This window comes from Streptomyces sp. NPDC029159 (assembly GCF_055564055.1).
The window spans coordinates 224,327-281,377 of sequence record NZ_JBVHWT010000003.1 but is presented as its reverse complement, the minus strand read 5'-3'; the positions used below and the strand labels follow the sequence as shown (position 1 = coordinate 281,377).

Here is a 57,051-nt window from a genome sequence, read left to right as displayed (position 1 = left end):
CCGCCGGGTGGGAGAACGCGATGGACTGGGAGCGGCTGGACGCCACCGTCCGCACCGCCGTCACCTTCCTCGACCGCGTGGTGGACATCAACTTCTACCCGACCGAGCAGGCGGCGGCCTCCAACTCCCGCTGGCGCCCGGTGGGCCTGGGCCTGATGGGCCTCCAGGACGTCTTCTTCCGGCTGCGGCTGCCGTTCGACTCGCCCGAGGCACGCGCGCTGTCCACCCGGATCTCCGAGCGGATCATGCTCGCCGCGTACGAGGCGTCCGCGGACCTCGCCGAACGGCACGGCCCCCACCAGGCGTGGTCGGCGACCCGCACCGCCCGCGGCGTGCTCCACCCCGACCACTACCCGGACGCCGAGCCGCAGTGGGCGGACCGCTGGGCCGCGCTGCGCGCCCGCGTCGCCGCGACCGGTATGCGCAACTCCCTGCTGCTGGCGATCGCCCCGACCGCGACGATCGCCTCCATCGCCGGCGTCTACGAGTGCATCGAGCCGCAGGTCTCCAACCTCTTCAAGCGCGAGACCCTCTCGGGCGAGTTCCTCCAGGTCAACGCGTACCTGATCGAGGAGCTGAAGGAGCTGGGGCTGTGGGACGCCCGCACCCGGGACGCGCTGCGCGACGCCAACGGCTCGGTCCAGGACGTCCCGTGGATCCCCGAGGAGATCCGTGCGCTGTACCGCACCGCCTGGGAGATCCCGCAGCGTTCGCTGATCGACATGGCCGCGGCCCGTACGCCGTACCTCGACCAGAGCCAGTCGCTGAACCTCTTCATGGCGTCGCCGACCATCGGCAAGCTCAGCTCGATGTACGCCTACGCCTGGAAGCGCGGCATCAAGACCACGTACTACCTGCGCTCGCGTCCGGCGACCCGGATCGCGCAGTCCGCCCGCGCGGCCGTCCCCGCGCAGCTGCCGCAGGCCGACTCCGAAGCGGTCGCCTGCTCCCTGGAAAACCCCGAGTCCTGCGAGGCATGCCAGTAATGACCACCGTCCCTGAGAAGACCGCCGCGTCGGCCCACACCGCCACCACCGGCACGAAGAACCTCCTCGACCCGGGCTTCGAGCTGACCCTGCGGCCCATGCGGTACCCGGACTTCTACGACCGCTACCGCGACGCGATCAAGAACACCTGGACCGTCGAGGAGGTCGACCTCCACTCGGACGTCGCCGACCTCGCCAAGCTCTCCCCGGGTGAGCAGCACCTCATCGGCCGTCTGGTGGCGTTCTTCGCCACCGGTGACTCGATCGTCGCCAACAACCTGGTGCTGACGCTCTACAAGCACATCAACTCCCCCGAGGCGCGGCTCTACCTGAGCCGGCAGCTCTTCGAGGAGGCCGTGCACGTCCAGTTCTATCTGACGCTGCTCGACACCTATCTGCCCGACCCGGACGACCGCGCCGCCGCGTTCGCCGCCGTCGAGAACATCCCGTCCATCCGGGAGAAGGCGGAGTTCTGCTTCCGGTGGATGGACTCCGTCGAGTCCATCGACCGCCTGGAGACCAAGGCCGACCGCCGCCGGTTCCTCCTCAACCTCATCTGCTTCGCCGCCTGCATCGAGGGCCTGTTCTTCTACGGCGCGTTCGCCTACGTGTACTGGTTCCGCTCCCGCGGCCTGCTGCACGGCCTGGCGACCGGCACCAACTGGGTGTTCCGCGACGAGACGATGCACATGGACTTCGCGTTCTCGGTCGTCGACACCGTACGCAACGAGGAGCCCGACCTCTTCGACGCGGAGCTGGAGCAGCAGGTCACCGCGATGCTGAAGGAGGCCGTCGAGGCGGAGCTGCAGTTCGCGCACGACCTGTGCGGTGACGGCCTGCCGGGCATGAACACCGCGTCGATGCGCGAGTACCTCCAGTGCGTCGCCGACCAGCGCCTCCAGCGGCTGGGCTTCGCGCCGGTCTTCGGCTCGGAGAACCCGTTCTCCTTCATGGAGCTGCAGAACGTCCAGGAGCTGACGAACTTCTTCGAGCGCCGGGCGTCGGCCTACCAGGTCGCCGTCGAGGGTTCGGTCTCGTTCGACGACGACTTCTGAGCCGGTAGCGGACCTACGCGAGCGGCCCGTGGACGGAAATCCCCGTCCACGGGCCGCTCGTCGTACGGGGCCGGTGCGCCCGTCAGTCGTTGGCGACGACGGGGTAGCGCGGCTCCTGCTCGGCCATCTGCTTCAGCGCGCCCTTCCGCTCCCGCTTGGAGAGGCGGTCGATGTAGAGGTAGCCGTAGAGGTGGTCGGTCTCGTGCTGGAGGCAGCGCGCGAAGTAGCCGGTGCCCTCGACGGAGATCGCCTTGCCCTGCGCGTCCTGGCCGCGGACGACGGCGTAGTCGGGGCGGGCCAGCTCGGCGTAGGCGCCGGGCACCGACAGGCAGCCCTCGTTGGAGTCGTCCAGCACCCGGCGGGCGGCCGGGAGTTCGTCGAGGACGGGGTTGCAGACCGCGCCGACGTGGCGGACGCCGTTGTCGTCCGGGCAGTCGTAGACGAAGACCTTGAGGTCCACACCGATCTGGTTGGCGGCCAGGCCCACGCCCTCGGCGGTGCGCTGGCTGGCGAACATGTCGTCGATCAGCTGCGCCAGCTCGTCGCCGAACTCCGTGACGTCCTGGCACTCCTTGTGGAGCACGGGGTTGCCGACAACCGTGATCGGCCGGGACGTGCCCCGCTCACGGTGGGCGCGCTCCCGCTCCGCCGCGTCCGTCGTGTCGTCGACGAACTCGTCCACGCGCTGCTCACCGTCTTGATCAAACACAGGCTGCTGGGCCATCTCCGCCGTACGCCTTCCTTGGAACCCTGATTAGTCGCCCTCCAGACTACGGGGGCGCCGCGGCGGTCAGCAGACCTCTTCCAGATCACGCCACTCGCGGGTGTCCGGACTGTCCGCGACCCAGCCGTCCAGCAGCCCGCGCACCAGGGCGGCGGGCGCCGCTATGCCGCACTCCCGCTCGGGCACCCAGAGCGACCCGGAGCCCGCGGTGCGGTGGCCGAGCGGCCCGGGGTGGCCGGGCTCGCTGTGGTCGTGCGGATCGAGGTGCTCACCGTCTCCCTCGTCGCTGGGCATGCTCGACTCCGAGCACGTACGGCACAGCAGCCGCACCGACGACGACCAGTCCTCGGCGGCGAACCCGGCGTCCGCCGCCAGCCGCTCCAGCGCGTCCCGGTCCGCCTCGGTGGCGGCCTCCAGCAGCACGACCCAGGTGGGCACCGGCGAGGGCGCCCACAGCTCGATCTCGTCGAAGACCGGGTACGAGGGGCCGGCGGCGGTGGTGCGCTCGCCGTGCGGGACGCCGTCGTGGAGCACCACCTCGCCCCAGCGGCGCCCGGAGGACGGCAGCGGGATGGAGAGCACCTCGATCCGGGCCGGGTCGAGCCGGCGGCCCCAGACGACCTCCGCCTCGCCCTCGGGCGACAGCCGCACGGCGGCGCTGCCCAGCGCCATCCCGGACGGCTCGCTCTGGGTGGCGCTGCTGCCGGGGACCTTCAGGCCGTACGCCTGCCAGGCGCGGCGGGCCAGCGGCCAGTCCTGGAGGGCGGTGGCGGCGATGCCGACGTTCCACCAGTCGGGCGCGCCCGGGGAGCGGTCGAGCAGGGCCACCGCGCGCAGCCCCGCGGCCCTGGCCTGCTCCCAGTCGTGCCGGAATTTGTGGAGCAGGGCGAGGTTGAACCAGGACTCCGAGAGCCAGGGCTCCATGTCGGCGGCGCGCGTCAGGAGCGCGCCCGCGTCGTCGTAACGGCCGTCGCCGATCAGCGTGAAAGCCCGGTCGGTCGCCTGCCGCCACGAGGCGGAGGGCCGGTGCCGTACCTTGCCGAAGATCTTCACGATTCCCGCCTGCTGGTTGCTCGATGACGCTGGAGGTGGTGTCCCGAGCGGCGCCCGGTGCCACCCGGGGGCCCACTGGCAGCCTGCCGCGGAACGCCGTCCGCCTCAGCGGATTTCGCCGGGGCCCCTGCGGCTCCCTTGCCCTGCGTGCTCCCCCTGAATCCCCTCGACGGGGCTTCCTTCGCATCCAACCATGCCCATCTCGGCAGGCGCTCATTACCCATGGGTTCCCCCCTGCGTTCACCAGGGGCGGAACTCTGGGGAAGGCTGTGGGGCCGCGGCCTCACCCGGTGCGGGCGCCGCGGGCCAGGACCCGCGCGAGCGCCTCCACGACGCCCGGATCGAAGTCCCGCCCGCCGGCCGGCCGCAGCCGCTCCAGCGCCCACGGCGCACCGCCGGGGACGTCCGCCTGCCCCGCCCAGTCGTCGTAGGCGTTGACGGTCCGCACGATGCGGGCGGTGACCGGCTGTTCACGGTACGGGTCGGCCTGCCGCTCGACGATCACGGCGACCTCGGCGGGGACGCCGGTCTGCCGGACGACGGCGCCGCCGAGCAGGGCGATCCGGCGCTGCTCGGCGGGCGGCAGCGGCGCGGTCGCACCCGCCGGAACGGGGTCGACGAGCGAGAGCTGCCCGATGTCGTGCATCAGCGCGGCGTGCTCCAGGAGGTCGAGATCCGGCTCGCGCAGCCCCAGCTCCCCGCCGACCGCCCGGCTGAGCGCGGCGACCCGGCGGGCGTGGCCGGGCGGGGTGTACCCGGCGATCTCGGTGGCACGGGCCAGGGAGGCGATGGTCTGACACCGGGTGGCCCGGACCGCGGCGAAGCGGCGCAGCGCGCACTGGGTCAGCAGCAGCGGCAGCGCGAACACCGGCAGCGCCCACAGCCCGGCCACCGCCGTGGCCGGCGCGATGACCACACCGGTGGCGCCGATCGCCGCGCCGATCCCGCCGGACGCCCGCACCTCGCGGCGCAGCAGCGTCCGGTAGGGGCGGCCGGTGCGGGTCCGGGCGAACGCGGCGGTGAGGGCCGCGTCGCCCAGCGCGGTGAGCGCCGACAGCCCGAGCAGCACCAGGAGCGGCACATGGGCCCGGCCCGTCCAGGAGGCGAGCGGCCCGGCGGCGTGCAGGGGCTGGACGCAGAGCGCGGCGGAACCGCAGCTCAGCAGGTGCCGCGCCAGACGGTCGGCGGCCGGTCCGCGGTGCGGCCCCGGCGCCGTCCCCATCAGGCCCGCGACGCCGACGACCACGACGGTCTGCGCCGGGCCGTGCGTGGCGGGCGCTCCGGCCACCTCGCCGAGCAGGGCGTACGCGAGCGCGCCCGCCGCCGCGAGGGGCGCGCGGTCGTGCTCCCCGGGCACCGGCTGCCCTCCGGCGGGCCGCCGCCGGGCCAGCTCTCCCACGGCGATCAGTGACCCGAAGGCCAGCGCGACCCCGGGCTGCGCGATCCCGGACCGCAGGGTGTGGACGAGCGCCCACAGGGCCAGCGCCGCCGCGGTGGCGCGGATCGCCACGGCGAGGGCGGCGCCCGGGACGGCCCGGGCGGGCCGCCCCGGGGCGTCCTCGGGGTGGGCCGCCCCCGGGGGCGGCAGGGTGTCCGGACCGGCGGCCGGGCCGCTCATGCGTCACCGGGCCGGGCGGAGTGGTGCCGGGCCCGGCCGCCGCGCGGGGCGGCGTGGCGGCCGCGCGGTGCGCCCGTACCGCAGCTGCCCGAGCCGGGCGCGGGCAGCTGCGGCCCCGGGGGCGGGCCGCCCGAGGGGCACGGCGGATCGGGGGCGGCCTCGGGCGGCAGGGTCGGTTCCGGGTGCCAGCCGTGCCGTTCCAGGGCGGCGGCCAGCGCCCGCACCATCTGCGGGTCGAACTGCTTCCCGGCGCATCTGCGCAGCTCGGCGAGGGCGGCCGGGACGGGGCGGGCGCGGCGGTAGGAGCGGGTGGAGGTCATCGCGTCGAAGGCGTCGGCGACGGCCACCACCCGGGCGCACTCGGGGATCTGCGCGCCCTTGAGGCCGTAGGGGTAGCCGCGGCCGTCGAGCCGCTCGTGGTGGTGGAGGATCGCCTCCCGCGCCTCCCCGAGGAAGCCGATGCCGCGGACGATCTCGTGGCCGTACTCGGGGTGAAGTTCGATCAGGGAGCGTTCCTGATCGGTGAGCGGGCCGTCCTTGCGCAGCAGCCGGGTGGGGACGCCGAGCTTGCCGACGTCGTGCAGGATCCCGGCGATCCGCAGCGCCTCCGTACGGTGCTCGGGCAGCCCCAGTTCCCGGGCGATCATCATCGAGGCGCGGCCGACGCGTTCGCCGTGGCCGCGGGTGTAGCGGTCCTTGATGTCGACGGCCCTCACCAGCGCGCGGACGGTGGCCCGGTGGGCGGCGCGCTCCTGGTGGTACTGGGCGACGGCCCAGTACGAGAGGTACATCGGCGGCAGCACCAGCAGCGCCGCCGACGGACCGTACGCGCTGCGCCAGAGCACCGCCGTCATCAGTCCGGCCGGGCCGTGCACCAGCTGCGGGCCGAGGGAGCCGCGCAGCAGACCGCGCCAGGCGGTGCGTGGCTCGGCGCCCTCGGCGGTGACCCGGACCGCGCCGTCGAGGGCGGCGAGGACGGCACAGAGGACGGCCGCCGCGGCGAGGGCGGGCAGCAGCGCCCGGGAGAAGTGCGGGGCGGTGAGCGGCCGGGGCCCGGCGGCGGCGTCGAAGAGGAGGGCGGCGGTCCAGCAGGCGAGGGCGAGAGCGGCGGCGTGCCAGAGGCGGCGGGCGGTGCGCGGGGGCTCGTCGGCCGGGGCGAGCAGGGCGCCCGGGACGGCGGTCAGCGCGGCCAGCGGCGGCGGCAGCAGGAACGCCCCGGCCAGCAGGACGGGCAGGGCGGTGAGGAACGGTGCGGTGCCGGACGGGATCCGGAGGCCCGGCGGCGTGCGGTGGCGCGCGGTCTCACACCCCGCGTGGAGGGCGGCGAGGGCGGCGGCGTCCGTCCAGGGGGCGCCGGGCCCGAGCCGGACGGCCGGGGCGGCGCAGACCGCCGCGGCCAGGACGGCCCCTGTGATGCAGCCGCGCGCGGCCGGCGGCAGTGCCCGCATCGCGCTCTCCTCCCCGAATCCACGGCCCGGTTCCGCGCAGCGTCGTACGCGGTGTGGGGGGTGCGGCGAGGATAGAGGCGGTCGGGCGGACACGTCGGCGCATCGGGGACCAAGGGCGGAGAAAAGCCCCGCCACTCATTCCTTCGGGTGATACGCGGCGTTATTCGGCGCCCGCGGCCTCGGTGGATGCATCGGCGGAGTCCGCCGCTTCGGCCGGGGGCGCGGTGGCGGCATCGGTGCCGTCCGCGCCCCGGGTGCCGGTGGAGTCGTCGTTCCGGGCCGCGTCGTGACGGGCCTGGTCGAGCACGCTGACCTCGGGGACGGCCTCCCCGGCCCGGATCAGATCGATGCGGCCCATGACCTTGGAGCGCAGGTCGCTGGGGACGTCGTCGTGGCCGCAGCAGCGCTTGACGAGCTTCTTGACGGCCTGCTCCAGGCCGTACTTCTCCAGGCACGGCGAGCACTCGTCGAAGTGCACCTGGAACTTCTCGCACTCCCCCTCGGGCATCTCTCGGTCGAGATACTCGTAGAGGTGGTCGAGCACCTCGGAGCATTCCTTGTCGTGCGGCTCTCCGCAGCTCATGATCCCGAGCCTTTCCGGTCGTGCGGCTGCGGTGCCTGCGTGGCAGCCCCTGCCCCGGCCGGGACCAGCCCGCGCTCCCGGGCGTAGTCCTCCAGCATGCCGCGCAGTTGGCGCCGGCCGCGGTGCAGACGGGACATCACCGTGCCGATGGGTGTCCCCATGATGTCCGCGATCTCCTTGTACGCAAAGCCCTCCACGTCCGCGAGATAGACCGCGATGCGGAATTCCTCCGGGATGGCCTGGAGTGCGGCCTTCACATCGGAGTCGGGGAGGTGGTCGAGCGCCTGCGACTCGGCGGAGCGCAGTCCGGTGGACATGTGCGACTCGGCGCGCGCCAGCTGCCAGTCCTCGATCTCCTCCGCCGCACTGCGCTGCGGCTCACGCTGCTTCTTGCGGTAGGAGTTGATGAAGGTGTTGGTCAGGATGCGGTAGAGCCACGCCTTGAGGTTGGTGCCTTCCCGGAACTGATGGAAGGACGCGTACGCCTTGGCATACGTCTCCTGCACCAGGTCCTCCGCGTCGGCCGGATTGCGCGTCATGCGCAGCGCGGCGGAGTACATCTGGTCCAGGAAGGTGAGGGCGTCGCGCTCGAAGCGTGCGTTGCGCTCGGCGTCGCTCTCCTTCCGGTCCGCGGGGTGCTCCTGTGCCGCGCCGTCGGTCCCTGCGTCGGTACCGGTGACCGGACCCACCTCCTCCAACACCGTGACGGACCCGGATGCGGATCCACTCGATTCGGAGAATAGACGACGATCCCGGACCGCCGCCGCTCCAGCCGGAGCGGCCTGCGGTACCTGCGTCTGGGGCCATCGCAGGTCGGCGGCGGGACGAGCGGGGCAGGCGATTCCCATGCGGCGGGCTCCCATTCCTCGTGCTGCGCAAGCGGTGTACGGACGTCCTACGGCATGGTCAACAGCGGTGCCCCGCGGCGCATTCCCGGCCCCCGGCACCTTTTCCCGGCGGCCCGCACCACGCCACGGTTGACAAAGCGCGTTGCCGCTTCGGCAATAGGGGCATGACGGATGACGCGTACGAACAGGTGCTCGGCGAGGTCGGGCCGCGGCTGCGGCGGCTGCGGCAGGAGCGCTCGGTGACCCTGGCCGCCCTGTCGGAGGTGACCGGTATCTCGGTCAGCACCCTCTCCCGCCTGGAGTCCGGGCGCCGCCGCGCCACCCTGGAGCTGCTGCTCCCGCTGGCCCGCGCCCACCAGGTGCCACTGGACGAACTGGTCGGCGCCCCCGAGGTGGGCGACCCCCGGGTGCGGGCGGTGCCGCAGCGCCGGGCGCACATGACGTTCGTCCCGCTGACCCGGCAGCCGGGCGCCCTCCAGGCGTTCAAGCTCGTCGTCGACCCGGTCCCGGGCCCGCCCGAGCAGCGCACGCACGAGGGGTACGAGTGGCTGTACGTCCTGTCGGGGCGGTTGCGGCTGCTGCTGGCCGACCGGGACGTGGAGCTGAAGGCGGGCGAGGCGGCGGAGTTCGACACCCGCTTGCCGCACTGGTTCGGGCCCGCGGACGACAAGCCGGTGGAGCTGCTCAGCCTCTTCGGCCGCCAGGGCGAGCGGATGCATGTCCGCGCCCGGCCCCGGGGGCGCGCGGAGTGAGACGGCGCGCCGGGGGCCGGCTCAGCCGAAGAGCCCGTCGAGCCACTCCGCCACCGCGTCCGTCAGCACCGTCATCGCCCCGTCCTCGGTGACCGCGGCCCGCTTGGGCACCGCGAAACCGTGGTCGCCGTGGGGCACCTCCCGCAGCTCCGTACCGGGCGGGAACTCCTCGGGGCGCCCGAAGGGGTCCCGGTCGCCCTGGACGACGAGGGTCGGCACCCCGGCGCCGGTCAGCTCCTCGGCGCGGGACTTCTCCGGGCGGCCCGGCGGATGCAGCGGGAAGCTGAGGGCGAGGACGGCGTGCGCGCCCAGTTCGCGCGCGGTGCGGCAGGCGACCCGCGCCCCCGCGCTGCGGCCGCCCGCGACGACCGGCAGCCCGGGCTTCTCCAGGGCCGGCCAGAGCGCCGTCCACCCGGCGTCGAGGGTCTTGGGGGCGGGCGCCACCTTCTTCCCGGCGACCCGCCACGGCTGCTCCACGAGCGCGACGGTGTAGCCGCGGCCGGGCAGCGCGGCGGCCAGCGCCCGCAGGTCACGCGCCTCGATCCCGCCCCCGGCGCCGTGGCCGACCGCCAGCACCGCCCGGGCGGGCACGGGTGCCCGGAACCAGGTGATCCGCGCCTCGCCCGCGGGCGTGGCGACCGTCTCGCTCTCGTGCACACCGGAAGTCATACGCCCATCCTGCCGCCCCGCGGGCGCCCCGGCCGCACGGGCCCGCCACCGGGAGCGGCGCACCGGCCGCCCGGGGGCGCGCCCCTTCAGAACAGGGTGCCGACCTCGGGCCCGTCGAGCTCGGTGAGCAGCTCGGGACCGTTGTTGCGGACGTTGCTGACGGCCGTCGGCACCGGGTAGGCGCGCATCAGCCCGGCCGGCGGCGGGGCCAGCAGGGCGAGCAGCCCGTCGGGGTCGGTGTGGGACGGGTCGAGCCAGGCGTCCCAGCGGTCGGGCGTCATCACCAGTGGCATCCGGGGGTGGATGTCGGCCAGCGACTGCGGCCCCTCGCCGCCGTCCGCCCCGGCCAGCGGGGTGGTCTCGGCCTCCGTGGTGAGGACCGCGCACGTCACCCACCAGGCCCGCGGGTGGTCGGCGGGGAGCGTGGCGTCGCGCCAGAACTCGTACAGCCCCGCCATCGCCATCACCGACCCGTCGGCGGGCGTCACGAAGTACGGCTGCTTACGGGGGCGCTTCTTCACCCCGCGCTCCTCCAGCTCCCGCTCCTCGGGGGCGGTCACCCACTCGTAATAGCCGTCGCCGGGGAGCAGACAGCGGCGGGCGGTGAACGCCTGGCGGAACGAGGGCTTCTCGTGGACCGTCTCGGCCCGCGCGTTGATCATCCGCGCGGCGCCGTCCGGCGAGTTCGACCACGACGGCACCAGCCCCCAGGTCAGCGTCCGCAGCTGGCGCACCGGCGCCCCCGGGGGGAACGCCTGCGCCGCGGCGCCCTTGAGGGGGCGCTCCAGGACCGCTTGTACGGGGACGGTCGGGGCGATGTTGTAGTCCGGGGCGAGCGTCTCCTCGGGCACCAGGTGCCCGATCCCGAAGGTCTCCGTCAGCTCCTCGGGTCCACGACTCGCTGCATACCTGCCACACACGGCAATCCACCCCTTTGACCTGCTGACCCACCAGGGTAGGCCGCCGCGCCCGACGCCGGGTGCCCCGGTGGGCGGGGCCCGGCGCACGCCCCGCCGGACGCGCCCCCGCTCCCCCTCCGCACCCCGGGGCGCACGGCCCGCCGCGTACCGTCGGGCAGCCGTGCCACACTGCCAGGCCATACGAAGGGACGACAGGGACACCATGGACACCGATCGCCTCACCGACATAGGCAGCCGCGTCTTCGGGACCCAGCCCGACCCGCCGGTCTGGCTGGTGGTCGCGGCGGGGGTGCTGGCGCTGGCGGCCGTCCTGCCACGCCCGGCCTGGCGGCTGTCCCGGAACGCGGTGACCATCGCCCACGAGGGCGGCCACGGCCTGCTGGCGCTGCTCACCGGCCGCCGTCTGGAGGGCATACGGCTGCACTCCGACACCTCGGGTCTGACCGTCTCGCGCGGCAAACCGACCGGTCTCGGCATGATCCTGACCGCGGCCGCCGGATACATCGCCCCGTCCCTGCTGGGCCTCGCGGGCGCGGCGCTGCTGGCGGCCGGCCACATCACGGCGCTGCTGTGGGGCGCGACGCTGCTGCTCCTCGTCATGCTGGTGATGATCCGCAACGCCTACGGGGTGCTCACCGTCGTCCTGACCGGCGCCGCCTTCCTCCTCATCTCCTGGCTGACGCCCGCCGACGTCCAGGCGGGCTTCGCGTACGCGGCGGTGTGGTTCCTGCTGCTCGGCGGCGTCCGGCCGGTCTTCGAGCTGCAGCGCAAGCGCCGTCGCGGCCCGGCGCTGCGCCCGGGCTCGTCGAGCGGGGCACCGGACTCCGACCCCGACCAGCTGGCCCGGCTCACCCACGCCCCGGCGTTCGTCTGGATCGGGCTGTTCCACGTGGTGACGCTCTGCTCGCTGTTCGGCGGCGGCCGCTGGCTCCTCGGCCTCTGACCCGCACCCCTCGGCGGTCCGCGGACGCCGCCGCTGCGGCCCGGACCGCCGCGGAAACCGGCCCTCCCCGGGTGCGTATCCCCCGATCGTGCGCATCGCGGACGGCGCGGGCGGCGGCGCGCCGGGACGGTTGCCTGATCAGCGCGGTGTGCGACGCAGCTACGTCGCTCTCGCACCGTTTTTGATCAGGATGGGCACCCTTGCCCAGCGATTAAAGTGAGGGCATGACCGAGAGCACCGCACTCCCCGCACTCTGGCCCGCCCCCGTCGCCTCGGGGGCGGTCGATGCGACCGTCACCGTGCCCGGCTCGAAATCGGTCACCAACCGCGGTCTGGTGCTCGCCGCCCTCGCCGCCGAGCCGGGCTGGCTGCGCCGCCCGCTCCGCTCCCGCGACACCCTCCTGATGGCCGAGGCGCTGCGCACCCTGGGCGTCGGCATCGAGGAGACCGCCTCCTCCAGCTCCGCCGAGCCCGGCGGCGGCGAGGCGTGGCGGATCATCCCGGCCGGTCTGCGCGGCCCGGCCACCGTCGACGTCGGCAACGCCGGTACGGTCATGCGCTTCCTGCCGCCGGTCGCCACGCTCGCCGACGGCCCGGTCCGCTTCGACGGCGACCCGCGCGCGTACGAGCGTCCGCTGGGCGGCGTCATCGAGGCGCTGCGCGCCCTCGGCGCCCGGATCGACGACGACGGCCGCGGCGCGCTCCCCATGACGGTGCACGGCACCGGCACCCTCGACGGCGGCCCGGTCGCCGTCGACGCCTCCTCCTCGTCCCAGTTCGTCAGCGCCCTGCTGCTCTCCGCGCCCCGCTTCAACCAGGGCGTGGAGGTGCGGCACACCGGCGCCGCGCTGCCGTCCATGCCGCACATCCGGATGACGGTCGACATGCTGCGCGCCGCCGGTGCCCAGGTCGACACCCCGGAGGCGGGCGGCGAGCCGAACGTCTGGCGGGTCACCCCGGGCGCCCTGCTGGGCCGGGATCTCGTCGTCGAGCCGGATCTCTCCAACGCCCAGCCGTTCCTGGCCGCGGCGCTGGTCACCGGCGGCCGCGTCACCATCCCGGACTGGCCGGCCCACACCACGCAGCCCGGTGACGCGCTGCGCGAGATCTTCACCGCGATGGGCGGCTCCTGCGAGCTGACCGAGGCGGGCCTGACGTTCACCGGCGGCGGCGCGATCCACGGCATCGACGTCGATCTCGGCGAGGTCGGCGAGCTGACCCCCGGCATCGCCGCCGTCGCGGCCCTCGCCGACTCCCCGTCCACCCTCCGCGGCGTCGCCCACCTGCGGCTCCACGAGACGGACCGGCTGGCCGCGCTCACCAAGGAGCTGAACAACCTCGGCGGCGACGTCACCGAGACCGCCGACGGCCTGCACATCCGCCCGCGCCCGCTGCACGGCGGCGTCTTCCACACCTACGAGGACCACCGCCTGGCGACCGCCGCGGCCCTCATCGGCCTCGTCGTCGAGGGGGTGGAGGTGGAGAACGTCGCGACGACCGCGAAGACCCTCCCGGACTTCCCCGCCCTGTGGAACGCCATGCTCGACCCGGCCACACCGGCCGCCCGGAGAGGCTGAGGGTTCCGCCGCCATGCGCCGCTACGGCAAGAACCCCGATGAGGACGACGTCCGGGTCCGCCCCAACCGCAAGGGCAACCGCCCGCGTACCAACATCCGCCCCAAGCACGAGGACGCCAGCGAGGGCCTGGTCCTGACCGTCGACCGGGGGCGGCTGACCGTCCTCATCGACGACCGCACGGTCACCGCGATGAAGGCCCGTGAGCTGGGCCGCAAGAGCGCCGTCGTCGGCGACCGGGTCGCGGTGGTCGGCGACCTCAGCGGCGCCAAGGACACCCTGGCCCGCATCGTGCGCGTCGAGCCGCGCACCTCCACGCTCCGCCGGACGGCCGACGACGACGACCCGTACGAGCGCGTCGTCGTCGCCAACGCCGATCAGCTCGCCATCGTCACCGCCCTCGCCGACCCGGAGCCGCGCCCCCGGCTGATCGACCGCTGTCTGGTGGCGGCGTACGACGCGGGGCTCGATCCGCTGCTGGTGCTCACCAAGTCCGACCTCGCCCCGGCCGACACCCTCCTCGCGTCGTACGGCGCGCTCGGCGTCCCCTATCTCGTCACCAACCGCGACGAACTGGCCGACGGTTCCGCCGCCGACCGGGTCCGCGAACGGCTGGCCGGCCGGATGACCGCCTTCGTCGGCCACTCCGGCGTCGGCAAGACGACGCTGGTCAACGCCCTGGTGCCGGAGCGCCGCCGGGCCACCGGCCATGTCAACGCGCACACCGGCCGCGGCCGCCACACCACCACCTCGGCGCTGGCGCTGCCGCTGCCCGGCGACACCGGCTGGGTGATCGACACACCGGGCGTGCGCTCGTTCGGGCTGCACCACGTCGATCCCGCGCGGGTGGTGCTGGCCTTCCCCGATCTGGTGCCGGGCACCGAGGGCTGCCCGCGCGCGTGCAGCCACGACGAGCCGGACTGCGCGCTGGACGACTGGGTCGCCGAGGGCCACGCCGATCCCGCGCGGCTGTACTCGCTGCGCCGGCTGCTGGCGACCCGCGAGCGACGCGAGGGCGACTGAGCGAGGCAATCCCCTGCCCACCGTCCGGGGTAACTGCATAATCACACCGAGGCGGACGTAGCGGTCACCGACAGACGGAGGCATGGGACATGGCATGGCTGCTCGTCGTGGTGGCGGGACTCCTGGAGACCGGCTTCGCGGTCTGCCTCAAGCTGTCGCACGGCTTCACCCGCCTCTGGCCGACGATCGCGTTCGCCGCGTTCGCACTCGGCAGTTTCGGTCTGCTGACGCTGTCGCTGCGGAAGCTGGACGTCGGCCCGGCCTACGCGGTGTGGACGGGCATCGGCGCCGCCGGTACCGCCATCTACGGCATGGTCTTCCTCGGCGACCTGACCTCCACGCTGAAGATCGTCTCCATCTGTCTGGTCATCGCCGGCGTCATCGGCCTCCAGCTGTCGGGCTCGGCACACTGACCACGGCGCGCCCCCTCCCCGGCTGCGCCCCGGCCGTCCACGCAGGTCAGCCGCCCGTCTCCGGGCCCCCTTGGCACCCGGTCCGCCCCGGCACCCGGGCGAACGCCCCGCGCACCAGCCGCGCCACCGCCTCGCTCTCCGCGTCCCGGCCCGCCGCGGCCGTACGGGCACCGGCCCCGGGCGGCTCCGGCCGGGCGGGCGCGACCACACAGGAGAGGGTGAGCCGGGCCGCCGCCTCGCACGCGGTGTCCAGCGCGGACAGCTCCTGCTCCGGCCAGTGCGGCGCCAGCGCGGCCACCGCACGCTCCCGGAACCGGCCGACGAGATCGGTGGGCCCGGGCGGCCCCTCCCCCGCACCCTGCCGCTGCGCCGGGACGGCCCGCCGGGCGCCACGGGGCCGCGCCGGCGGCGGTCCGGCCACCCACCGGGGCGGCAGCCGCTCGCCCCAGCAACCCGTCAACGCGGCCCTGACCAGCGGATTGCTCCGGGCCGCGCGCAGTGTCCAGGCGGCGGCCGCGGCGACCCGGGCCGCCGCGTCACCGGCCGGTGCGGGCGGGGCGCCGGACCGGTCGGACGGCGCTCCGAGCCGTACGGGCGGCCCACCCGGATTCCCCTGACACCCGGTCAGCGCCCGCTCGACACCCGCCAGATAGGTGTCCATCTCCCGGCGCACCAGCGCGCGGGCCAGCCCGGACTTGCTGCCGAACTCGTTGTAGAGGGTCTGCCGGGAGACCCGGGCGGCGGCCGCCACATCGACCATCCGGACCGCCGACCAGGGGTGGTCCGCGAGCGCCGCGTAGGCGGCGTCGAGCAAGGCTTCCCGCGCTGTCGGCATCGTCGCCTCCCGCCTGCCCGGTCCCATATGACCGGTGTGCGCACAGAATTGAGGCGCCGCCGGGGACTGTCAAGAGGCGCCGCGTGCGGCCGTCCGGGGCCTATCCGCCCGGCGGGGCCCGATCATGTGGCTGTCCGTGCATACCAGTAGATACTGTTCGTACATGCCCGACTATCACGATGATCTCCGTCTCGGACACGTCCTCGCGGACGCCGCGGACGCCGCCACCATGGAGCGGTTCAAGGCGCTCGATCTCAAGGTGGAGACCAAACCGGACATGACGCCGGTCAGCGAGGCGGACAAGGCCGCCGAGGAGTTGATCCGCGGCCATCTCCAGCGGGCCCGGCCGCGCGACTCCGTCCTCGGTGAGGAGTTCGGCTCCACCGACGGCACCGGTCCGCGCCGCTGGATCATCGACCCGATCGACGGCACCAAGAACTACGTCCGCGGCGTCCCGGTCTGGGCCACCCTGATCGCACTGATGGAGCGGGGCGAGGGCGGCGACCGCCCGGTCGTCGGCATCGTCTCCGCCCCGGCGCTGGGCCGTCGCTGGTGGGCAGCCGAAGGTCTGGGCGCCTTCACCGGCCGCAGCCTGACCTCCGCCAGCCGGCTCCGCGTCTCCGAGGTCGGCAGCATCCGGGACGCCTCGTTCGCGTACTCCTCGCTGACCGGCTGGGAGGAGCGCGGCAAGCTGCCGGACTTCCTCGACCTGAGCCGCAACTGCTGGCGCACCCGCGCCTACGGCGACTTCTGGCCGTACATGATGGTCGCCGAGGGCTCGGTGGACATCTGCGCGGAGCCGGAGCTGTCGCTGTGGGACATGGCGGCGTGCGCCGTCGTGGTGCAGGAGGCCGGCGGCCGTTTCACCGGCCTCGACGGCAGGCCCGGCCCGCACAGCGGCAACGCCGCGGCTTCCAACGGTCTGCTCCACGACGATCTGCTGTCGTACGTGGGCGACGCCCGCGGCTGACGCCGCACCCGCCGCACCACGCGCGAAGAGGCCGGAGCCCCATGGCATCCGGCCTCTTCGGCTGGTACGGCAAGCGGGTGGCCGCCCGCGCACCGGACCGGCCCCGAGGGAGACGGTCCGGTGCGCGGGGTGGCCGGTCAGCCGCGCAGGGCCTGGACCGCGGCGTCGAGCCGCTTGCCGTAGTCCGCGTCCGCCTTGCGGAAGTTGTCGATCGCGCGCTGGGCGATGTCGTCGCGGGACACCTTGGCGATGAAGCCCGCGAGGTTGTTCACCAGCCGCTCCTTCTCGTCCTCCGACATCAGGCGGTAGAGGTTGCCCGCCTGGACGAAGTCGTTGTCCTCGGCGTGCGAGGGGGCCGCGCTCTCGCCGGTGGCGCCGGAGATCTGGGCGGACTCCCAGAGCGGACGGCCGGTCTGGACGGGACCGCCGAAGCTGTTCGGCTCGTAGTTCTTCGCCCCGGCGTGGCGGCCGTCGTACATGACGCCGTCCCGGCCGTGGCTGCGCGCCTCGGTGGCGTGCGGGCGGTTGACCGGCAGGTGGTCGGCGTTGATGCCGACGCGGTAGCGGTGCGCGTCACCGTACGCGAAGAGACGGCCCTGGAGCATCTTGTCGGGCGAGGGGCCGATGCCCGGCACGAAGTGGTGCGGGGAGAAGACCGACTGCTCGACCTCGGCGAAGATGTTCTGCGGGTTGCGGTTCAGCTCCAGCTTGCCGATCTCGATGACCGGGTAGTCCGCGTGCGGCCACACCTTGGTGAGGTCGAACGGGTTGAAGCGGTAGTTCGCGGCCTCGGCGGCGGGCATGATCTGCACGCCGACCGTCCAGCTCGGGAAGTCGCCGCGCTCGATCGACTCCCGCAGGTCACGCTGGTGGCTGTCGGGGTCCTCACCGGCGACCTTGGCGGCCTCCTCGCTGGTGAGGTTCTTGATCCCCTGATCGGTCTTGAAGTGGTACTTGACCCAGAAGACCTCGCCCGCCTCGTTGCTCCACTGGAAGGTGTGCGAGCCGAAGCCGTCCATGTGGCGGTAGGACGCGGGGATGCCACGGTCGCCGAAGAGCCAGGTCACCTGGTGCGTCGACTCGGGCGACAGGCCCCAGAAGTCCCAGACGTTGTCCGCCTCCTGCGAGCCGGTGTACGGGTCGCGCTTCTGGGTGTGGATGAAGTCGGGGAACTTGATGGCGTCCTTGATGAAGAACACCGGGGTGTTGTTGCCGACGAGGTCGTAGTTGCCCTCCTCGGTGTAGAACTTCAGCGCGAAGCCGCGCGGGTCACGCACCGCGTCGGCCGCACCGAGGTTGCCCGCGACGGTCGAGAAGCGCAGGAACGTCTCGGTCTCCTTGCCGACCTCGGAGAGGAACTTCGCGCGGGTGTACTTGGTGACATCCGCGGTGACGGTGAAGGTGCCGTACGCACCGGCGCCCCGGGCGTGGACGATGCGCTCCGGGATCCGCTCGCGGTTGAAGTGGGCGAGCTTCTCGATCAGGAGCTGGTCCTGGATCAGTCCGGGTCCGCCCAGGCCGGCCGTCTCGCTGTTCTGGTTGTCCGCAACCGGAGCTCCGGACTCCGTGGTCAGCGGTCCCGCGATGCTCTCTACCGACACAGTGCGCCTCCTGAAGTCTGCTACCTGCCCTTGGCTTGCGCCGCTGCCGATCCTACATTGGACATTGTCTAAGTCAAGAAGACCCCGAAAGTCGTACCTGATCCGGTGATGGACGGCGCACTGTTACCCTGGGCGTATCTGACTGATAGGTGAATGGCATGAGTGACCTGCTGGAACGGCTTCGGGAACGCGGCTGGCGACTGACCGCGCAGCGGCGCGTGGTCGCCGAGGTACTGAACGGCGACCACGTCCACTACACCGCCGACGAGGTGCACGCCCGCGCGACCGAACGGCTCCCCGAGATCTCCCGCGCCACCGTCTACAACACCCTCGGCGAGCTGGTCTCGCTCGGCGAGGTGCTGGAGGTCAGCACGGACGGCCGCGCCAAGCGCTACGACCCCAACGCCCACCACGACCACCAGCACCTGGTGTGCTCGCGCTGCGGCACCATCCGGGACGTCCACCCCCACGGCGACCCGCTCTCCGCGCTCCCCGAGCCCGAGCGGTTCGGCTTCCAGGTCTCCGAGGTGACGGTGACCTACCGGGGCCTGTGCCCCACCTGCGCCGCCACCTCCTGAAGCCGCGGGCCCGCCCCGTCCGGGCCGCCCCGCCTCCTTGATCAGCTCGCACCCCACCGGGTGCGGGCCCCTTGTCGTGCCCGCGCCCGGCACACAGCGGCGTCCGCGCATACGACGAAGGCCCGGACTCTCGAAAGAGTCCAGGCCTTCGTCTTCAGTAGCGGGGACAGGATTTGAACCTGCGACCTCTGGGTTATGAGCCCAGCGAGCTACCGAGCTGCTCCACCCCGCGCCGTTGTGTTGTTCACTGTAGACCCACGCCGACGACCAGCGCAAATCCGTTCCCCGGGGGCGGCAGCGGACCGCCCCCGGGGAGACGCCGTCAGGCGCTCAGCTCCTCCTGGAGCGCCTCCTGCAACCGGGCCGCCCGCTCGGCGACCTCCGGCGGCCCCAGCTCGACCGCGCGCGCACACCACGACCCGGCCTCGGTCAGGGCGCCGCGCCGCGCGGCCAGCAGCGCCAGCCGGAGCGCGGCCCGGCCGTGGCCGTCACGGGCCGCCCGCTGCCACCACAGGGCGGCCTCGGGCAGGCTGCCCTCGCGGGCCAGGAGCAGTCCGAGGTTGAAGGCGCCGTTACGGCTCCCGGCCTCGGCGGCCGCGCGGTACCAGCGGGCCGCCTCGACCGTCTCGCCCCGGGCCGCCGCGAACATACCGACCCGGACCTGGGCCCGCCGGTGCCCCTGGGCGGCCGCCTTCTCGTACCAGCGGGTGGACTCGGCGTCCGGCTTCCGCGCCTGCCCCGTGGGCCAGGGGTCGTCGGCCTCCGTGACCTCCGCGGACCGGCGGTCCAGCAGATCGGCGAGGCGGAACGCCGCCTCCGCGCTGCCGCCCTCCGCCGCGCAGCGCAGATGCGGCTCCGCCTCCTCGTCCGCGCCCTCGCGCTGCTGGGCGATGGCGACCTGGAGCGCCGCCTCGGTGTGCCCGGCCGCGGCCGCCCGCTCGTACCAGATCCGGGCCGCGCGCTCGCTGCCCCGCCCGGCGAACAGGATGCCGAGGTTGAACGCCGCGTCCACGCTGCCGGCCTCGGCCGCCTTGGAGAACCACGGCTCGGCGCCGGCCGCGTCGCCGCGCTGGAGCAGCAGGATGGCCAGCGCGTTGGCGGCCTCCCGGTGCCCGGCGTACGCGGCGCGGCGGTACCACTGCTCACCGCGTCCGGCCCGGCCCTGCTCGGCGCAGAGCAGCCCGAGGTTGTAGGCGCCGTTGACGTCGCCCGCGTCGAGCGCCGCGCGGTACCAGCGCTCCGCGGTCTGCAGCTCACCGCGGTCGGCGTGGAGCGCGCCCAGCGCGTTGGCGGCGTTGCCGTCGCCCTCCTGGGCGGCGCGGCGCCACCACTCGGCGGCGCTCTCGGTGTCCCCGGCGTCGCGCAGCAGGAAGGCCAGCGCACAGGCGGCCTTCGGCTCGCCGTCCTTGGCGGCGGAGAGGTACCAGCGCCCCGCCTCCTGGACGTCCCCGCGCTCCTCCAGCAACGTGCCGAGCTGGAGCGCCGCGCGCCGATGTCCGCGCGCGGCGGCCTGGCGGTACCACTGCTCGGCCTCGGCCTCCCGGCTCAGCTCTCCGTAGGCGGGCGCCGCGCGGCGGTCCGCGCCGCGCCCCTCCTCGATGAGCCGGGCGAGGCGGTAGGCGGCCTCCCGGTGCCCGCGCTCGGCGGCGGTGCGAAACCACCGCTCGGCGCCGATGTCCCCGCGGTGTTCGAGCAGGTCGGCGAGGGCGTACGCGCCCAGGCAGTGGCCCGATTCCGCGGACTGGCGCAGCCAGTACTCGGCGGCGGGCTCGTCCCCGCGCTCGCGGTGGTGGCGCCCGAGGGCGTGTGCGGCGGCGGCGGACCCGGCGACCGCGGCGATCCGCCACCAGCCCGCCGCCTCGTCCGCATAGCCCCGCTGGTGCAGCAGTACGCCGAGATTGTTCGCGGCCGCGCGGTCGCCCGCGACGGTCGCGGAGCGCAGGTGCGGCTCGGCGCCGTCAAGATCCCCGCGGCGCAGCAGCAGTGCGCCCAGTGCGCTCATGGCCGCGGTGTCGCCGGCCTCCGCGGCGCGGCGGTGACCGGATTCGGTCACCGCCTCCGACGCCTCGGCCGCCTCCGCGGCGTCCATGTCGTCCATCGGCAACTCGGATGTGCGCCCTTCGTCGGGCGCATACACAAACCGGTCCGTCTCCAACAACCTTGCCTTGTCCCCCATAAGAGCCATCGTCGCACCACCCGTAACCCTCGTACACCTGGTATACAGCACCCGGCGAGGTCACTTCAGCGGTTTGTCGACTTCCCGACACAACGACTTGCCAAACTCAAGCACACAGGTTCCCCACATCGGCTGTTCGACATGGCTGTGCGCAGGAAGAACGCGACCGACCGGTCGGGTACCCGGTGCGGCCGCGCTCATGACGAAGGCCCGGATTCTCGAAGAATCCGGGCCTTCATCGTCAGTAGCGGGGACAGGATTTGAACCTGCGACCTCTGGGTTATGAGCCCAGCGAGCTACCGAGCTGCTCCACCCCGCGCCGTTGTGTTCTCAACCTACCACGGCACGGGGCGGGGTCCGTGCAGACCCCGCCCCGGCTCACGGTGCCCGGTGGCCGCCGCGGAGTGCGGCGGCCACCACAGGCGGTCCGGGCGGTCAGCCGCCGGAGCCGCCGCCCTTCTTGTCCGCCTTCTTCTCGGCGGCCGCGGCGCGGTCCAGCGCCTCCTTGAGCTTCTTCTGGGCGTCGCCGTACGCACTCCAGTCGCCGTCGACCCGGGCCTTCTCGCCCGCCTCGTACGCCTTCTGTGCGTCGTTCAGCGCCTCCTGCACCGACTGGTCCGTCGGCGGCTGGGTCGTCTCCCCGCCGGCGGGCGGTTCCTCACCCGGTGCCGTACTGCTCGGTGCCTTCTTGCCGAAGACGACGTCCAGCGCGTCCTTGAGGGAGTTCTCCAGGACGGGCTTGTTGTCGCCGTAGCTCACCAGCACCTTCTTCAGGAGCGGGTAGTTGGTGTTGGCGCCGCGCAGATAGACCGGCTCGACGTAGAGCAGACCGCCGTCGAGCGGCACGGTCAGCAGATTGCCGTACTCGATCTCCGAGTCACCGAACTTCTTGAGGATGTTCAGTTCGTTGGCGATCTGCGGATCGGAGTTGAACTTCGACTGCACCAGCTGCGGACCCGGCACCGGCGTCTCCGACGGCAGCTTCAGGATTCTGATCTTGCCGTAGTCGCCGCTGGTGGCGTTCGCGTCGACGGCCATGAACGCCCCGAGGTTGTCCCTCTTGTTGGGCGTGAACGTCGTCGTCAGCGAGAACGTCTGATCCTTCTGGTCCGGCATCTTCATGCTCAGGTAGTACGGCGGCACGGAGTTGCCCGACTTGTTGGTCGGATCGTTGGGGATCTGCCAGCGCTCGGAGCCGGTGTAGAAGGTGCCCGGGTCCGTGACGTGGTACGTCGTCAGCAGCTGCCGCTGGACCTTGAAGAGGTCCTGCGGGTAGCGCAGGTGCTCCATCAGCTGCGGGCTGATCTTGTCCCGCGGCTCGACCGTGCCGGGGAAGGACTTCATCCAGGTCTTGAGGACCGGGTCCGCCTTGTCCCACTGGTAGAGCTTGACGCTGCCGTCGTACGCGTCGACCGTCGCCTTCACGGAGTTGCGGATGTAGTTGACCTGGTTCTGCTGGGCCATCACCGCCCGCTGTCCGTTGGTGAGCGAGTCGGCGGTGGTGTCACCGAGCGTGGTCCGCGAGGCGTACGGATAGCCGTTGCTCGTGGTGTACGCGTCGACGATCCACTGGACCCGGCCGTTGATGACCGCCGGGTAGGCGTCGCCGTCGATGGTCAGCCACGGCGCGACCGCCTCGACGCGCTCCTTGGGCGTGCGGTTGTAGAGGATCTTCGAACCGTCGCCGATCGCCCCGGAGTAGAGGATCTGCGGCTCACCGAACGCCACCGCGTAGGCGGCGCGGTTGACCGGGTTGGAGAGGCTGACGCCGCTCTTGCCCTGGTAGGTGTAGCTCTTCTCGCCGCTGTCGTCGGAGTAGTCCAGCTCCTTCTGCGGACCGCCGACGATGGAGTACTGCGTGGTCTTCTCGCCGTAGTAGATCCGCTGCTCGTACGTGGGCAGCTTGCCCTTGGACGGCAGGTCGGACTCGGTGTACTTCGGGCCGCCGCCCTCCGTGGTCTCGGTGCCCTTCGCCGCCACCGCGCCGTAGCCGTGGGTGTACTTGAAGTGGTCGTTGATCCAGTTGCGCTCGGGGATACCGGCGATGTTCAGCTCACGCAGACCGATGACGGTGTCCTGCTCGACGCCGTCCTTGTCCTTGTACCGGTCCACATCCAGGGTGGAGGGGAACTGGTAGTAGCCGCGCACCTGCTGCTGTTGCTGGAACGCCGGGGAGACGACGTTCGGGTCGAGCAGCCGCATGCTGGCGGTGGTGTCGGCGTTGTCCCGGAGCTTCTGGCTCTCCGCCTTGCTGCCGGGCTGGTAGTCACCCTTGTAGCCGGTGACCTTCGAGTTCTGGATGTCGTACGCGTCCCGCGTCGCCTTGATGTTCTGCTTGATGTACGGCGCTTCCTTGGCCTGCTCGTTCGGCTGGACCTGGAACTTCTGCACGATCGCCGGGTAGAGCCCGCCGATCAGCACCGCCGAGAGGACCATCAGGCCGAAGCCGATGACCGGCAGCTGCCAGGTGCGGCGCCACAGCGTCGCGAAGAACAGCACCGCGCAGATCGCCGCGATGAAGAACAGGATCGTTTTCGCCGGGAGGTAGGCGTTGGCGTCGACGTACCGCAGGCCCGTCCAGCCGTCGGCGGAGCGCAGCCCGCTCGACTTCACGGCGAGGCCGTAGCGGTCGAGCCAGTACGCGATGGCCTTGAGCGAGACGAAGAGGCCCAGCAGCACCGAGAGATGGCCGGTGGCCGCGGCGGTCGCGCGCGAGCCGGGGCTGGTGAGCCGCAGCCCGCCGTAGAGGTAGTGGGTGAGCGCGGCGGCGACCAGGCAGAGCACCACGGCGGCGAAGCCGAAGCTCAGCAGGAAGCGGTACCAGGGCAGATCGAAGGCGTAGAACGCGACGTCCTTGCCGAACTGCGGGTCCTTCTGACCGAACGGCACGCCGTTGATCCACTGGAGCCAGGTGCGCCACTCACCGGACGCGGAGGCTCCGGCGACCAGCCCGACGACCACGGAGATCGCCGGCAGCACCCACTTCTTGAAGGGCGCCAGGCTCATGCGGTAGCGGTCCAGGCTCTGCTGCTCCATGGACATCGCGCTGAGCGGCGGCCGCAGGCGGTGGGCCAGCCAGATGTTCACGCCGACGACCACGGCCATCAGCACGCCGAAGACGGCGAAGAGGCCGATCTTCGTCCACAGTGTGGTGGTGAAGACGGAGGCGTACTTCACCGAGCGGTACCAGAGCCAGTCGGTCCAGAACCCGGAGAACATCACAAAGAGCATGGCCAGGACGGCCAGTACGCCCACCGTCAGGAAAAGGGTCCGGGCCCGCCGCGACGGCCGGCCGACTCTCATCCGTGGCCCGGAAGGGCCTCCGCCGCGGTCCGGCATCTGGAAAGCCAAGGTGCGCACCTCGAAGATCGCTGTCGTGTGGAACAGGCCCGGGAGATAGTAGGACCCACTCCACCAACTTACGAAGGCTTTACCCGGTTCCCGATTTCCGGGGTTCACAGGGCACGATGTGAAACATGACGAACAACCCCGTGGACGGCACTCCGCTCGCCGCCTCTCCGCTGACCCGCGCGGTACTCGAGATCGACGAGTACAGCGCCGGGCTGGGCTGGGACCAGCCCGCCCGACTCTTCGCCCTCGTGGACTCCGCCAAGCTGCGGGAACAGGAGCCCGCGCTCGCCTCCCAGCTGGGCATCGACGACGACGCCGCCGCGTCGCTGACCCCTGTCGAGCAGGACGAGATCCCCGCCGGGACCCCGCTCGACGAATTCCTCGCCACCATCGCCTGGCCCGACGCGGTCGCCGGCTGCGCGCTGACCGTGGAGCGGCTGATGCTGCCGCCGTCGGCCGAGGACTCGGTGCCCGCGGGGCTGGACGAGAAGCAGCTCGCCGCGTGGGTGGCGAAGCACCCGGACCGCCAGGAGGTCCGGATGACCGTGGCGGTGCTGCGGGACGGCTCCCGCGAGTCGGCGCTGCGGCTGCGCGAGAAGGACGCGACGTCCGAGGTGCTCACGGGCGCCTCGCTGGTGCCGGGCCTCGCGGACGCGCTGGCGGCGACGTTCGAGGCGTGACCGGTGGCGGGCGGCGTACGGGGCGGCTCCCCGTACGCCGGACGCGGCCCCCGGGGCGTCACGGCCCCATGAAGATCGGAACGACGCCCCTCTAGTGGGATATGGAGCAGCTGGGCAGGCCCTCGGGGTGCCCGCTGCTGATCTTCTTCAGCGCCTGGACGGCGTCGCCCATGGTGTCGACCTTCACCAGAGTGAGGCCCTCGGGGGTGTCCTTCGCCGCGGAGGCGCAGTTGTCCTTCGGCGTGAGGAAGTACTGGGCGCCCTTGGCGCGGGCGCCGACCGTCTTCATCGAGATGCCGCCGATCGGGCCGACCTTGCCCTGGTCGTCGATGGTGCCGGTGCCGGCGATGAACTTGCCGCCGGTCAGGCTCTGCGGGCTGAGCTTGTCGACGATGCCGAGGGCGAACATCAGCCCGGCGCTGGGGCCGCCGACGTCGGCGAGCTTCACGTCGATGCTGAACGGGAAGATGTGGTCGACGCCCGCCTGGATACCGACCAGGGCGCGCCCGCCGTCGGCCTTCACCGTGGGCACCGTGATGTCCTTGCGGCCGCTCTCGGGCCGCTGCCCCTTCTTCTCGGCCGCCGCCGCGTTCTTGGCGGGGATGACGGTGAAGACGACCTTCTCCCCCGGCTTGTGACGGGTGACGAGCTTGGTGACGTCGTCCTTCGCCTTCACCGGCGTACCGTCCACCGCCTTGATCACATCGCCGGCGTGCAGCAGTCCGTCGGCCGGCTTGCCCTTGAGCACGGAGGCGACGACGGTCTGCGTGGCGACGGGGATGTGCAGCTGCTCCAGCGCCGCGACCTTGGCGCTCTCCTGGGACTGGGAGAACTCCTCGGCGTTCTCCTGGTCGGCCTGCTCGGCGGTCTGCCCCTCGGGGTAGAGCGTCTTGTGCGGGACGACGGCGCTGTCGGGGTCGAGCCAGCCGTAGACCGCCTCCAGGAGGTTCATGGAGTAGTCGGGGCCGGTGACGCGGACGGTGGTCATGTTGAGGTGACCGTCCGTCGGATACGTCTTGCGGCCGGAGATCTGCAGCACCGGCTTGCCCTCATGCTCGCCGAGGGTGTTCACGGTGGGGCCCGGCGACATCTCGGAGTACGGCACGGGAATGAGCACCCCGGCGCAGAGCAGCGCGATCAGCATCAGTATCGAGGCGAGCAGCGTCGCGGTGCGGCGTGGCATGGAACGACAGTACGGGACGGGTATGACAACCGGCTCGCGGGGCCGTCCGTACGAGGCGACCGGCCGGTCCGGCGTCCGCCCGCCGCCCGGTGTGTTCCGGTTCGGCGGGCGGGCGCCGGGTCAGACCAGATCGGATCCGGAGTGCTCGCGCTCCATCGCGGCCCGGAAGCGTTCATATCCGGCAAGCTCCGCGATGTCGCCGCCGCTCCTGCGGTTGCGTTGTGCCCAGGTGCTCCACAGCATGGCGGCGAGCGCGGCGAGGACCGGAATCAACAGCCAGAGGAGCGCACCCATAGTGGCCTCCCGAAAGTGTCCCACCGCTATCGACGAATAAGCAGATTAACCATCTGCCAGGTCAACGCTCACGCCCGGGGGCAGGTTACGCAACCGGAACCCACCCACCCGGTTGGCTCCGTGGGCGGGGGCCGACCGGGCGGCGCGGCGGGGCCGGGCGCGTGAGCGGGCGGCGTGTCGTCAGGCGCCGACCCACTCCTCGGTGCCGTCGGAGAAGGTCTGGTGCTTCCAGATCGGGACGGTCGCCTTGAGGTCGTCGATCAGCCGGCGGCAGGCGGCGAACGCCTCGGCGCGGTGCGGGCAGGAGACCGCGACGACCACGGCGAGGTCGCCGACGGCCAGATCGCCGACGCGGTGGACGGCTGCCAGCGCGCGGACCGGGAAGTCGGCGGCGACCTTCTCGGCGACCTGCCGCAGCTCCGCCTCGGCCGTCGGATGCGCGGAGTAGCCCAGCGCGTCGACGTCGGTGCCGCCGTCGTGCGAGCGGACCGTGCCGACGAACAGCGCGGTGCCGCCCGCCGCGGCGTCGCCGACGGCCGCGAACACCTCGTCGACGGAGAGCGGCGTCTCGCGGACCGCCAGCAGCCGGACGGGGTCGGCCGCGCCCCGCTCTCCGGGGTGGTCACGGCCTGGGGTCGGGGTGACGTGCGTGCCAGACATGCCGCCATCGTGCCCCACCCGACCCCGGAAGGGGAATGGCCGTTTCCCCGGGGCGTGGGGCACACCACCTGGAGGGTCCTACAGGCGCGGCCCCGCCCGCCGCGCCCGGTGGCCGGCGTCAGATGCGGCGGCGGGCCTTGCGGGCACGGCGGACCAGGGCGGCGGTGCCCAGGAGGGCGACGGTCGCACCGGCGGCGCCCGCGGCGGTGGCGTCCTTGCGGCCCAGGCGGCGTCCGGCGACGGTGTGCCGCCCGGCGACCTCCTCCAGCAGCTCGGCGAGGACCTCCTCGTTGGTCCACCGGGGCCGCCAGCCCGCTTCGTGCAGCCGGCTGCCGCTGACCACCCAGGGGTGCATGGTGTACGCGAGGTCCCCGGCGGGCGAGGGGGTCAGCCCGATCCGGTGCAGCCGGGCCGCGGCGCCCAGGGCGACGGAGGACGGCAGCTCCATGCGCCGGATGCCGGAGAGCTCCTCGACCTCTTCCTGGTCCAGCCAGCCGTCGCAGCCGACCGCCAGTTCGCCCTCGACCTTCTCCAGGGCGGCGTACTCCAGGGCGTCGACCAGGTCCTCGACGTGGCAGAACTGCCAGGCGGGGCGGGAGCCGGCGACGACCAGGAGGCGCGGCGACTCGAAGTACCGGGTCAGCGCGGTGTCGGTGCCGCCCACGAGGACGGCGGGCCGGACGACGGTGCAGTTCAGGCCGGGGTGGGCGCGGGGTGCCCGCTGGGCGAGGCGTTCGATCTCCAGGAGGTCGCCGACCCCGGTGGCGTCGGCGGTGGCCCGCAGCTCGGCGTCCTCGGCGAGCGGGATGTCGTTGTCGGGCAGCGCGCCGTAGACCATCGCGGAGGTGCAGAGCACGACGCGGTGCACCCCTGCGGCGGCCGCGGCGGTGAGGACGGTCTGGGTGCCGCGGACGTTGTAGGCGGTGCGGGCCGCGGCGTCGGACTCCAGGTCGAGGTCGAGCGCGAGGTGGACGACGACGTCGGCGCCGTGCAGTTTCTCGGCGATGGCCGGGTCCCGGATGTCCAGGACGTGCCAGTGCGCCTCGGGGACGTCGCCGCGCCGCTCGTCGATGGCGATGACCTGCTTGACCTCGTCGGATGCGGCCAGGGCGCGGGTCAGCAGCGCGCCGACGCCGGTGGCGGCTCCGGTGACGGCGATGACGGGGCGGCGGCCGGGCCGCGGGGCCGGTTCTTCGGTACCGCGTCCGGTCTGCGGGGTCGGGGCGTCAGCGTTTCGCGCTGCGCGAACGGTCGGATCTGGGGAACTCACCGGGCGTCTCCAGCGGTTGTCTTCAGTACGTATGCGTACCGGCGCGTACGTACAGGTGGCGTCCATCCTGCCGCAGGCGTCCTGAGAGCGGAGCACCGAGCCCCGATGCTCCGAGGGTGTCTACGCTGGAGGGTGATGTCGGGCAGCCGCCGTCGGCCGAGGGCCGGCGGCCCTACGAGCCGAGGAAACCCGTGAGTGACACCCCATTCGGATTCGGCCTTCCGCCGGAGGAGCCGGAGGACGGCGACAACGGCAAGAAGAAGGGCGGCCAGGGAGGTAGCCAGGGCCCCGCGGACCCGTTCGGGTTCGGCAGCGGGAGCGGTGGCGCGGACAACCCGTTCGCGGCGCTCTTCGGCGGCATGGGCGGCCCGGAGGGCCAGATGAGCCCCGGCGACCTCGGCGCCGCCTTCCAGAAGCTGGGCCAGATGCTCTCGTACGAGGGCGGGCCGGTGAACTGGGAGATGGCCAAGGACATCGCGCGGCAGACGGTCGCGCAGGGCACCGAGGCCGGTGGCAAGGACGCGTCCGTCTCGCCCGGTGAGCGCACCGCGGTCGAGGAGGCGGTCCGCCTGGCGGACCTGTGGCTGGACGGTGTGACGTCGCTGCCGTCGGGCGCCGGGACGGTCGTGGCGTGGAGCCGGGCGGAGTGGGTCGAGGAGACCCTGCCGGTCTGGAAGGACCTGGTGAACCCGCTCGCGGAGCGCGTCGGGTCGGCGATGGGCGAGGTGCTGCCCGGTGAGATGCAGGCGATGGCCGGTCCGCTGCTGGGCATGATGCGCTCCATGGGTGGCGCGATGTTCGGCACCCAGATCGGGCAGGCGCTGGGCGTCCTGGCGGGCGAGGTCGTCGGTTCGACGGACGTGGGCCTGCCGCTGGGCCCGGCCGGCAAGGCGGCGCTGCTGCCCAAGAACATCACGACGTTCGGCTCCGGTCTGGGCGTGCCCGAGGAGGAGGTGCGGCTCTATCTGGCGCTGCGGGAGGCCGCCCATCAGCGGCTCTTCGCGCATGTGCCGTGGCTGCGCTCGCATCTGTTCGGGGCCGTGGAGGGGTACGCCCGCGGCATCAAGGTCGACACCTCGAAGCTGGAGGACGTCGTCGGCCAGATCGACCCGCAGCACCCCGAGGAGCTGCAGAACGCGCTGCAGTCCGGCATGTTCCAGCCGGAGGACACCCCGGAGCAGAAGGCCGCGCTGGCGCGGCTGGAGACGGCGTTGGCGCTGGTCGAGGGCTGGGTGGACGCGGTCGTGCACGCCGCCGCGGCGCCGCATCTGCCGTCGGCGGACGCGCTGCGGGAGACGCTGCGGCGGCGCCGGGCGACCGGTGGCCCGGCGGAGCAGACGTTCTCCACGCTGATCGGGCTGCAGCTGCGGCCGCGGCGGCTGCGGGACGCCTCCCGGCTGTGGGCGTCGCTGACGGACGCCCGGGGCCTGGAGGGCCGCGACGGTCTGTGGGCGCACCCGGACATGCTGCCGACCGCCGCCGATCTCGACGATCCGGACGGCTTCGTGCACCACGAGCAGATGGACTTCTCCGAGCTGGACAAGATGCTGGGCGATGCGGCGGGCGGCGGCAAGGACTCGCAGAAGCCGCAGGCGGACGGCGGTTCCGGTGCGGACGGCGAGGACGACGCGAAGGGCGAAGGCGGCCGGTGAGCCTGCACGACGAGGCGGCGCGGGCGCTCAAGGAGTGGCCCGCGCCGTCGCCTGACCAGGAAGAGCTGCGGCTTTCGTATCTGGAGCATCTGACCGCGCACCCCGACGGCATGTGGAAGCCTTGCGCGGCGGGGCATCTGACGGCGAGCGCGCTGGTGGTCGATCCGGCGGGCGGGCGGGTGCTGCTGACGCTGCACCGCAAGCTGAAGATGTGGCTGCAGATGGGCGGCCACTGCGAGCCCGGGGACGCCACGTTGGCGGACGCGGCGCTGCGCGAGGCGCGTGAGGAGTCCGGTATCGCGCGGGGGCTGGAGCTGCTGCCCGGCGGCCCGGTGCGGCTGGATCGCCATCACACGCCGTGTGCCTGGCATCTGGATGTGCAGTTCGCGGCGGTGGCGCCCGAGGGCGCGGTGGAGCGGATCAGCGACGAGTCGCTGGATCTGCGGTGGTTCCGGTACGCCGAGGTCGCCGCCGTGGCCGATGCGTCGGTGGTACGGCTGGTCGAGGGCGCACGGGCGCTGTTGTAGCAGCCGGTCGCGGGGCCGGGCCCGGGTGGATTGCCGCCCGGCCCGGCCCTGCGCCGTCAGTTGGTGAAGATGTTGCCCTGGTTGTAGCCGCGGGCGCCCTGCTGGCCCATGCCGAACTGTGCGGCGATGCCGGAGCCGATGACGGCGTTCTGCGGCGGGAGCAGTTCGCTGGGCTGGACCAGGGCGTATCCCTGGCCGAGGAAGCTCAGCTCCCAGCCTTCGCCGGTGTGGCCGCGGCGCCGCCAGACGCCGGAGGAGTGCGTCTGGGCCTGCATCTGGACCCGCAGCGACGCGGACCAGGCGACGACGGCGTCGGCGTCGGCGTTGACGTACGTCTCGGGGGTGACCGGCAGCATCAGCGGCTGGCCGGAGGTCATCAGGACGACCCTGCCCTGACCTGCGATGTTGAGCTGGTACTTGCCGGTGCCGGAGATGCCGTAGTGGCTGTCGACGGAGACGGCGTCCCAGTGGAGGCCGGAGTCGAGCGCCAGGACGTAGCTGCTGTCGACGGTCAGGCCCTGGTGGTCCACGTCGAGGATGTGGACGTACTGGGCGAGGTTGGCGAGGTAGACGGTGCCCTGGCCGGAGATGCGCATCAGGTCCAGGCCCTCGCCGGTGACGGCGCGGGTGTGGTGCCGGCCCTGGGTCTGGTAGTCCCCCTCGAATTCGAGGAGTCCCTGGTAGGCGACCATGGAGCCCTTGCGGGCGAGGAGGTCCTCGTGTCCTTGGAGGGCGACGCGCAGCAGCTGGGAGTTCTGCAGGGCGTAGCGGTCCTGGGTCTGTGTCTCGGTGTGGGCGAAAAGCGGGCTCTGCATGTTCCTCGGTCCCCCTTCAGCCCCGGGCCCGGAGCCGGTCGGTGCTGTCCTCGCTGGGCTGGACGACGACGAAGCCCTGGCCGGAGAAGCCGAGCTGGTACGCCTCGCCGCTGCCGCGTCCGATCATCGAGGACGCCTTGAAGCTGCGCTTGCCCTTCATCTTCAGGTGGGTCGACCAGGCCACGAGGGCGTCGGGGTCGACGTACGTCTCGTCCGCACCGCGCCCGCAGTCGACGACGACGGGGGTGCCGCGGGAGGTGAGGGCGACCCAGCCGGTGCCGGATATGCCGACGTTGAACAGCCCCTGACCGGCGAACTTGGCCATGCCTTTGACGCGTTGGACGCCCCATTGCAGCTGGGCGTCGAGGGCGAGGAGGTTGGTGCCGCTGACGGACAGCGACTCGTCGTCGAGGTGGATACAGACGACGTCGGCGCCGTAGTCGGCGAGGTAGAGGACGCCGTCGCCGCTGCACTTCATCAGCGGGGCGCCCTCTCCGGTGATCCACTGGGATGCCATCTGGCGGACGGCGGGCGGGTTGGGTTCGTACTGGATGAAGCCCTCGTAGGCGATCATCGATCCGGTGCGGGCGAAGACGTCGTGGCCGCTCTGCATGGCGATCTTGACCATGGCGCTGCCGTGGTTCTCCATGCGGGCGGCGGGCGGGGTCGGGGCGTAGCCCGACAGCTGCTGCTGGGTCATGGTGGCGGGCTCCCTCAGACCTCGTAGGGCTGGACGACGATGAAGTTGCCGGGCGCGCCGCGGAATTGGAGGTTCACGGACTCGCCGGAGTGGCCGGGGTAGGCGTGGCGGCGCATGCTCACCTGGCTGGAGACGATCACCTGCGCGGCGGCGGACCAGGCCACGACGGCGTTGGCGTCGGCGAAGGTGGTGGGGGTGACGGGCAGGACGACGGGGGTGCCGTGGGTCTTGATGACGACGGTGCCGGTGCCCTGGAACTGCAGGGTGAACAGGGCGCCCCCGGGTATGCCGTGGCCTTCGACGCGGCGGACCTCGTGCTGGAGCGACTCGTCGAAGGCGAGGACGCTGTCGGCGGAGACGCACAGGGCGTCGCCCTGGAGCTCGACGGGGTGGAGGTGGGTGCTGTCCTCGGCGAAGAAGACCTGGCCCTGGCCGGTGCAGCGCATCAGCTGCATCTCCTGGCCGGTGGCGTTGCCGACGAGGCGGCCGCGGAGGCCCGCGCCCTTGTAGGTGAAGTCGACCTTGCCCTGGTAGAGCACCATGCTGCCCTGGCGGGCGAGGACGGGCTGTCCGTCGATGCCGAGGTCGACGCGGACCAGCTTGCTGTTCTGGAGCGTCCAGCGCTGCCCGGTGGGGGCTTCCTTGTACTTCTCCAGCACGACGCCGAGCCCGGGCCCGCCGTCCGGCGGCACGACCGGCGCCTGGCCGGGGTGGGGCATGCCGGGGGCCTGCCCGTACGGGGCGGGGGCCTGCGGCGGGAACTGTGCGGGCGGCGCTGCCTGGGGCGCGCCGGGTGCGGGCGCTCCGCCGTAGGGGGGCTGGCCCGGGGCGCCGTAGGGGGTGTGGCCGGGCGCCGGGTGCCCGTACGGGGCCGGGTGCCTGCCGCCGGGGATGCCGGGGGCGGAGGGCGGCGGCACGGGGGCTGCGGGCGGCGTCATCGGGGCGCCGGGCGGGACGAGGGGCGCGGCCATGGTGGGCGCGCTGTGCAGTGGGGCCGCGGCGGGCTGCGGCTGCTGGGGCGCGGACGGCTGCGGTGCGGGCGCCGGGGCCTGCGGTGCGGCGGGCGCGGCGAAGGCCGGGGGCGGGCCTGCGGGCGGGGCGAAGGCGGGTGCGGCCGGTGCGGGCGCGGCGGGCTCGGGCGTCGCCTCCTCCTCGACGACCTCGCCGCCGAAGTTCTTGAGCAGCGCCTCCAGGCCGCCGTCGAAGCCCTGGCCGACGGCGGCGAACCGCCAGACGTCCTTGAGGTAGAAGTCACCGAGCATCACGGCGCGTTCGGTGCTGAACTCGGAGCCGTTGAAGGAGTAGCGGGCGACCTCTTCGCCGCCGGCGACGATGCGGAGGTAGCCGGGGCCGATCCGGGAGATCTGGCCGTCGCCGTCGAGAGCGGCGGTGAAGGACAGCTTCCGGATGTGCGACGGGATGCGGTCGAGCGTGACCCGGAACGACTGGGTGTCACCGGCCTGTTCGCCGAGTTGCTGGATGGCCTGCTCGGGCGAGGCGGGCTGGTTGAAGAAGACGAAGTACCGGTCGTCGGAGAGCCGTTCGTCGGCGTCCAGGCCGAAACAGCTGATGTCGAAGGTGAGTCCCGGACCGCCGATCTGCACACCGACGTACAGGTCGGTCCCTGCCGTCAGGTCACCGATCCTGGCCTTGTGGCCTCGCTGGAATTCCCTGGCCATAGGTAACGCCTGTCCCCCCGCTCCGGCTGTGAGTTGGTACCACGCGCCAGGCTATCCGCTGCCACCGACAGCGCGTTTCGCCGGGGCGTGACCTGCGTCGGCCGGTCAGTCGGCCGGTTCGGGCGGGTGTGGCAGCCGCGCGGCGGCGGCGACGCCTTCGAGATAGCCCCGGGCCCGTTCGGTGCGCGGGTAGGCGTCGAGCAGCTGCCAGAACCGCGGTCCGTGCCCGGGCACCAGGAGGTGGGCGAGTTCGTGCAGCAGGACGTAGTCGACGACGTATTCCGGCATGCCCTGGAGGCGGTGGGAGAGGCGGATGGTGCCCTCGGCCGGGGTGCACGAACCCCAGCGGCTGTTCTGGTTGGTGACCCAGCGCACCGACGCGGGCCGGGCCTCGCCGCCCAGGAACCGGGCCGACAGCTCGGCGGCCCGCTCGGTCAGCTCGGCGTCGCCGGGGCGCCGCCTGCCGTCCTTCGCGGCGAGCCGCTCCAGCATCACGGCGACCCAGCGCTCCTCCTCCGCCCGGGACATCCGGTCCGGTATGAGGACGACGGTGCGGTCGCCCTCCCGGCGGGCGGAGACGGTGGTGCGCCGACGCGCGCTGCGCCGCACTTCGACGGGGCCGGGCGGGGCGGCGGGGGTGGAGCCGCGGGGGTCGGGGGTGGCGGGTCGCAGGGGTGCTCCTTCTCCGTGGTGGACGGGTGGACAGGGCCGGTGGGCCGTGCCCGAGGCTACTCGCGGCCTCCGACATCCGGCCCCGGCCTGTCCACAGCCCGTCGTATTCGTACGACTGCGGGGTGCGGGCCTGTGGACAACTCCGGGGGTGTGGCGGCTGTCGGCGCATGCTGGGTCCTCACACGCGGAGAACCGCGGACGGATCGGGGAACGGGGGCGGATGCGATGCGTCCGATGATCAAGCCGGCGCTGCGGCGCGGTTGGCGGGACGGGGCGACGGTGCAGTACGGCGTGGCGCCGGCGCATGCGGTGGTGGTGGGGCCCGTCGACATCGCGACGGGCTACTTCCTCGACATGATCGACGGCACCCGCACCATGGACGAGCTGCTCGCCCAGGCCCCTGCGCTGGACCTGACGCCCGCCCGTGCGCGGAAGGTGGTGGAGCGGTTGGGTGCCGCGGGGCTGCTGGAGGTGGCGTCCGGCGGCGGTCCCGGGGCCGACGCGGTCCGGGCGGACACCGCGGCCTGTGCCCGGCTCCGGCCGGATCTGGCGTCGCTGTCGGTGCGGTATCCGGAGGCCACCGGTGCGTGGGGGCGGATGGGGGCGCGGCGGGCGGTCCGTGCGCGGGTGCGGGGCACGGGGCGGGTGGGGGCGGCGGTCGCCGCGTTGCTGTCCGCGTCGGGTATCGGCCGGGTGGAGGTGCTGGACGGCGGAAAGGTCGAGCCGTGGGACGTGCTGCCGGGCGGGTACCGCGCGGATCAGGTCGGTGAGCGGCGGGACGTGGCCGCGCGCCGGTTGGTGCGGGAGGCGTCACCGTGGGGGCGCGTCCCGCGGCCGGTGGTCCCGGTGAGCGAGTCCGGCGAGCCGGGCCTGTCCCTGGTGATCCTCACCCCACGGGACGGCCTGGGGGCGTACGTCCCCGATCCGCTGCTGTCCGAGCCGCTGTTGACAGCCGGTATCCCTCATCTGTACGCGGGGGTGGTCGAGGGCACGGGCGTGGTGGGGCCGCTGGTGGTGCCGGGGCTGTCCGCGTGCGCGGGCTGCGATGAGCTGCGGCGTACGGAGGCGGAGCCGGCGTGGCCGAGGCTGCTGGCCCAGTGGCGGTCGGGCCGGGGCTCCGCCGCGGTCCCGGCGTGTGACGCGTCGCTGGCGACGATGGTCGCGGGGCAGGCGGCGGCGCAGGCGTTGACGTTCCTCGACGGGACGTTGCCACCGTGCACGGGCGCCCGGTGGGAGTTCGCACTGCCCGGTGCGGGCATGCGCACCTCGTCGATCGTGCCGCATCCGGAGTGCGGGTGCGGTGCCGCGCGGTCGACGGCGTCCGAGGATGCCTCGGATCCGCAGCGGCGGCACGCCACAATGACGGAGTAACCCCGCTTGGGGACAGTGTGAGTTGGAGGGGCGCATGTCTGATCTTCCCCGTAAGGCGGTCACCCGCACCGCCAAGCTGGCCGCGCTGCCCCTGGGGTTCGCCGGTCGCGCCACCTGGGGGCTGGGCAAACGGATCGGCGGCCGGTCGGCCGAGATCGTCGGCCGCGAACTGCAGCAACGCACCGCCGAGCAGCTCTTCAAAGTTCTGGGTGAGCTGAAGGGAGGGGCCATGAAGTTCGGGCAGGCGCTGTCCGTCTTCGAGTCGGCGCTGCCGGAAGAGGTGGCCGGTCCCTACCGTGCGGCGCTGACCAAGCTCCAGGAGGCGGCGCCGCCGATGCCGGCGAGCACGGTGCACACCGTTCTCGCCGAGCGGCTGGGCGAGGAGTGGCGGGAGCTGTTCCAGGAGTTCGAGGACAAGCCGTCGGCCGCCGCATCGATCGGCCAGGTGCACCGGGCCGTGTGGCACGACGGCCGTCCCGTGGCGGTGAAGGTGCAGTATCCGGGCGCCGGTGCGGCCCTGCTGTCCGATCTCGCCCAACTGAGCCGCTTCGCCCGCCTGCTGGGCCCGCTGATCCCCGGCATGGACATCAAACCGCTGATCAGCGAGTTGCGGGACCGGGTGGCGGAGGAGCTGGACTACGCGCTGGAGGCCGAGGCACAGCAGGCGCACGCCGTGGAGTTCGACGGCGACGAGGACGTCCGGGTCCCCGCCGTGGTGCACCAGAGCGAGCAGGTACTGGTCACCGAGTGGCTGGACGGCATACCGCTGGCGGAGGTCATCGCCGACGGCACCCCGGAGCAGCGGGACCGTGCGGGGCAGTTGCTGGCACGGTTCCTGTTCTCCGGCCCGGCGCGTACCGGCCTGCTCCACGCCGATCCGCATCCGGGCAACTTCCGGCTGCTGGCCGACGACGGGCCGGTGAGCGGATGGCGGCTCGGCGTCCTGGACTTCGGGACGGTGGACCGGCTGCCCGAGGGCCTCCCGCCGACGATCGGCACCGCCCTGCGCAGGACGCTGGAGGGTCAGGCCGAGGTGGTCTACCAGCAGCTGTGCGACGAAGGGTTCGTGAAGGACTCCATCGAGCTGGATCCGGAGGCGGTGCTGGAGTATCTGTTGCCGATCATCGAACCGGCGCAGGTCGAGGAGTTCACCTTCACCCGGGATTGGATGCGGCGTCAGGCCGCCCGGATCGGCGACCCCCGCTCCCCCGCCCACCAACTGGGCAAACAACTCAACCTCCCCCCGTCCTACCTGCTGATACACCGGGTGACGCTGAGCACCATCGGAGTGCTGTGCCAGCTGGGGGCGGAGGTCAGGCTGCGCGACGAACTCGCCGACTGGCTCCCGGGCTTCATCTCCCCGGACGCGCCCGCGGAGGAGCCGGACGAGGAGGAGGCGACGGAGCCGGACGGCCGGGTGGCGGAGGAGGAGCCCATCGGCTGATGCCGGGGCGCCGCGGCCACCGCCGCGCGCAACGGTCACCAGTGGCCGGAGTCCAGGCGTCCTTCGATGGAGCGGAGGTTCTCCCGCGCGCAGCCGTCGCAGAAATAGCGGCGGACACCGTGCTCCACCGAGCAGGTCCACAGCGGCGGGCTTCCTTCGGCGACCGCGCCGCAGCGGGCGCAGGAGATACCAGGTGCGGCGCCGTCCCGGCCGCCCGTGCTCGTACCGGGGCGGTCCCCGGCGTCGGTGTCGGTCTCGGCCGTCGGCTGCTGCGCCGTGCCGTGCGTCGTGCGGTCCACCGTACGACGATATCCCTGCCGCCCCCGTCACGGCGGAAACACGCGGCCGGGGCCCGCCCGACCGGACGGGCCCCGGGCCCACGGTGCACGGAGCGCGCCGCCGCATCGTCTCCGCCACGACCGATCGGCCCGGCGGGACTGCGCGGCGCGCCCCGTGGTCTGTTACCGCGTCACTGCATCACGGCCATGGCCAGGGCGCGGCGGGCGCGGAGCGACGCGCGTTCCGCGCGCCGCTGCATCCGCCGCGCGGCAGCGAGCCGATGGCCCCTGCGTTCGGACTCGGCTTGGTGCAGGCGTTCGTGCATATGGGCACGTGCCAGGGCTTCTGGGATGAGTTGCATTTCGAGGTTCCTGTTCTGACGAGACTCGATCGCACCGGAGTTCACGGGTGCGGGCATTTCGGTGATGGTGGGGTTCATCGCTGGGTCCTGCTTCCGGGGGTCCCGCGTACCGGGACGGTCGATCGTTCCTGTGCCGGAGGTGTTCATGCCGCGACCGGATTCTTGCGCGGACGGCCTCGCGGACGCTTCCGCGCCACGACGACTCCCTGGACGAACAGCTCACCGCCCCAGACGCCCCACGGCTCACGGCGGTCCTTGGCACCCGCCAGACACGCCTCGCGGACGGGGCAGGTGCGGCACAGCGACTTGGCGTACTCGACGTCCGCCGGGGACTCGGCGAAGAAGACCTCGGGGTCGTAGGTGCGGCACGGCACCGCGGCGCCCAGACGGTCGATTTCGTTGTCCAGCTCGGTGAGGGGAAGCAAGGAGTTCTCCTGGGGATCAGGCGGGGGGATCAGGTCGGTCGCAACGGACGGGGTGTGCGTCTGCAGTTGCACGGTGTGTGTTCCTCGTCTGTGTGGCCCGGCGGTGGCCGGGCGCTGGGCAAACAAAAGGGCCGCGGATCCCGGTGGGGGTTCCGCGGCCCTGGAAGGCGCCGACCTGATCATGCCGATCAGGCTGGATCTCTCCAGGGTTCAAGGCCGCGGTAGGCCCACGTTTCATGCTGGCGGTACTGCTGCTGGGATCCGGCACCATTGGCTGCCGCGGGAGCAAAGGCATTCGCCACTGCTGCCACTGCCGCTACCGCAGGTGCCTGCGCCGGTCGCGCACTGCGCTCCTCCGCCACGAGGGACAGAAGGGACTCGGGACGCTTGACCTCGACGCCGGACAGGCGGCCGAAGCCGGACATACCGGTGCCCAGGAGCGAGGAGCCGAGAGAGCCGGTGGCGGCGACCGAACGATCGGTCATTTTGTTCATCTCGATGAAGCTGATCATTGGGGGTCGCCTCCTCTCGGCGTCTCGGTGGACCGGGAATCCCGTTCCAAACATGTTCAAGTACAACACGGATTCTTCCGGACCCGGAAGCCCGTCATCACCGTGCTCCCGCAGGCTATGGGGATGCCGTCCGCGCGCGCAAACTATTTTTCCGACGAGTTTTCCGCGGCTTCCTCGCCGCCCTCCTCGCCCTCTTCCTCAAGACCGTCCGCCGCGCCGCCGCCAAGCTCCTGACCTGCACACAATGCCAGCACCTCGGTCCCGAAACGGTCCAGCTTCCGCCGCCCGACACCGGAAATCTGTGCCAGCTCCCCCGCCGAACCCGGCACCGCTTCCGCGATCGCCATCAGCGTCTTGTCGGTGAACACGCAATACGCCGGCTGCGACAACCGCGCCGCCTGCTCCGCCCGCCAGTCACGCAGCCGCTCGTACAGCCCCTCGTCCAACTCCGACGGACAGTCCTCGCACCGCATCAGCTTCATCTCGCCCGCGTCCGTCAGCGTCCGCCCGCACACCCGGCACCGGGCCGGCTTGCGGTCCCGGCGCCGCAGGCCGCCGGACGCCCCGCCCGCGCCCCGCTCCACACCGCCCACAGCCGCACCCGCCGCGCGGCGCGCCACACCGCCACCGCCGGGCCGCAGACCGTTCAGGAACCGGCTGGGGCGCCGCGATGCCCGGCCACCCGGCGATCGCGCCAACGACCACGACAGCCCCAGATGCTCCCGCGCCCGCGTCACGCCCACATACAGCAGCCGCCGCTCCTCCTCGACCTCCGCATCGGACGTCGCATGCGAGATCGGCACCATGCCCTCGGTCAACCCCACCAGGAACACCGCGTCCCACTCCAGGCCCTTCGCGGCATGCAACGACGCCAGCGTCACCCCCTCGACCGTCGGCGCATGCTGCGCCCGCGCCCGCTCGTCCAGCTCCGCCACCAGATCCGCCAACGACGCCTCCGGACGCGCCCGCGCGAAATCCTCCGCCAGCCGCATCAACGCCGCCAACGACTCCCAGCGGTCCCGCACCGCCCCCGAACCCGCCGGCGGCTGCCCCGTCCAGCCCTTCGTACTCAGCACCGCCCGCACCTGCGACGGCACATCCACCGCATCGTCCAGCAGCGCGTCGTTCCCCCCGAAGCGCGCGGCGCTGCGCAACGCCACGCCCGCCTCCCGCACCTCCGGCCGCTCGAAGAACCGCTCCGCCCCCCGCAGCAGATACGGCACACCCGCATCCGCCAGCGCCTGCTCGTACACCTCGGACTGCGCGTTGATACGGAACAACACCGCTATCTCACCCGCCGACACCCCCGACGCGATCAGCTCCCGGACCCGCCGGGCCACGCCCTCCGCCTCCGCGGGCTCGTCGGCGTACTCCACGAACACCGGCTCCGGACCCGGCGCGCGCTGCGACACCAGCTCCAGACGGTGCTCCGCCGCCCGACCGCTCGCCTGCGCCAGCACACCGTTCGCGAGATGCACCACCTGCGGCGTCGAACGGTAATCCCGCACCAGCTTCACGACCGTCGCACCCGGATGACGGGTACGGAAATTCAACAGATGATCGGGGGTCGCGCCCGTGAAGCTGTAAATCGTCTGCCCCGGATCACCCACCACGCACAGGGAATCCCGCTCCCCCAGCCACAGCTCCAGAAGACGCTGCTGCAACGGGCTGACGTCCTGGTACTCGTCGACGACGAAATGCTGATACTGCGCCCTGACCTGCTCCGCGATGTCATGCCGGTCCTGCAGCACCCCCACCGTCAGCAACAGCACGTCCTCGAAATCGATGACGCCGCGCTCCCGCTTCAGCTGCTCGTACATCGTGTAGATCTGCCCGAGCTCGGCCGCATCACGAGGCGCCGCCCGGCCCGCCTTCACCAGCGCCGCCGGATAATCCGCCGGAACCGTCTGCGTCACCTTCGACCACTCGATCTCGCCCGTGACCTCCCGCAGCTCCGCGCGGTCCAACCGCACCCGGCACCGCGCCGCCGCCTCCGCGACCACCTGCACCTTCCGCTCCAGCAACCGCGGCACCTCACCGCCCACCGCCTTCGGCCAGAAGAACTGCAGCTGCCGCAACGCCGCCGAGTGGAACGTCCGCGCCTGCACCCCGCCCGCACCGAGCTGCCGCAGCCGGCCCCGCATCTCCCCCGCCGCCCGCGCCGTGAACGTCACCGCCAGCACACTCGCCGGCTGCATCACCCCCGACCGCACGCCGTACGCGATCCGGTGCGTGATCGCCCGGGTCTTGCCCGTGCCCGCACCCGCCAGCACACACACCGGCCCCCGCAGCGCCGTCGCCACCTCGCGCTGCTCCGGGTCGAGCCCGTCGAGCACCGCATCGGCCGAGTCCGGGACCTGCGGGAAAAGAGAGGAATCCGATGCTGCAGTCACCCCGCCATGCTGCCAGGTCCACCACCGGACACCCCAAAACTGTCCACAGGGGCTCCTGGGCCGGTATGACCGCAGCCGCCTTCTGTGGACAGCCACCGACGCTCCGCGCCGAAATCTGCTGGAGTGGAGGAAGCAGGAAGCGAGAACGACCGAGGGAATCGAATCGGCCGCCGCGGCTGGACCGCCGCGGCTTGGGGCTGGAAGGGGCTGGGCGGGGGTTGCGGGGGGCTGCCGCTTCGGTGGGGGTGGAGGAGGGGTGGGGTGGGGGCGGGGCCCCCGGGGTGGGGAGGCGGGGGAAGGGGGCGGGGGGAAGGGGGGGCGGGGAGAGCCCCCCGGGAATGCTCCAGCCCCCCAAGACGTTCCCTTACCGTCGCCACCCCGGCCACGCCCGTTCGGCGCCGGTCGGGTCCGGGTCGGGCTCAGGGTCCGGTCCGGTGTGGCGGCTTCTGTTTCGAGAGTCTTACCGAAGGAGCGCGGGGCGCATGGCGGGCACTGTGACGATGTACAGCACGACCTGGTGCGGTTACTGCCGTCGGCTGAAGAGCCAGATGGACCGCGAGGGCATCGCGTACACGGAGATCAACATCGAGCATGACGCCGATTCCGCGGCGTTCGTGGAGAAGGCGAACGGCGGCAACCAGACGGTGCCGACCGTGCTGGTGGTTCCCCCGTCCGGCGGCGAGAACATCGTCATGACGAACCCGAGCCTCAACCAGGTCAAGCAGGCGCTGGCCGTCTGAGGCACCGCGCGCCGTCCGTGCCCTCCCCGGAGTTCTCCGGGGAGGGCACAGCCATGTTCGGGCGGTGCGGCCCGGGCACGACAGCCCGCCGTGGCAGGACGCCCCGGGCCCTGCACTCGGCAGCGACGCTCCTTGCAGAAAGCCCCCGCAGCCCCGCCGTACCCCCAGGTCAGGGCTTCGGCAGCGGCTTGCCGTACCAGGTTTCGATGAGGCGGGCGGCGATGGAGATGCCGTACGGGGGCAGGACCTCGCCGGAGGCGAAGGCGGCGGTGAGGTCGTCGCGGGAGAACCAGCGGGCCTCCTCGATCTCCTCGCCGTCGACGTGTATGTCGGAGGAGGTGGCGCGGGCCATGAAGCCGAGCATGAGGCTGGAGGGGAACGGCCAGGGCTGGCTGGCGACGTATTCGACGTCGCCGACGACGACGCCGGCCTCCTCGAAGACCTCGCGGGCCACGGACTGCTCGATGGACTCGCCCGGTTCGACGAAGCCGGCGAGGGTGGAGAAGCGGCCTTCGGGCCAGTGGACCTGGCGGCCGAGGAGGGCGCGGTCCTGGTCGTCGGTGACGAGCATGATGACGGCGGGGTCGGTGCGGGGGTAGTGCTCGGCGCCGCAGGCGGGGCAGCGGCGGATGTGTCCGGCGGCGGCGATGACGGTGCGTTCGCCGCAGCGGGAGCAGAAGCGGTGCAGGCGCTGCCAGTTCTCCAGGGCAACGGCGTGGACGAGGAGTCCGGCGTCGCGCGGGGAGAGGAGCAGTCCGGCTTCGCGGAGTCCGGCGGCGCGGGCGGACTGGTCGAGGCGGCCGGGGAGGACGTCCTTCTGGAGGGCGAAGTAGCTGATGCCGTCGTCGTCGGTGCCGAGGTAGTAGCGGTGGGCCTCGGTCAGGGGCGCCTCGAAGGACGGCGTCATGATGAGTTCGGTGCGGCCGTCGGGGGTGTCGTCGATGAGGGCCTGACCGCCGGAGACCACGAAGACGCGCGTGGAGGGGTGACTCCAGGCCGCGGCGAGCCATGCCTCGTCGAGGCGGTGGTGTGCGGAGCGGTCGATGCCGCTCGGTGCGCTGAAGGTGATCGGCCGGTCTGCGTCGTGGTCGGTCCAGGTGGTCACTGCTGTCTCCAACTCCCCCTGTGGCGTGGGTGGTTGCTGCGTGCGGGGCGGCGGGCGGTGTGGGTCAGGTGGTGTGCCAGTGCTCCGCGAGGTCGCCCCAGAGGTGTGCGGTGGTTTCGGCGCCCTTGAGGAGGAGGTCGAGTTCGACCTTTTCGTTGGGGGCGTGCCAGCCGTCGGAGGGGATGGAGATGCCGAGGAAGAGGACGGGTACGCCGAGGACGTCCTGGAGGTCGGCGGCGGGTCCGGAGCCGCCTTCGCGGGTGAAGCGGATCTTCTGGCCGAACGCGCGGCCCATGGCGCGGACGACGGACTGGAGTGCGGGGTGGTCGAGGGGGGTGAGGCAGGGGCGGGTGGCGCCCCAGAAGGTGAGGGTGTGGCGGATGCCGTCGGGGAGGCGGGCGGCGACCCAGTCGCGTACGGCCTGCTGGACGGCGTCGGTGTCCTGGCCGGCGACGAGGCGGAAGGAGAGCTTCAGCTGGGCGGTGGCGGGGACGATGGTCTTGCCGCCGGGGCCCTGGTAGCCGCCGGAGATGCCGTTGACCTCGGCGGTGGGGCGGGCCCAGATGCGTTCGAGGGTGGTGTGGTCCGCCTCGCCGAGGGTGGCGTGGGAGTGGGCGGTGTTCAGCCAGGCGGTTTCGTCGAAGGGGAGCTCGGCGAAGAGGGCGCGTTCCTGGTCGGTGAGGGGGATGACGCCGTCGTAGAAGCCGGGGATGGTGACGCGGCGGTCGGTGTCGTGGAGGGCGGCGGCCAGGCGGGCGGCTTCGGTGGCGGGGTTGGGGACGGCGCCGCCGAAGGAGCCGGAGTGGATGTCCTGGTCGGGGCCGTGGAGGTCGATCTGGCAGTCGGTGAGGCCGCGCATGCCGGTGCAGACGGTGGGGGTGTCCTTGGACCACATGCCGGTGTCGGAGACGATCACGGCGTCGCAGGCCAGGCGGTCGGCGTGGCGGGCGATGAGGTCGGGGAAGTGCGGGGAGCCGGATTCCTCTTCTCCTTCGATGAGGAGTTTGAGGTGGACGGCGGGGGTGGTGCGGCCGGTGGCGGCGAGGTGGGCGCGGACGCCGAGGGTGTGGAAGAAGACCTGGCCCTTGTCGTCGGCGGCGCCGCGGGCGTAGAGCTTGCCGTCGGCGGTGTGGGGTTCGAAGGGGTCGGTGTGCCAGCCGTCGTCGCGGGTGGCGGGCTGGACGTCGTGGTGGCCGTAGACGAGGACGGTGGGGGCGTCGGGGTCGTCGCTGGGCCAGTGGGCGAAGACGGCGGGGTGGCCGTCGGTCTCCCAGATCTCGGCGGTGGGGAAGCCGGTGGCGGTGAGCTTGGCGGCGAGCCATTCGGCGCTGCGGCGCACGTCGGGGGTGTGGCCGGGGTCGGCCGACACGGAGGGGATGCGCAGCCAGTCGGCGAGGTCGGCGAGGAAGGTCTCGCGGTGGGCCGTGAGGTACGCGTGGACGGCGCTGTCCGGGGTGGTGCTCATGGGTCCGAGCCTATCGGCCTTCCGGGTGAGGGCGGTCGGCGGTCTCGCCGCGGAGGATGCGTTCGAGTGCGGGGCGTCCGGGGAGGTGGGCGGGGCGGATGAGGGTGCCGGTGCGGACGTGGAGGAAGGCGGCGTCGACGGCGGTGGGGGGCAGGTGGTGGCGTTCGGCCCAGGCGAGGCGGTAGATGGCGAGTTGGAGGGGGTCGGCGTCCTGGGTGTGGCCGGTTTTCCAGTCGATGATCTCGAAGTGGTCGGTGCCGTCGGGGCCGGGTGTGCGGTAGACGGCGTCGATGCGGCCGCTGATGACGCGTCCGGCGAGGGTCATGCGGAACGGTGCTTCGACGCGGTGCGGGGTGCGGTGGGCGTAGGGGGTGCGGGCGAAGGCTTCCTTGAGGGCTTCGAGGTCGCTTTCGTCGGCGATGTCCGGGTGGGCGTCGGGGTCGGCGCCGGGGAGGTCGTCGGGGTCGTGGAGCGGGAGGGGGAGTTCTTCGTGGCGGGAGGCGACCCAGGCGTGGAAGCGGGTGCCGCGGCGGGCGGCGGGCTGGGGTGGGCGGGGCATGGGGCGGGCGAGTTCGCGGGCGAAGGCGTCGGGGTCGGCGGCGAGGTGCATCAGCTGGGTGGCGCTGAGGGCGTGTGGGAGGGGGACGTCGCGGACGGTGGCGCGGGCGCGGCGGAGTTCGGCGGTGAGGGCGTCGAGGTCGCGGTCCCAGGAGGCGAGGGTGCGGCGGTCCTCGGGGAGGAGGGCGGTGTCGGTGGTGTGCTCCTCCCGGGCGTCGTGGCCGGTGGGGGTGTGCGGGGCTCCGGTGTCGGCGTGGCGGGGGCCGGGGACGGCGGGGTGGTGCGGGGCCGGGAGGAGGTCCGTCTCGCCTGCGAAGAGGTCGGGGGCGTCGGGGCCGGGGCGGGTCGGGGTGGTGCCGCTCCCCCGGTGGTGGGCGGGGCCGTCCGCCGGGCCGTCCTCGCCGTGGGCGGCGCCGTTCTCGCCGTCGAGGCGTGCGGGCACGCCGTCGGGACGTGCGGACGCACCCTCAGGAAGTGCGGGCGCGGCGTCGTACGGCTCGGCGTCGGCGTACGGCTCGGGCTCCTCGTACGGATCGGGGGCGTCGGACGGGTCGGGGTCCCCGTAGGGATCAGGCGCGTCGAACGGTGCGGGGTCGCCGTAGGGGTCCGGTGCAACGGGCGGTTCGGGGAGGCCCGGGTCGTCGTCGTACGGCGCGTCGGCGGGTGCGGGGTCGCCGTTGCGGCGCGGGTCCGGGATCTGGGGGTCAGCGGCCCCGGGGGTGGGCTCCTCCGGCAGGTGGGAGAGGTAGGAGCGCACGGTGGCCGCGGCGGTGCGGCGGTGGGCGGTGGCGGTGGGGTCGAGGGGCAGGGGCCAGGCGTGGGGGGTGGTGTCGTCGGTGAGGGTGGGGTTCTCGGCGTCGTCCTCGGGGGGGTCGGTCCAGGCGTCGATCTCGCCGTGGCCGGCTTCGCAGTGGGTGCGGAGGGCTTCGAGGAAGGCGGACGGGCCGCGGGGGCGCTTCTGCTGGGGGCCCCACCAGTGGCCGGAGCCGAGGAGGAGGGAGCGGGGGCGGGTGAAGGTGACGTAGCCGAGGCGGAGTTCCTCGGTGGACTGGTGGTCCTTCATCGCCTCCTTGAACGCCTTGAGGCCGCGGGCGTCGAAGGTGTCGAGGTCGGGGAGGGTGGCGGCGTCGCCGCGGAGGGTGTGCGGGAGGACCTTGGGGCGGGTGGTCCAGGAGTCGCGGGGCTGTTCGCTGGGGAACTGCTTGGCGACGAGGCCGGGGACGGCGACGACGTCCCACTCGAGGCCCTTGGACTTGTGGGCGGTGAGGATCTTGATGGTGTTGTCGCCGCCGGGCAGGGAGCTGTCGAGGCCCTTTTCGTGGCGGGCGGCGGTGCGGAGGAAGCCGAGGAAGGCGGCGAGGGTGGCGTCGCCGTCGAGGGCGGCGCCGCCCTGTTTGGCGGCGAACCCGGCGGCGGTGTCGAGGAAGGTGGTGAGGGTTTCGCGGCGGCGGGCGGCGAGGGCGTGCGGGGAGGCGGCCAGTTCGACGTCGAGGCCGGTGGTGGAAAGGACGCGGTGGAGGACGTCCATGAGGGGGTCGCCGGTGCAGCGGCGCAGGTCGCGGAGTTCTGTGGCGAGGTAGGCGAAGCGGACGCGGGCCTCGGGTGAGAAGGGGAGGCCGTCGTCGGGGCCGTCGGCTTCGAGGAAGGTGTCGAGGGCGTCGGCGAGGGAGAGCGTTTCGGCGGGGTCGGTGCCTTCGACGGCTTGGGCGAGGCGGCGTTCGGGGTCGTCGGCGGGGCCGGTGTGGTGGACGAGGGTGCGGGCGCGGCGGCCGAGGAGGGCGAGGTCGCGGGGGCCGATGCGCCAGCGGGGGCCGATGAGGAGGCGGACGAGGGCGGCGTTGGCGGTGGGGTCCTGGAGGACTTCGCAGACGGCGACGAGGTCGGCGATCTCGGGGAGGTGGAGGAGGCCGGAGAGGCCGACGACCTCGACGGGGAGGTCGCGGTCGACCAGCTCGCTCTGGATGCGGGCGAAGTCGGTGGCGGTGCGGCACAGGACGGCGATCTCGCCGGGTGGGGTGCCGGTGGCCACGAGGTGGGCGAGGTGGTCGGCGAGCCAGGTCAGCTCGTCGGCGTGGGTGGGCAGCAGGGCGCAGCGGACGGTGCCGTCGTGTTCGGCGCCGGGGGCGGGGCGGAGGGCTTCGACGCCGGTGTGGCGGGCGCGGAGGGGGGCGGCGAGGGTGTTGGCGAGGTCGAGGAGGCGGCCGCCGCTGCGGCGGTTCTCGCTGAGGGCGTGGCGGTGGGCGGGGGTGCCGTCGGGGAACGGGAAGTGTGCGGGGAAGTCGTCGAGGTTGGCGACGGAGGCGCCGCGCCAGCCGTAGATGGCCTGGCAGGGGTCGCCGACGGCGGTGACGGCGTGGCCGGTGCCGAGCCCCGGGCGGGGTCCTGATCCGGCGCCGAAGAGGCCGGAGAGGAGGAGGCGCTGGGCGACGGAGGTGTCCTGGTATTCGTCGAGGAGGACGACGTGGAATTCGTCGCGGAGGAGGGCGCCGACCTCGGGGCGGGTGGTGGCGAGGGTGGCGGAGAGGGCGATCTGGTCGCCGAAGTCGAGGAGGTCGCGGCGGCGTTTGGCGTCGCGGTAGGCGGCGACGAGGGTGGTCAGTTCGCGGCGGGCGCGGGCGGTCTCGGGGATTTTCCGCAGGTCCGCGTTGGTGAGGGGGCGGTTTTCGAGGGTGGTGAGCAGTTCGGTGTCGTACTGCTGGAGGCGGTCGGGGGTGACGAGGTGTTCGGCCAGCTCGGCGTCGAGGGCGAGGAGGTCGTCGACGAGGGTGGGGAGGGAGGTGGTGAGTGCGGGGAAGGGGCCTTGGGCGGTGCGCAGGACGCGGGCGGCGAGCTGGAAGCGGGTGGCGTCGGCGAGGAGGTGGGCGCCGGGCTCGATGCCGATGCGCAGGCCGTGGTCCTTGAGGAGGGTGCCGGCGAAGGCGTGGTAGGTGGAGATGCGGGGTTCGCCGGGGTGGCCGTCGGGGGTGGTGGGGTCGTCGGCGGGGGTGGTGACGCCGGCGGCGTGGAGGGCGGTGCGGACGCGGTCTCGTAGTTCACCTGCGGCTTTGTTGGTGAAGGTGAGGCCGAGGACCTGTTCGGGGGCGACCTGGCCGGTGCCGACGAGCCAGACGACGCGGGCGGCCATGACGGTGGTCTTGCCGGATCCGGCTCCGGCCACGATGACCTGCGGGGCGGGCGGCGCGGTGATGCAGGCCGTCTGCTCCGGGGTGAACGGGATGCCGAGGAGTTCTTTGAGCTGCTCGGGGTCGTTGAGTGGCGCGGACACATCGAAAACGGTAACGGGCGGGACTGACAGTCCGGGCCGGGGCGCGGTGCGTGCTGCGGGTGACCTGCGGAGACGCCGTTACGGAGGTGCGGGACCCGGATCGGCTCCGCCCCTCCCGGGGCCGTCGGCCGGTGGCCGTCACTCGATGATCTGGCGTCCCTCCGGCTGTGCGCTGCACGAGGCGCGGAAGGCGCAGTGGGTGCAGTGGGTGCCGGGCGTGGGGGTGAAGCGTTCGTCGAGGACGCGTCCGGCCGCTTCGGCGAGGAGGCCGCCGATCCAGGTGTCGTCCGGGGGCGGCTGGGTCTGGACGGTGGGCAGGGTGTCGCCGCCTTCCTTGCGGGGGGCGCCGAGGCGGAGGTGGACGAGTTGGGCGCCGGCGGTGTCGGGGGGGTGTCCGTCGAAGGCGTCGTCGAGGGCGCCCTGGCGGACGGCGAGCTGGTAGACGGCGAGCTGGGGGTGGTGGGCGACCTCGGGTCCGGTCGGTTTCTGTTTGCCGGTCTTGAAGTCGACGACGTAGGCGCGGCCCTGGTCGTCGCGTTGGACGCGGTCCATGGTGCCGCGGATGCGGATCTGGTGGGGGCCCGCGTCGAGGGTGACGTCGAAGTCGTGCTCGGAGGCGGCGGTGGTGGAGCCGCGCAGGTCGCGTTCGTCGGTGTGCCAGCGCAGGAAGCGTTCCAGGGCGGCGCGGGCGTTCTCCTTCTCCTGGCGGGATTTCCAGGGGGCGTCGAAGGCGAGGGTGTCCCAGACGGAGTCGAGGCGTGCCATGAGGACGGCGAGGTCGGCGGGGGTGCGGCCGGAGGCGACCTCGTCGGCGAGGACGTGGACGACGTTGCCGAAGCCCTGGGCGGCGGTGGCGGGGGCGTCGGCCTTGACCTCGCGGCCGAGGAACCACTGGAGGGCGCAGGTGCGGGCGAGCTGGTCGAGGGCGCTGCCGGAGAGGACGACGGGGTGGTCGCGGTCGCGGAGCGGGGTGGTGTTGTGGGTGGGTTCGGCAAGGCCCCACCAGTTGTCGGGGTGGGCGGCGGGGACGAGGGGGCGGCCGTCGTCGTCGCGGAGGGCGGCGAGGCGGGCGAGGCGCCGGGCGGCGGCGTCGCGCAGGGCGGGGGTGGCGTCGGGGTCGACGGTGGTGGCGCGGAGTTCGGCGACGAGGGCGGCGACGGCGAGCGGGCGGCGGGGGCGGGTGGTGACGTCCTGGGGGGTGGTGCCGAGTTCGGTGAGGAAGCGGGAGGGCTGGTCGCCGTCGTCGGCGGCGGCTTTGACGGCGGTGACGACGAGGCGGTCGCGGGCGCGGGTGGCGGCGACGTAGAAGAGGCGGCGTTCCTCGGCGAGGAGGGCGCCGGGGGTGAGGGGTTCGGCGAGGCCGTCGCGGCCGATGCGGTCGGCTTCGAGGAGGGAGCCGCGGCGGCGCAGGTCGGGCCAGAGTCCTTCCTGGACGCCGGCGATGACGACGAGGCGCCATTCGAGGCCCTTGGCGCGGTGGGCGGTCATCAGGCGGACGGCGTCCTGGGTGGGGACGCGGCGGGTGAGGGTGTCGGCGGCGATGTCCTGGGCGGCGAGTTCTTCGAGGAAGTTGAGGGCGCCGCGGCCGCCGGTGCGTTCCTCGGCGCGGGCGGCGGTCTCGAAGAGGGCGACGACGGCGTCGAGGTCGCGATCGGCGTTGCGTCCGGCGGGGCCGCCGCGGTGGGCGGCGCGTTCCAGGCGCTGCGGCCAGGGGGTGCCGTTCCACAGTTCCCAGAGGGCGGCTTCGGCGGTGCCGCCGGTGGCGAGGAGGTCTTCGGCGGTGCGCAGGAGGAGGCCGAGGCGCTGGGCGCCGCGGGCGTGGGCGGGGTCGTGGGCGACGAGGCGTTCGGGTTCGGCGAGGGCGCGGGCGAGCAGTTCGTCGGAGGGCCGCGGCAGTGCGGTGCCGGCGGCGCGCTCTTCCTCGCGCAGGGCCCGCCCGAGCCGCCGCAGGTCGGCGGCGTCCATCCCGCCGAGGGGGGAGGTGAGCAGGTCGAGGGCGGTCTCGGGGGTGAGGTGGGCGGGGGCGACGGTGCGGTCCGGGGCGGGGCCGTCCGCCGCGGGTGCGGGGTCGGCGTCGTCGGCGGGCGCGGCGGATTCGGCGGGCTCCGGGGCGTCCGGGGCGCCCTCGGAGTCCGGCGCGTCCGGTACGGGCCCGAAGTCCGGCGCGTCCCGTACGGGCTCGCCCCCGGCCGCCGCGGTGGCGCGCGCCACTGCCCCCTGGGCGGCCACCCGCAACGCCGTGAGCAGCGGGGCCACCGCGGGCTCGTCCCGGAGGGGGAGGTCGTCGCCGTCGATGTCGAGGGGCACGCCCGCGGAGGTGAGGGCGCGGCGGATGCCGGGCAGCGAGCGGGCGCCGGCGCGGACGAGGACGGCCATCTCGTGCCAGGGGACGCCGTCCTCCAGGTGGGCGCGGCGCAGCAGGTCGGCGATGGTGTCGAGTTCGGCGCCCGGGGTGGGGTGGGTGAGGACGTCGATGCGGCCGCCGGGGCGGACGGCGGCGGGTTCGCGGTGGGCGCGGACGGTGGCGGCGGGCAGCCGGGTGAGCGGCATCCGGCGGGCCAGTTCGCGGGTGGCGGCCAGCAGGGCGGCGCGGGGGCGGCGGGCGGTGGTGAGCACCTTGACGGGTGCGGGGGTGCCGTCGCCGCGGGGGAAGGCGGTGGGGAAGTCGAGGATGCCGTTCACGTCGGAGCCGCGGAAGGCGTAGATCGACTGGTCGGGGTCGCCGAAGGCGAGGAGGGTGCGGCCGGGGGTGCCGGGTGCGCCGCGGGTGGTGCCGGGTCCGGCGAGGGCCGTCAGCAGGCGGAGCTGGGCGGGGTCGGTGTCCTGGTACTCGTCGACGTAGACGGCGTCGTAGGCGGTGGCCAGGCGGGCGGCGACGCCGGAGTCGGGGTCCTCGGCGAGGAGGACGGCGCGGTGGACGAGTTCGGCGTAGTCGAGGACGCCCTGGGCGTCGAGGACGTCGAGGTATTCGGCGAGGAAGGCGGCGGCGGCGCCCCAGTCGGGGCGGCCGGTGCGGCGGGCGAAGGCGGCGAGGGCGTCGGGGCCCAGGCCCAGTTCGCGGCTGCGGGCGAGGACGGCGCGGACCTCGTCGGCGAAGCCGCGGGTGGTCAGGCAGGCGCGGAGTTCGTCGGGCCAGGTGACGCGGGCGCGTCCGGCGGCGGCGAGGCCGGCCTGTCCGGCGAGGAGTTCGCGGACGACGAGGTCCTGTTCGGGGCCGGAGAGCAGCCGGAGCGGTTCGGCGAAGAGTTCGGCGTCCTGGTGGGCGCGGACCAGGGCGTAGCAGAAGGAGTGGAAGGTGGTGGCCTGCGGGAGGGCGGTGCTGCCGAGGCGGGCGGCGAGGCGGTCGCGGAGGGCGACGGCGGCCTTGCGGCTGAAGGTGAGGACGAGGATCCGCTCGGGGTCGGTGCCGCGGCGTACGCGGGCGGCGACGGACTCGACGAGGGTGGTGGTCTTGCCGGTGCCGGGCCCGGCGAGGACGAGGAGCGGTCCGTCGCCGTGCTGAACCACCTCGCGCTGCGCGGCGTCCAAGGCAGGAGGCTCCGTGCTCCCCGTGTCGGTCCGCACCAGGCGGTACGGGCCGGGGGCGTCCCGCCGCGACGCGCGGGGGTGCGGGCGTCGCGGTGTGTCGGAGAAGGAGGAGCTCACGTGGATCGCCGGTTCCGGTGGAGGTGAACGGGATGGACGGGATGGACAGGGCGGACGAGGCGGACGGGGTGCGGGGCGTGACGGCGCGGGGCCGCGGCGGCACCGCCGTGCCGGGTCCGTCCGGGCGCGGGGGGCCGGATCTCGACGCTACGCCAGGCGGCGGGCGGGGCGGCGGTTGTCCACAGGCCGCTCCCGGGCGGCGGGGGCGTGCGGGTTCAGGGGTGCGCCGGGCCGCCGCGGCCGTGGCGCCGGGCCCGCGGGGCCGGGCCGTCGGAGGCGGTGCGGCCGCGGCTGCGGCTGCGACCTGCGGCGGGGGCGTCAGCCGGGGGGCCGTCGGCGGCTGCGGAGGCGGCCGGTCCGGTGGGGAGCGCGCCCTCGGGGATGCCCGGGAGGTGGGTGAGGTCGACGACGTGCCGGGCGGCGGGGGCGGTGTCGGAAACCTCACAGTCGGCGGTGGGTCCGAGGGGGCCGTCCCAGCGGGCGCGGCGCATGTCGAGGCGGGCCGTGGCGCCGTCGGCGGCGGTGCGCAGCGGGGTGCCTTCGGCGCGGTAGTGGGCGAGGGCGCGGTGTTCGCTGCCGGGGAGCGGGGCGCCGTCCGCACGGACCACGCGCCACCAGGGGACGGCGCCGCCGTAGAGGGCCATGGCGCGGCCGACCTGGCGGGGGCCGCCGGAGCCGCGGCCGTCGCGGTCCTCGGCGGCGAGGCGGGCGGCGATGTCACCGTAGGTCAGGACGTGGCCGGGCGGGATGCGTTCGGCCATGGCGAGGACGCGTTCGGCGTAGTCGGGCAGCTCGGGTGCGGGGCGGGCGCCCTCCGGGGGCGGGGTGTCGCGCCGGGGGGCGTCAGGTGCGGTGCCGTCGCTGTGGCCACTCATTCGGTCCATCCTGCCGTACCCCGCCGACAACGGCACGGGGCGCGCGGCGGGGGCCGGGTGGCCGTGGCGTGCGGCCTGCGTGCGGGCCCGGGATGCGGGAGGCTCGGGGCGGGTGGTGCGGCGGTCGCCGGGCCTGTGGCGGGGGCTCGGGTTCCGCTTCTCGCGGCCCCGAAAAGCACCCTGATCCCCCCGGCCCCCGCACGGCCGTGCCACCATCTTCCGGGCGGTGACTGGTGAGACGTGAGCGAAATGCGACGTCCGGACGGCAGGGCGCGGCGCCTCCGCGGGAGGCGGACGGCCCTGGCGCCCGGCAGCCGGGAGCCGCCGCCACCGTCCCGGGAGGCACCGCGCCAAGGCGCCGGGCCGACCGTCCGGCGGCGGACCAGGGGAAGCAGCAACGGAGGCCGTCCGCGGTCTCCGCGACCGAAAAGGCGAGCACGATCGAGAAGGCCGAACGACCCGGGGCGTCCGAGAGACCCGACGGGCCCGCACCTCACGCGGGCGACGACGGGCGGCGGACGCCGCCGGGGCACGAGACGGGAGCCGGTGCGCAGCCGGCCGTGGAGCACGCCGGGCCCGAGCGGCCCGCGGGCGCCGCGGACGGGGACGCCGGCGTGCCCCGGACCGGCTCGCACCTGGAGACGTGTGACAGCGCGGGGTGCGCGGGCGGTACGGAGCACGCGGACCGGGTGTCCGGCGATGAGCCGCTGCTGCCGGCGCGGGTGCACCGCCCGGCCGATCTGCTGCGGCTGCTGCTCGGCATCGCGGGGATCGCGCTGGTCCTGGCGCTGGCGGCGTTCGCGCACGCCACGACGCAGGGGCTGGCCGACGACATCGGCAAGGGCGCGGGCCAGGCCCCGCGGCTGCTGATCAACTTCGCGGGGCTGGCGTCGAGCGTGGCGGTGTTGATCGTCCCGGTGGCGTTCGCCGTCGAGCGGCTGATCAAACGCGACGGGCTGCGCATCGCCGACGGTGTGCTGGCCGCGGTGCTGGCGCACGGGGTGTCGCTGGCGACGGACCTGTGGGTCGCGGAGGCGGCGCCCGAGTCGATCCGGGCGGCGCTGACCCAGCGGATGCACGACGGGTCGCTGACCACGCCCGTCCACAGCTATCTCGCGCCGGTCATCGCGTACATGACGGCGGTGGGGATGTCCCGGCGCCCGCGGTGGCGGGTGGCGATGTGGTGCGTGCTGCTGCTGGACGCGTTCGCGGTGCTGGTCGGCCGGTACACCACGCCGTTCGCCATCGTCACGACGGTGCTGATCGGCTGGACGGTGGCGTACGGCACGCTGTACGCCGTCGGTACGCCCAATGTGCGGCCCACCGGGCAGCATCTGCTGGCGGGGCTGCGGCGGGTCGGGTTCCGTCCGGTGAGCGCGCTGCGCGCCGAGGACGTCGCCAATCCGGACCACCCCGAGCACTCCGACCGCGGGCGCCGCTATCTGGTGACGCGGGAGGACGGGCCGCCCATCGACGTGACGGTCGTCGACCGCGAGCAGCAGGCGCAGGGTTTCTTCTACCGGGTGTGGCGGCGCCTGTCGCTGCGCGGCATCAACCAGCGCCGCAGTCTGCAGTCGCTGCGGCAGGCGCTGGAGCAGGAGGCGCTGCTGGCGTACGCGGCGATCGCCGCGGGCGCCCGCGCGCCGAAGCTGATCGCCACCTCGGAGCTGGGCCCGGACGCGGTGATGCTGGTCTACGAGCACATCGGCGGGCGGCGGCTGGACGCGCTGGCGGACGAGGAGATCACCGACGCGGTGATGCGCAGCGCCTGGGAGCAGGTCGCGGCGTTGCAGTCGCGGCGGATCGCGCACCGGCGGCTGGTCGGGGACGCGCTGCTGGTGGATCGTTCCGGCAGGGTGAGCCTGACGGAGCTGCGCGGCGGTGAGATCGCCGCGGGCGATCTGGTGCTGCGGATGGACGTCGCGCAGCTGCTGACGACGCTGGGCCTGCGGGTCGGCGCGGAGCGGTCGGTGGCGGTCGCGGTGGAGGTGCTGGGTCCGGACGCGGTCGCGGACTGTCTGCCGCTGCTCCAGCCGATCGCGCTGAGCCGGACGACGCGGGCGACGCTGCGGCAGCGGGCCCGGGAGCGCTCGGCGCGGGAGCGGGAGGCGGTGCTGGAGCTGTCGCGGTCCGCGAAGGAGGCGCGCGAGCAGCTGGCGGCGTCCGGGCCCGCGGACCGCAAGCGGCTGCGGGCGATGCGCGCGCAGGCGAAGGCGGACGAGAAGCGGGCGCTGGACGAGGCGTCGGAGGAGGTGCGCGAGGAGGATCTGCTGGCGCAGATCCGGCGGCAGGTGCTGCTGATCCGTCCGACGGCGGTGATCGAACCGGCGAAGCTGGAGCGGCTGAGCCCGCGGATCCTGATCAGCTGGATCGCCGGCGCGTTCGCCGCGTATCTGCTGCTGTCGCAGTTGATGTCGCAGGTCGCCCACTTCAACCTGCTCGATGTGATCAAGGAAGCCCAGTGGGTCTGGGTGCTGGTCGCGATGGTGTTCTCCGGGACGACGTACATCGCGGCGGCGATGAGCCTGCTGGGTTTCGTCACCGAAAAGGTGTCGTTCGTCCGCACGGTGATCGCGCAGATCGCGGGGAACTTCGTGAAGCTGGTGGCGCCCGCCGCGATCGGCGGTGTCGCGCTGAACACGCGGTTCCTGCAGCGGGCGGGGGTGCGGCCGGGGCTGGCGGTGGCGAGCGTCGGCGCCTCGCAGCTGTTCGGGCTGGGCGCACACGTCCTGCTGCTGCTGACGTTCGGCTATCTGACGGGGACGGAGAGCGGCGACGATCAGCTCTCGCCGTCCCGGACGGTCATCGCCGGGCTGCTGACGGTCGCGGTGCTGGTGCTGGTGGTGACGGCGGTTCCGGCGCTGCGGAAGTTCGTGGTGACGCGGGTGCGGTCGCTGTTCGCCGGGGTGGTGCCGCGGATGCTGGACATCCTCCAGCGGCCCGGGAAGCTGGTGACCGGCATCGGCGGGATGCTGCTGCTGACGGCGGCCAACGTGATGTGCCTGGACGCCGCCATCCGCGCCTTCGGCGGCGGCGACCAGCTCAGTTACGCCAGCATCGCGGTGGCGTTCCTCGCCGGCAACGCGCTGGGCTCGGCGGCGCCGACGCCGGGCGGTGTGGGTGCGGTCGAGGGCGCGCTGATCACGGCGCTGACGCTGGCGGGGCTCGGCGGGGACGTCGCGTTCCCGGCGGTGCTGCTGTTCCGGCTGATGACGTTCTGGCTGCCGGTGCTGCCGGGCTGGCTGGCCTTCACCCACCTCACCCGCAAGGGCGAGATCTGAGGAACGGCCGGGCCCGGCCCGGACACGGCGAAGGCGCCGCCCCGCGCGATGCGGGGCGGCGCCTTCGGCGTGTGCGGGCGGGCGCGGACGGCGCCCGGGGCACGGTCAGTAGACGGGCTTCTCCGGCTCGATCTGGTTGACCCAGCCGATGACGCCGCCGCCGACGTGGACCGCGTCGGCGAATCCGGCGGACTTCAGGACGGCGAGGACCTCGGCGGAGCGGACGCCGGTCTTGCAGTGCAGGACGATCTTCTTGTCCTGCGGCAGGTCCTGGAGGGCGTTGCCCATCAGGAACTCGTTCTTCGGGATCAGCCGGGCGCCGGGGATCGAGACGATCTCGTACTCGTTCGGCTCGCGGACGTCGATGATCTCGATCTTCTCGTCGGCGTCGATCCACTCCTTGAGCTGCCGGGGCGTGATCGTCGCGCCCATCGCCGCCTCCTGGGCCTCCTCGGAGACCACACCGCAGAAGGCTTCGTAGTCGATCAGCTCGGTGACGGTGGGGTTCTCGCCGCAGACCGCGCAGTTCGGGTCCTTGCGGACCTTGACCTGGCGGTACGTCATCTCCAGCGCGTCGTAGATCATCAGGCGGCCGACGAGCGGGTCGCCGATGCCGGCGAGGACCTTGATGGCCTCGTTGACCTGGATCGAGCCGATGGAGGCGCAGAGCACACCGAGGACGCCGCCCTCGGCGCAGGAGGGCACCATGCCGGGGGGCGGGGGCTCCGGGTAGAGGCAGCGGTAGCAGGGACCGTGCTCGCTCCAGAAGACGGACGCCTGGCCGTCGAAGCGGTAGATGGAGCCCCAGACGTACGGCTTGTTCAGCAGTACGCAGGCGTCGTTGACGAGATAGCGGGTGGCGAAGTTGTCCGTGCCGTCCACGATCAGGTCGTACTGGCGGAAGATGTCCAGCACGTTCTCGGCTTCGAGCCGCTCTTCGTGGAGGACCACGTTCACGTACGGGTTGATGCCGAGCACCGAGTCCTTGGCGGAGGCGGCCTTGGAGCGGCCGATGTCCGCCTGGCTGTGGATGATCTGGCGCTGCAGGTTCGACTCGTCGACCTCGTCGAACTCCACGA

General features: G+C 73.2%; 46 protein-coding genes, 2 tRNA genes and 1 pseudogene (2 of these 49 only partly in view). 16 read left to right on the top strand and 33 right to left on the bottom strand.

What is annotated here, in order from left to right; genetic code table 11:
* On the top strand, positions 1-986 hold the final stretch of the coding sequence (locus tag ACZ4U4_RS08270) for a ribonucleoside-diphosphate reductase subunit alpha (protein WP_467870313.1). The gene continues 1,441 nt to the left of window position 1, outside the view; the window shows 986 of its 2,427 coding nt (coding positions 1,442-2,427); its start codon lies off the left edge, out of view; it ends in the stop codon at positions 984-986.
* A complete protein-coding gene (locus ACZ4U4_RS08265) occupies positions 986-2,041 on the top strand; it encodes a ribonucleotide-diphosphate reductase subunit beta (RefSeq protein WP_467870310.1) in 1,056 nt (351 codons plus the stop codon). The genes ACZ4U4_RS08270 and ACZ4U4_RS08265 overlap by 1 nt, the downstream gene beginning before the upstream one ends.
* An 82-nt stretch (positions 2,042-2,123) precedes the next feature.
* Here ACZ4U4_RS08265 and def read toward each other — a convergent pair whose 3' ends face one another.
* From def to ACZ4U4_RS08235, 6 genes are all read right to left on the bottom strand, one after another.
* Entirely contained in the window at positions 2,124-2,765 is a 642-nt protein-coding gene (gene def / locus ACZ4U4_RS08260) for a peptide deformylase (RefSeq protein WP_391640333.1), read from the bottom strand.
* 66 nt (positions 2,766-2,831) lie between these two features.
* The gene (locus ACZ4U4_RS08255; protein ID WP_467870306.1) at positions 2,832-3,818 is read right to left on the bottom strand and encodes a tetratricopeptide repeat protein; all 987 of its coding nucleotides are present in this window, start codon (positions 3,816-3,818) and stop codon (positions 2,832-2,834) included.
* 283 nt (positions 3,819-4,101) lie between these two features.
* Positions 4,102-5,436, bottom strand: coding sequence for an HD-GYP domain-containing protein (locus tag ACZ4U4_RS08250; protein ID WP_467870303.1), 1,335 nt, complete (start codon positions 5,434-5,436; stop codon positions 4,102-4,104).
* On the bottom strand, positions 5,433-6,884 hold the full coding sequence (locus tag ACZ4U4_RS08245; protein ID WP_467870300.1) for an HD-GYP domain-containing protein: 1,452 nt from the start codon (positions 6,882-6,884) through the stop codon (positions 5,433-5,435). The genes ACZ4U4_RS08250 and ACZ4U4_RS08245 overlap by 4 nt, the downstream gene beginning before the upstream one ends.
* A gap of 160 nt (positions 6,885-7,044) precedes the next feature.
* Positions 7,045-7,467 (bottom strand): mycothiol system anti-sigma-R factor, encoded by a 423-nt coding sequence (gene rsrA, locus ACZ4U4_RS08240; RefSeq protein WP_467870297.1) that lies wholly within the window; start codon positions 7,465-7,467, stop codon positions 7,045-7,047.
* A complete protein-coding gene (locus ACZ4U4_RS08235) occupies positions 7,464-8,156 on the bottom strand; it encodes a sigma-70 family RNA polymerase sigma factor (RefSeq protein ID WP_467870295.1) in 693 nt (230 codons plus the stop codon). The genes rsrA and ACZ4U4_RS08235 overlap by 4 nt, the downstream gene beginning before the upstream one ends.
* A 323-nt stretch (positions 8,157-8,479) precedes the next feature.
* Here ACZ4U4_RS08235 and ACZ4U4_RS08230 point away from each other — a divergent pair, with 323 nt between their 5' ends.
* Positions 8,480-9,067, top strand: a complete 588-nt coding sequence (locus ACZ4U4_RS08230; protein ID WP_467870293.1) for a helix-turn-helix domain-containing protein — start codon at positions 8,480-8,482, stop codon at positions 9,065-9,067.
* 21 nt (positions 9,068-9,088) lie between these two features.
* On the opposite strand, the gene ACZ4U4_RS08225 is transcribed toward ACZ4U4_RS08230, so the two are convergent.
* Both ACZ4U4_RS08225 and ACZ4U4_RS08220 read right to left on the bottom strand, forming a co-directional pair.
* On the bottom strand, positions 9,089-9,736 hold the full coding sequence (locus ACZ4U4_RS08225) for an alpha/beta hydrolase family protein (protein WP_467870291.1): 648 nt from the start codon (positions 9,734-9,736) through the stop codon (positions 9,089-9,091).
* Between the two features lie 86 nt (positions 9,737-9,822).
* Positions 9,823-10,656 (bottom strand): SOS response-associated peptidase, encoded by an 834-nt coding sequence (locus ACZ4U4_RS08220; protein ID WP_467870288.1) that lies wholly within the window; start codon positions 10,654-10,656, stop codon positions 9,823-9,825.
* A gap of 202 nt (positions 10,657-10,858) precedes the next feature.
* Here ACZ4U4_RS08220 and ACZ4U4_RS08215 point away from each other — a divergent pair, with 202 nt between their 5' ends.
* The 4 genes from ACZ4U4_RS08215 to ACZ4U4_RS08200 all read left to right on the top strand — a co-directional run bounded on the left by ACZ4U4_RS08215 (position 10,859) and on the right by ACZ4U4_RS08200 (position 14,610).
* The gene (locus tag ACZ4U4_RS08215) at positions 10,859-11,599 is read left to right on the top strand and encodes a M50 family metallopeptidase (RefSeq protein ID WP_467870286.1); all 741 of its coding nucleotides are present in this window, start codon (positions 10,859-10,861) and stop codon (positions 11,597-11,599) included.
* 224 nt (positions 11,600-11,823) lie between these two features.
* Entirely contained in the window at positions 11,824-13,176 is a 1,353-nt protein-coding gene (gene aroA / locus ACZ4U4_RS08210; protein ID WP_467870283.1) for a 3-phosphoshikimate 1-carboxyvinyltransferase, read from the top strand.
* 13 nt (positions 13,177-13,189) lie between these two features.
* Positions 13,190-14,197: a ribosome small subunit-dependent GTPase A gene (gene rsgA, locus ACZ4U4_RS08205; RefSeq protein ID WP_467870280.1), complete on the top strand. Its 1,008-nt coding sequence runs from the start codon at positions 13,190-13,192 to the stop codon at positions 14,195-14,197.
* 89 nt (positions 14,198-14,286) lie between these two features.
* Positions 14,287-14,610 (top strand): DMT family transporter, encoded by a 324-nt coding sequence (locus tag ACZ4U4_RS08200; RefSeq protein WP_467870277.1) that lies wholly within the window; start codon positions 14,287-14,289, stop codon positions 14,608-14,610.
* Between the two features lie 46 nt (positions 14,611-14,656).
* On the opposite strand, the gene ACZ4U4_RS08195 is transcribed toward ACZ4U4_RS08200, so the two are convergent.
* Positions 14,657-15,445, bottom strand: a complete 789-nt coding sequence (locus tag ACZ4U4_RS08195) for a TetR/AcrR family transcriptional regulator (RefSeq protein ID WP_467870274.1) — start codon at positions 15,443-15,445, stop codon at positions 14,657-14,659.
* Between the two features lie 163 nt (positions 15,446-15,608).
* Between ACZ4U4_RS08195 and hisN the strand changes: the two genes are divergently transcribed.
* Positions 15,609-16,415 (top strand): histidinol-phosphatase, encoded by an 807-nt coding sequence (gene hisN / locus ACZ4U4_RS08190; RefSeq protein ID WP_467870271.1) that lies wholly within the window; start codon positions 15,609-15,611, stop codon positions 16,413-16,415.
* 137 nt (positions 16,416-16,552) lie between these two features.
* Here the strand turns inward: hisN and ACZ4U4_RS08185 are convergent, their stop codons facing one another.
* A complete protein-coding gene (locus ACZ4U4_RS08185) occupies positions 16,553-18,016 on the bottom strand; it encodes a catalase (RefSeq protein ID WP_467870269.1) in 1,464 nt (487 codons plus the stop codon).
* A gap of 158 nt (positions 18,017-18,174) precedes the next feature.
* On the opposite strand from ACZ4U4_RS08185, the gene ACZ4U4_RS08180 reads away from it, so the two are divergent.
* Positions 18,175-18,594 carry a Fur family transcriptional regulator gene (locus ACZ4U4_RS08180; protein ID WP_467870266.1) on the top strand — a complete coding sequence of 140 codons (420 nt, stop codon included), beginning with the start codon at positions 18,175-18,177 and terminating at the stop codon, positions 18,592-18,594.
* 158 nt (positions 18,595-18,752) lie between these two features.
* Here ACZ4U4_RS08180 and ACZ4U4_RS08175 read toward each other — a convergent pair.
* From ACZ4U4_RS08175 to ACZ4U4_RS08160, 4 genes are all read right to left on the bottom strand, one after another.
* Positions 18,753-18,826: transfer RNA gene (locus ACZ4U4_RS08175), tRNA-Met, on the bottom strand.
* 90 nt (positions 18,827-18,916) lie between these two features.
* Positions 18,917-20,779, bottom strand: coding sequence for an SEL1-like repeat protein (locus tag ACZ4U4_RS08170; RefSeq protein WP_467870263.1), 1,863 nt, complete (start codon positions 20,777-20,779; stop codon positions 18,917-18,919).
* Positions 20,780-21,015: 236 nt separating this feature from the next.
* A tRNA-Met gene (locus tag ACZ4U4_RS08165) sits at positions 21,016-21,089 on the bottom strand.
* Positions 21,090-21,205: 116 nt separating this feature from the next.
* Positions 21,206-24,130, bottom strand: a complete 2,925-nt coding sequence (locus ACZ4U4_RS08160; RefSeq protein WP_467870260.1) for a UPF0182 family membrane protein — start codon at positions 24,128-24,130, stop codon at positions 21,206-21,208.
* Positions 24,131-24,246: 116 nt separating this feature from the next.
* On the opposite strand from ACZ4U4_RS08160, the gene ACZ4U4_RS08155 reads away from it, so the two are divergent.
* Positions 24,247-24,801, top strand: a complete 555-nt coding sequence (locus ACZ4U4_RS08155; RefSeq protein WP_467870258.1) for a PPA1309 family protein — start codon at positions 24,247-24,249, stop codon at positions 24,799-24,801.
* A 91-nt stretch (positions 24,802-24,892) separates the two neighbouring features.
* Here the strand turns inward: ACZ4U4_RS08155 and ACZ4U4_RS08150 are convergent, their stop codons facing one another.
* The 4 genes from ACZ4U4_RS08150 to ACZ4U4_RS08135 all read right to left on the bottom strand — a co-directional run bounded on the left by ACZ4U4_RS08150 (position 24,893) and on the right by ACZ4U4_RS08135 (position 28,208).
* On the bottom strand, positions 24,893-25,984 hold the full coding sequence (locus tag ACZ4U4_RS08150; RefSeq protein ID WP_467870255.1) for a YlbL family protein: 1,092 nt from the start codon (positions 25,982-25,984) through the stop codon (positions 24,893-24,895).
* A gap of 120 nt (positions 25,985-26,104) precedes the next feature.
* A complete protein-coding gene (locus ACZ4U4_RS08145; protein ID WP_185993890.1) occupies positions 26,105-26,278 on the bottom strand; it encodes a hypothetical protein in 174 nt (57 codons plus the stop codon).
* Between the two features lie 180 nt (positions 26,279-26,458).
* Positions 26,459-26,938 carry a molybdenum cofactor biosynthesis protein MoaE gene (locus ACZ4U4_RS08140; protein WP_391640352.1) on the bottom strand — a complete coding sequence of 160 codons (480 nt, stop codon included), beginning with the start codon at positions 26,936-26,938 and terminating at the stop codon, positions 26,459-26,461.
* A 118-nt stretch (positions 26,939-27,056) separates the two neighbouring features.
* A complete protein-coding gene (locus ACZ4U4_RS08135) occupies positions 27,057-28,208 on the bottom strand; it encodes an SDR family oxidoreductase (protein WP_467870250.1) in 1,152 nt (383 codons plus the stop codon).
* Positions 28,209-28,399: 191 nt separating this feature from the next.
* On the opposite strand from ACZ4U4_RS08135, the gene ACZ4U4_RS08130 reads away from it, so the two are divergent.
* Both ACZ4U4_RS08130 and ACZ4U4_RS08125 read left to right on the top strand, forming a co-directional pair.
* Positions 28,400-29,860 (top strand): zinc-dependent metalloprotease, encoded by a 1,461-nt coding sequence (locus tag ACZ4U4_RS08130; RefSeq protein ID WP_467870248.1) that lies wholly within the window; start codon positions 28,400-28,402, stop codon positions 29,858-29,860.
* The gene (locus ACZ4U4_RS08125; RefSeq protein ID WP_467870245.1) at positions 29,857-30,387 is read left to right on the top strand and encodes an NUDIX hydrolase; all 531 of its coding nucleotides are present in this window, start codon (positions 29,857-29,859) and stop codon (positions 30,385-30,387) included. The genes ACZ4U4_RS08130 and ACZ4U4_RS08125 overlap by 4 nt, the downstream gene beginning before the upstream one ends.
* A 56-nt stretch (positions 30,388-30,443) precedes the next feature.
* Here the strand turns inward: ACZ4U4_RS08125 and ACZ4U4_RS08120 are convergent, their stop codons facing one another.
* The 4 genes from ACZ4U4_RS08120 to ACZ4U4_RS08105 all read right to left on the bottom strand — a co-directional run bounded on the left by ACZ4U4_RS08120 (position 30,444) and on the right by ACZ4U4_RS08105 (position 34,253).
* Positions 30,444-31,202, bottom strand: a complete 759-nt coding sequence (locus ACZ4U4_RS08120) for an AIM24 family protein (RefSeq protein ID WP_467870242.1) — start codon at positions 31,200-31,202, stop codon at positions 30,444-30,446.
* 16 nt (positions 31,203-31,218) lie between these two features.
* Positions 31,219-31,902: an AIM24 family protein gene (locus ACZ4U4_RS08115; RefSeq protein WP_467870239.1), complete on the bottom strand. Its 684-nt coding sequence runs from the start codon at positions 31,900-31,902 to the stop codon at positions 31,219-31,221.
* 14 nt (positions 31,903-31,916) lie between these two features.
* On the bottom strand, positions 31,917-33,581 hold the full coding sequence (locus ACZ4U4_RS08110; protein WP_467870237.1) for a TerD family protein: 1,665 nt from the start codon (positions 33,579-33,581) through the stop codon (positions 31,917-31,919).
* A gap of 105 nt (positions 33,582-33,686) precedes the next feature.
* Positions 33,687-34,253, bottom strand: a complete 567-nt coding sequence (locus tag ACZ4U4_RS08105) for a M48 metallopeptidase family protein (RefSeq protein ID WP_467870921.1) — start codon at positions 34,251-34,253, stop codon at positions 33,687-33,689.
* A 234-nt stretch (positions 34,254-34,487) separates the two neighbouring features.
* Here ACZ4U4_RS08105 and ACZ4U4_RS08100 point away from each other — a divergent pair, with 234 nt between their 5' ends.
* Together ACZ4U4_RS08100 and ACZ4U4_RS08095 are read left to right on the top strand one after the other, a co-directional pair.
* The gene (locus ACZ4U4_RS08100) at positions 34,488-35,624 is read left to right on the top strand and encodes a ThiF family adenylyltransferase (protein WP_467870234.1); all 1,137 of its coding nucleotides are present in this window, start codon (positions 34,488-34,490) and stop codon (positions 35,622-35,624) included.
* Between the two features lie 34 nt (positions 35,625-35,658).
* A complete protein-coding gene (locus tag ACZ4U4_RS08095; RefSeq protein WP_467870232.1) occupies positions 35,659-37,068 on the top strand; it encodes an ABC1 kinase family protein in 1,410 nt (469 codons plus the stop codon).
* Between the two features lie 35 nt (positions 37,069-37,103).
* On the opposite strand, the gene ACZ4U4_RS08090 is transcribed toward ACZ4U4_RS08095, so the two are convergent.
* The 5 genes from ACZ4U4_RS08090 to ACZ4U4_RS08070 form a co-directional block, all read right to left on the bottom strand.
* Complete coding sequence (locus ACZ4U4_RS08090) at positions 37,104-37,367, bottom strand: hypothetical protein (protein ID WP_467870954.1); 264 nt, start codon at positions 37,365-37,367, stop codon at positions 37,104-37,106.
* 170 nt (positions 37,368-37,537) lie between these two features.
* Positions 37,538-37,855 (bottom strand): hypothetical protein, encoded by a 318-nt coding sequence (locus tag ACZ4U4_RS08085; RefSeq protein WP_467870229.1) that lies wholly within the window; start codon positions 37,853-37,855, stop codon positions 37,538-37,540.
* Positions 37,852-38,205, bottom strand: coding sequence for a WhiB family transcriptional regulator (locus ACZ4U4_RS08080; RefSeq protein ID WP_030280963.1), 354 nt, complete (start codon positions 38,203-38,205; stop codon positions 37,852-37,854). The genes ACZ4U4_RS08085 and ACZ4U4_RS08080 overlap by 4 nt, the downstream gene beginning before the upstream one ends.
* A gap of 116 nt (positions 38,206-38,321) precedes the next feature.
* Positions 38,322-38,645, bottom strand: a complete 324-nt coding sequence (locus ACZ4U4_RS08075; protein ID WP_467870226.1) for a hypothetical protein — start codon at positions 38,643-38,645, stop codon at positions 38,322-38,324.
* A 143-nt stretch (positions 38,646-38,788) separates the two neighbouring features.
* Positions 38,789-41,038: an ATP-dependent DNA helicase UvrD2 gene (locus ACZ4U4_RS08070; protein WP_467870223.1), complete on the bottom strand. Its 2,250-nt coding sequence runs from the start codon at positions 41,036-41,038 to the stop codon at positions 38,789-38,791.
* Between the two features lie 482 nt (positions 41,039-41,520).
* Between ACZ4U4_RS08070 and ACZ4U4_RS08065 the strand changes: the two genes are divergently transcribed.
* A complete protein-coding gene (locus ACZ4U4_RS08065) occupies positions 41,521-41,778 on the top strand; it encodes a glutaredoxin family protein (RefSeq protein ID WP_467870222.1) in 258 nt (85 codons plus the stop codon).
* A gap of 169 nt (positions 41,779-41,947) precedes the next feature.
* Here ACZ4U4_RS08065 and nudC read toward each other — a convergent pair whose 3' ends face one another.
* From nudC to ACZ4U4_RS08040, 5 genes and pseudogenes are all read right to left on the bottom strand, one after another.
* Complete coding sequence (gene nudC / locus ACZ4U4_RS08060) at positions 41,948-42,883, bottom strand: NAD(+) diphosphatase (RefSeq protein WP_467870219.1); 936 nt, start codon at positions 42,881-42,883, stop codon at positions 41,948-41,950.
* Positions 42,884-42,947: 64 nt separating this feature from the next.
* Entirely contained in the window at positions 42,948-44,348 is a 1,401-nt protein-coding gene (locus ACZ4U4_RS08055) for a dipeptidase (RefSeq protein WP_467870216.1), read from the bottom strand.
* Positions 44,349-44,358: 10 nt separating this feature from the next.
* Entirely contained in the window at positions 44,359-48,171 is a 3,813-nt protein-coding gene (locus ACZ4U4_RS08050; RefSeq protein ID WP_467870214.1) for an ATP-dependent DNA helicase, read from the bottom strand.
* A 138-nt stretch (positions 48,172-48,309) separates the two neighbouring features.
* Positions 48,310-51,816 carry an ATP-dependent helicase gene (locus ACZ4U4_RS08045; RefSeq protein WP_467870211.1) on the bottom strand — a complete coding sequence of 1,169 codons (3,507 nt, stop codon included), beginning with the start codon at positions 51,814-51,816 and terminating at the stop codon, positions 48,310-48,312.
* Positions 51,817-52,268: 452 nt separating this feature from the next.
* Positions 52,269-52,691 (bottom strand): annotated as a pseudogene (locus ACZ4U4_RS08040) (MGMT family protein); the annotation flags it as partial.
* A gap of 440 nt (positions 52,692-53,131) precedes the next feature.
* On the opposite strand from ACZ4U4_RS08040, the gene ACZ4U4_RS08035 reads away from it, so the two are divergent.
* The gene (locus ACZ4U4_RS08035) at positions 53,132-55,972 is read left to right on the top strand and encodes a lysylphosphatidylglycerol synthase transmembrane domain-containing protein (RefSeq protein ID WP_467870918.1); all 2,841 of its coding nucleotides are present in this window, start codon (positions 53,132-53,134) and stop codon (positions 55,970-55,972) included.
* 105 nt (positions 55,973-56,077) lie between these two features.
* On the opposite strand, the gene moeZ is transcribed toward ACZ4U4_RS08035, so the two are convergent.
* Positions 56,078-57,051, bottom strand: partial view of an adenylyltransferase/sulfurtransferase MoeZ gene (moeZ, locus tag ACZ4U4_RS08030; RefSeq protein ID WP_467870209.1) — the 3' portion only. Its footprint extends 205 nt past the window's final position; 974 of the gene's 1,179 nt are visible here — the last part of the coding sequence; the start codon falls outside the window, past its right edge; it ends in the stop codon at positions 56,078-56,080.

Bases quoted from the DNA above. Each gene is read 5' to 3' on its own strand.
- rsrA (WP_467870297.1), bottom strand. From the start codon at position 7,467: ATGAGCTGCGGAGAGCCGCACGACAAGGAATGCTCCGAGGTGCTCGAC.
- ACZ4U4_RS08245 (WP_467870300.1), bottom strand. From the start codon at position 6,884: ATGCGGGCACTGCCGCCGGCCGCGCGCGGCTGCATCACAGGGGCCGTC.
- ACZ4U4_RS08225 (WP_467870291.1), bottom strand. From the start codon at position 9,736: ATGACTTCCGGTGTGCACGAGAGCGAGACGGTCGCCACGCCCGCGGGC.
- hisN (WP_467870271.1), top strand. From the start codon at position 15,609: ATGCCCGACTATCACGATGATCTCCGTCTCGGACACGTCCTCGCGGAC.
- ACZ4U4_RS08110 (WP_467870237.1), bottom strand. From the start codon at position 33,581: ATGGCCAGGGAATTCCAGCGAGGCCACAAGGCCAGGATCGGTGACCTG.
- ACZ4U4_RS08065 (WP_467870222.1), top strand. From the start codon at position 41,521: ATGGCGGGCACTGTGACGATGTACAGCACGACCTGGTGCGGTTACTGC.
- ACZ4U4_RS08200 (WP_467870277.1), top strand. From the start codon at position 14,287: ATGGCATGGCTGCTCGTCGTGGTGGCGGGACTCCTGGAGACCGGCTTC.
- def (WP_391640333.1), bottom strand. From the start codon at position 2,765: ATGGCCCAGCAGCCTGTGTTTGATCAAGACGGTGAGCAGCGCGTGGAC.
- ACZ4U4_RS08250 (WP_467870303.1), bottom strand. From the start codon at position 5,436: ATGAGCGGCCCGGCCGCCGGTCCGGACACCCTGCCGCCCCCGGGGGCG.
- ACZ4U4_RS08140 (WP_391640352.1), bottom strand. From the start codon at position 26,938: ATGTCTGGCACGCACGTCACCCCGACCCCAGGCCGTGACCACCCCGGA.
- ACZ4U4_RS08265 (WP_467870310.1), top strand. From the start codon at position 986: ATGACCACCGTCCCTGAGAAGACCGCCGCGTCGGCCCACACCGCCACC.
- rsgA (WP_467870280.1), top strand. From the start codon at position 13,190: ATGCGCCGCTACGGCAAGAACCCCGATGAGGACGACGTCCGGGTCCGC.
- ACZ4U4_RS08095 (WP_467870232.1), top strand. From the start codon at position 35,659: ATGTCTGATCTTCCCCGTAAGGCGGTCACCCGCACCGCCAAGCTGGCC.
- ACZ4U4_RS08100 (WP_467870234.1), top strand. From the start codon at position 34,488: ATGATCAAGCCGGCGCTGCGGCGCGGTTGGCGGGACGGGGCGACGGTG.
- ACZ4U4_RS08170 (WP_467870263.1), bottom strand. From the start codon at position 20,779: ATGGCTCTTATGGGGGACAAGGCAAGGTTGTTGGAGACGGACCGGTTT.
- aroA (WP_467870283.1), top strand. From the start codon at position 11,824: ATGACCGAGAGCACCGCACTCCCCGCACTCTGGCCCGCCCCCGTCGCC.
- ACZ4U4_RS08155 (WP_467870258.1), top strand. From the start codon at position 24,247: ATGACGAACAACCCCGTGGACGGCACTCCGCTCGCCGCCTCTCCGCTG.
- ACZ4U4_RS08145 (WP_185993890.1), bottom strand. From the start codon at position 26,278: ATGGGTGCGCTCCTCTGGCTGTTGATTCCGGTCCTCGCCGCGCTCGCC.
- ACZ4U4_RS08115 (WP_467870239.1), bottom strand. From the start codon at position 31,902: ATGACCCAGCAGCAGCTGTCGGGCTACGCCCCGACCCCGCCCGCCGCC.
- ACZ4U4_RS08215 (WP_467870286.1), top strand. From the start codon at position 10,859: ATGGACACCGATCGCCTCACCGACATAGGCAGCCGCGTCTTCGGGACC.
- ACZ4U4_RS08180 (WP_467870266.1), top strand. From the start codon at position 18,175: ATGAGTGACCTGCTGGAACGGCTTCGGGAACGCGGCTGGCGACTGACC.
- ACZ4U4_RS08085 (WP_467870229.1), bottom strand. From the start codon at position 37,855: ATGAACACCTCCGGCACAGGAACGATCGACCGTCCCGGTACGCGGGAC.
- ACZ4U4_RS08120 (WP_467870242.1), bottom strand. From the start codon at position 31,202: ATGCAGAGCCCGCTTTTCGCCCACACCGAGACACAGACCCAGGACCGC.
- ACZ4U4_RS08055 (WP_467870216.1), bottom strand. From the start codon at position 44,348: ATGAGCACCACCCCGGACAGCGCCGTCCACGCGTACCTCACGGCCCAC.
- ACZ4U4_RS08075 (WP_467870226.1), bottom strand. From the start codon at position 38,645: ATGATCAGCTTCATCGAGATGAACAAAATGACCGATCGTTCGGTCGCC.
- ACZ4U4_RS08150 (WP_467870255.1), bottom strand. From the start codon at position 25,984: ATGCCACGCCGCACCGCGACGCTGCTCGCCTCGATACTGATGCTGATC.
- ACZ4U4_RS08230 (WP_467870293.1), top strand. From the start codon at position 8,480: ATGACGGATGACGCGTACGAACAGGTGCTCGGCGAGGTCGGGCCGCGG.
- ACZ4U4_RS08195 (WP_467870274.1), bottom strand. From the start codon at position 15,445: ATGCCGACAGCGCGGGAAGCCTTGCTCGACGCCGCCTACGCGGCGCTC.